This window comes from Streptomyces sp. A0592 (genome assembly GCF_004795115.1).
Classification (GTDB): Bacteria; Actinomycetota; Actinomycetes; order Streptomycetales; family Streptomycetaceae; genus Streptomyces; species Streptomyces erythrochromogenes.
In genome coordinates, this window is sequence record NZ_SSBM01000002.1 from 448,429 (window position 1) to 489,659 (window position 41,231).

The 41,231-nt window shown below is 73.7% G+C and carries 37 protein-coding genes (1 of these 37 running past the window's edge); 20 read left to right on the forward strand and 17 right to left on the reverse strand.

The genetic code is table 11. The features are described 5' to 3' along the window. Positions 1-1,788 carry the 5' portion of a hypothetical protein gene (locus tag E6U81_RS05245; RefSeq protein WP_136228868.1) on the reverse strand. 120 nt of this gene lie to the left of the window's left edge, so 1,788 of the gene's 1,908 nt are visible here — the first part of the coding sequence; the start codon lies at positions 1,786-1,788; its stop codon lies beyond the left edge, outside the window. 338 nt (positions 1,789-2,126) lie between these two features. Here E6U81_RS05245 and E6U81_RS05250 point away from each other — a divergent pair, with 338 nt between their 5' ends. The 4 genes from E6U81_RS05250 (at position 2,127) to E6U81_RS05265 (ending at position 6,176) form a co-directional block, all read left to right on the forward strand. Beyond that, entirely contained in the window at positions 2,127-2,351 is a 225-nt protein-coding gene (locus tag E6U81_RS05250) for a hypothetical protein (protein WP_136228869.1), read from the forward strand. Continuing rightward, positions 2,348-2,926, forward strand: a complete 579-nt coding sequence (locus tag E6U81_RS05255) for a sigma-70 family RNA polymerase sigma factor (protein WP_240803645.1) — start codon at positions 2,348-2,350, stop codon at positions 2,924-2,926. The genes E6U81_RS05250 and E6U81_RS05255 overlap by 4 nt, the downstream gene beginning before the upstream one ends. 923 nt (positions 2,927-3,849) lie before the next feature. Continuing rightward, entirely contained in the window at positions 3,850-4,629 is a 780-nt protein-coding gene (locus tag E6U81_RS40875; RefSeq protein WP_240803663.1) for an IclR family transcriptional regulator C-terminal domain-containing protein, read from the forward strand. Between the two features lie 299 nt (positions 4,630-4,928). Then, entirely contained in the window at positions 4,929-6,176 is a 1,248-nt protein-coding gene (locus E6U81_RS05265; RefSeq protein WP_136228871.1) for a bifunctional adenosylcobinamide kinase/adenosylcobinamide-phosphate guanylyltransferase, read from the forward strand. Positions 6,177-6,642: 466 nt separating this feature from the next. On the opposite strand, the gene nadE is transcribed toward E6U81_RS05265, so the two are convergent. After that, entirely contained in the window at positions 6,643-7,473 is an 831-nt protein-coding gene (gene nadE / locus E6U81_RS05270) for an ammonia-dependent NAD(+) synthetase (protein ID WP_136228872.1), read from the reverse strand. Between the two features lie 166 nt (positions 7,474-7,639). Then, positions 7,640-8,290, reverse strand: a complete 651-nt coding sequence (locus tag E6U81_RS05275; protein WP_136228873.1) for an HAD family hydrolase — start codon at positions 8,288-8,290, stop codon at positions 7,640-7,642. Positions 8,291-8,485: 195 nt separating this feature from the next. On the opposite strand from E6U81_RS05275, the gene E6U81_RS05280 reads away from it, so the two are divergent. Then, positions 8,486-8,851: a PRC-barrel domain-containing protein gene (locus E6U81_RS05280; protein WP_136228874.1), complete on the forward strand. Its 366-nt coding sequence runs from the start codon at positions 8,486-8,488 to the stop codon at positions 8,849-8,851. A gap of 202 nt (positions 8,852-9,053) precedes the next feature. Then, positions 9,054-9,413, forward strand: a complete 360-nt coding sequence (locus tag E6U81_RS05285) for a hypothetical protein (RefSeq protein ID WP_136228875.1) — start codon at positions 9,054-9,056, stop codon at positions 9,411-9,413. Between the two features lie 83 nt (positions 9,414-9,496). Here E6U81_RS05285 and E6U81_RS05290 read toward each other — a convergent pair whose 3' ends face one another. Then, positions 9,497-10,420, reverse strand: coding sequence for a YihY/virulence factor BrkB family protein (locus E6U81_RS05290; protein ID WP_240803646.1), 924 nt, complete (start codon positions 10,418-10,420; stop codon positions 9,497-9,499). Between the two features lie 85 nt (positions 10,421-10,505). On the opposite strand from E6U81_RS05290, the gene E6U81_RS05295 reads away from it, so the two are divergent. The 5 genes from E6U81_RS05295 to E6U81_RS05315 all read left to right on the forward strand — a co-directional run bounded on the left by E6U81_RS05295 (position 10,506) and on the right by E6U81_RS05315 (position 17,707). Next, positions 10,506-11,099: a VanZ family protein gene (locus E6U81_RS05295; protein WP_240803647.1), complete on the forward strand. Its 594-nt coding sequence runs from the start codon at positions 10,506-10,508 to the stop codon at positions 11,097-11,099. Between the two features lie 98 nt (positions 11,100-11,197). After that, a complete protein-coding gene (gene lanKC / locus E6U81_RS05300) occupies positions 11,198-13,834 on the forward strand; it encodes a class III lanthionine synthetase LanKC (RefSeq protein ID WP_136228876.1) in 2,637 nt (878 codons plus the stop codon). After that, positions 13,831-13,965, forward strand: a complete 135-nt coding sequence (locus tag E6U81_RS05305) for a SapB/AmfS family lanthipeptide (RefSeq protein ID WP_030655136.1) — start codon at positions 13,831-13,833, stop codon at positions 13,963-13,965. Before lanKC ends, E6U81_RS05305 begins: the two co-directional genes overlap by 4 nt. 68 nt (positions 13,966-14,033) lie before the next feature. Further along, positions 14,034-15,875, forward strand: coding sequence for an ABC transporter ATP-binding protein (locus E6U81_RS05310; protein ID WP_136228877.1), 1,842 nt, complete (start codon positions 14,034-14,036; stop codon positions 15,873-15,875). Then, positions 15,872-17,707 carry an ABC transporter ATP-binding protein gene (locus E6U81_RS05315; RefSeq protein ID WP_136228878.1) on the forward strand — a complete coding sequence of 612 codons (1,836 nt, stop codon included), beginning with the start codon at positions 15,872-15,874 and terminating at the stop codon, positions 17,705-17,707. The genes E6U81_RS05310 and E6U81_RS05315 overlap by 4 nt, the downstream gene beginning before the upstream one ends. A 36-nt stretch (positions 17,708-17,743) precedes the next feature. Here the strand turns inward: E6U81_RS05315 and E6U81_RS05320 are convergent, their stop codons facing one another. From E6U81_RS05320 to E6U81_RS05330, 3 genes are all read right to left on the reverse strand, one after another. Continuing rightward, the gene (locus tag E6U81_RS05320; protein WP_031148098.1) at positions 17,744-18,355 is read right to left on the reverse strand and encodes a response regulator transcription factor; all 612 of its coding nucleotides are present in this window, start codon (positions 18,353-18,355) and stop codon (positions 17,744-17,746) included. 198 nt (positions 18,356-18,553) lie between these two features. Next, positions 18,554-19,369 carry a DUF1206 domain-containing protein gene (locus E6U81_RS05325; protein ID WP_240803648.1) on the reverse strand — a complete coding sequence of 272 codons (816 nt, stop codon included), beginning with the start codon at positions 19,367-19,369 and terminating at the stop codon, positions 18,554-18,556. A 50-nt stretch (positions 19,370-19,419) separates the two neighbouring features. Beyond that, positions 19,420-19,869 (reverse strand): SRPBCC family protein, encoded by a 450-nt coding sequence (locus E6U81_RS05330; RefSeq protein WP_031148102.1) that lies wholly within the window; start codon positions 19,867-19,869, stop codon positions 19,420-19,422. Positions 19,870-19,993: 124 nt separating this feature from the next. Here E6U81_RS05330 and E6U81_RS05335 point away from each other — a divergent pair, with 124 nt between their 5' ends. Together E6U81_RS05335 and E6U81_RS05340 are read left to right on the forward strand one after the other, a co-directional pair. Beyond that, positions 19,994-20,401 carry a VOC family protein gene (locus E6U81_RS05335; protein ID WP_136228880.1) on the forward strand — a complete coding sequence of 136 codons (408 nt, stop codon included), beginning with the start codon at positions 19,994-19,996 and terminating at the stop codon, positions 20,399-20,401. A 55-nt stretch (positions 20,402-20,456) separates the two neighbouring features. Next, complete coding sequence (locus E6U81_RS05340; protein WP_136228881.1) at positions 20,457-21,596, forward strand: hypothetical protein; 1,140 nt, start codon at positions 20,457-20,459, stop codon at positions 21,594-21,596. Between the two features lie 250 nt (positions 21,597-21,846). Here the strand turns inward: E6U81_RS05340 and E6U81_RS05345 are convergent, their stop codons facing one another. The 5 genes from E6U81_RS05345 to E6U81_RS05365 all read right to left on the reverse strand — a co-directional run bounded on the left by E6U81_RS05345 (position 21,847) and on the right by E6U81_RS05365 (position 25,418). After that, the gene (locus E6U81_RS05345; protein WP_136228882.1) at positions 21,847-22,509 is read right to left on the reverse strand and encodes a DUF4230 domain-containing protein; all 663 of its coding nucleotides are present in this window, start codon (positions 22,507-22,509) and stop codon (positions 21,847-21,849) included. A gap of 51 nt (positions 22,510-22,560) precedes the next feature. After that, a complete protein-coding gene (locus tag E6U81_RS05350) occupies positions 22,561-22,992 on the reverse strand; it encodes an ATP-binding protein (RefSeq protein WP_240803649.1) in 432 nt (143 codons plus the stop codon). Between the two features lie 179 nt (positions 22,993-23,171). Then, the gene (locus E6U81_RS05355; protein WP_136228884.1) at positions 23,172-24,131 is read right to left on the reverse strand and encodes a sensor histidine kinase; all 960 of its coding nucleotides are present in this window, start codon (positions 24,129-24,131) and stop codon (positions 23,172-23,174) included. Beyond that, positions 24,128-24,460: an STAS domain-containing protein gene (locus tag E6U81_RS05360; protein WP_136228885.1), complete on the reverse strand. Its 333-nt coding sequence runs from the start codon at positions 24,458-24,460 to the stop codon at positions 24,128-24,130. The genes E6U81_RS05355 and E6U81_RS05360 overlap by 4 nt, the downstream gene beginning before the upstream one ends. Positions 24,461-24,473: 13 nt before the next feature. Next, entirely contained in the window at positions 24,474-25,418 is a 945-nt protein-coding gene (locus tag E6U81_RS05365; RefSeq protein WP_136228886.1) for a SigB/SigF/SigG family RNA polymerase sigma factor, read from the reverse strand. A 213-nt stretch (positions 25,419-25,631) separates the two neighbouring features. Between E6U81_RS05365 and E6U81_RS05370 the strand changes: the two genes are divergently transcribed. Next, a complete protein-coding gene (locus tag E6U81_RS05370) occupies positions 25,632-25,976 on the forward strand; it encodes an STAS domain-containing protein (protein WP_136228887.1) in 345 nt (114 codons plus the stop codon). Positions 25,977-26,055: 79 nt separating this feature from the next. Here E6U81_RS05370 and E6U81_RS05375 read toward each other — a convergent pair whose 3' ends face one another. After that, the gene (locus tag E6U81_RS05375) at positions 26,056-26,493 is read right to left on the reverse strand and encodes an ATP-binding protein (protein ID WP_240803664.1); all 438 of its coding nucleotides are present in this window, start codon (positions 26,491-26,493) and stop codon (positions 26,056-26,058) included. Between the two features lie 342 nt (positions 26,494-26,835). On the opposite strand from E6U81_RS05375, the gene E6U81_RS05380 reads away from it, so the two are divergent. The 4 genes from E6U81_RS05380 to E6U81_RS05395 all read left to right on the forward strand — a co-directional run bounded on the left by E6U81_RS05380 (position 26,836) and on the right by E6U81_RS05395 (position 35,333). After that, positions 26,836-30,852, forward strand: a complete 4,017-nt coding sequence (locus tag E6U81_RS05380) for a HAMP domain-containing protein (RefSeq protein WP_136228889.1) — start codon at positions 26,836-26,838, stop codon at positions 30,850-30,852. Beyond that, positions 30,849-33,269: a SpoIIE family protein phosphatase gene (locus tag E6U81_RS05385; protein ID WP_136228890.1), complete on the forward strand. Its 2,421-nt coding sequence runs from the start codon at positions 30,849-30,851 to the stop codon at positions 33,267-33,269. Before E6U81_RS05380 ends, E6U81_RS05385 begins: the two co-directional genes overlap by 4 nt. Before the next feature lie 81 nt (positions 33,270-33,350). Next, positions 33,351-34,193 carry a dienelactone hydrolase family protein gene (locus E6U81_RS05390; RefSeq protein ID WP_136228891.1) on the forward strand — a complete coding sequence of 281 codons (843 nt, stop codon included), beginning with the start codon at positions 33,351-33,353 and terminating at the stop codon, positions 34,191-34,193. 336 nt (positions 34,194-34,529) lie between these two features. After that, positions 34,530-35,333 (forward strand): class I SAM-dependent methyltransferase, encoded by an 804-nt coding sequence (locus E6U81_RS05395; RefSeq protein ID WP_136228892.1) that lies wholly within the window; start codon positions 34,530-34,532, stop codon positions 35,331-35,333. 54 nt (positions 35,334-35,387) lie between these two features. Here E6U81_RS05395 and E6U81_RS05400 read toward each other — a convergent pair whose 3' ends face one another. The 4 genes from E6U81_RS05400 to E6U81_RS05415 form a co-directional block, all read right to left on the reverse strand. Then, on the reverse strand, positions 35,388-36,281 hold the full coding sequence (locus E6U81_RS05400; protein WP_136228893.1) for a hypothetical protein: 894 nt from the start codon (positions 36,279-36,281) through the stop codon (positions 35,388-35,390). Beyond that, the gene (locus tag E6U81_RS05405) at positions 36,278-36,616 is read right to left on the reverse strand and encodes a PadR family transcriptional regulator (protein ID WP_136228894.1); all 339 of its coding nucleotides are present in this window, start codon (positions 36,614-36,616) and stop codon (positions 36,278-36,280) included. Before E6U81_RS05405 ends, E6U81_RS05400 begins: the two co-directional genes overlap by 4 nt. Before the next feature lie 64 nt (positions 36,617-36,680). After that, positions 36,681-37,397, reverse strand: a complete 717-nt coding sequence (locus tag E6U81_RS05410) for a hypothetical protein (RefSeq protein ID WP_136228895.1) — start codon at positions 37,395-37,397, stop codon at positions 36,681-36,683. Between the two features lie 39 nt (positions 37,398-37,436). Next, positions 37,437-38,315, reverse strand: coding sequence for a hypothetical protein (locus tag E6U81_RS05415; RefSeq protein ID WP_206309838.1), 879 nt, complete (start codon positions 38,313-38,315; stop codon positions 37,437-37,439). A 129-nt stretch (positions 38,316-38,444) separates the two neighbouring features. Between E6U81_RS05415 and E6U81_RS05420 the strand changes: the two genes are divergently transcribed. Next, positions 38,445-39,707 carry a SpoIIE family protein phosphatase gene (locus tag E6U81_RS05420; protein WP_206309839.1) on the forward strand — a complete coding sequence of 421 codons (1,263 nt, stop codon included), beginning with the start codon at positions 38,445-38,447 and terminating at the stop codon, positions 39,705-39,707. A gap of 17 nt (positions 39,708-39,724) precedes the next feature. Then, complete coding sequence (gene argG, locus E6U81_RS05425) at positions 39,725-41,176, forward strand: argininosuccinate synthase (RefSeq protein ID WP_030655070.1); 1,452 nt, start codon at positions 39,725-39,727, stop codon at positions 41,174-41,176. The last annotated feature ends 55 nt before the right edge of the window (positions 41,177-41,231 follow it).

The following is a 41,231-nucleotide window of genomic DNA, read 5'->3' on the forward strand; positions in this document are numbered from 1 at the left end:
CAGTCCGGCCCCGTTCACCGTTTCGGGGAGCTCGCCGAGCCCGTTGCGCTTCGACAGCACCCAGTCGAGCACCCGGTCCGCCTTCGTCTGCTCGCCCGTGCCGGCCCAGGCCAGGGCGAAGAAGGAGGTGCTGGCCGTCCAGGCGTAGGATCCCCAGCTGAAATCGGGGTCGTTGCCGGGCGAGACGCCGCCGTTGGGCAGCAGCAGCGCCCGGTGGGTGGAGTCCAGCGCCTCCGCGAGCCCGGGCGGGGCGGTGTTGAACGGGGGCGCCATGAACGCCACTGCGCTGTCCCGGCCGTGCTTGCCGTCGACGGTGCGCTGATAGCCCAACGGGGCGAAGGAGGCGGCGATCCCGGCGGACAGCCGCCGGGACGCGGCGGCCCAGCGCTCCGCGTCCCCACTGGCGCCCAGCCGCGCGGCCAGGTCCGCCGAGGCGTTCAGCCCGGCCAGCAGGGGAGCGGCGGTGCCGATGTTCGTGGTCGTCGTGTCCAGCTCCCAGTAGTCCGGGGAAGCCGGAGGCAGCCCGTCCGGGCCGAGTGAGCGCGCCGCGAAGTCGGCCGCCGCCCGGACCATCGGGTAGAGCTCGCGCAGCCGTTCGTCCCGCCCGGCGGCCGGCGCCGCCCGGTACCACTGCCACGTCGCCCACGGCACCCAGCCGTTGCCGTCCAACTGCCACTTCCGCGCGTCCGGCGGTCCACTGCCGTCCAGCGTGGTGCGGGCCTCCCAGGTCCCGTCGGCCCGCTGCGTGCGCGCGTCGTACTGCAGGATCCGGTACGCCTCCTCGGCGTGCCCGGTCACCGCGAAGGCGGCTGCGGCGAACGCGCCGTCCCGGGGCCACGAGTACTCCCAGGGCGGCGACCACCCCGCGGCGAACGCGCCGCTCGGCTTCAGCAGCGCCCGCATCGACAGCAGGGCCCGCTGCACGGCCGCCCGCTGCTCCGCGCCGGCCCGGGGCTCACGGCCCCCGGCCAGCCAGGCGCGGCTCTCCTCGATCTGCGCCAGCGCGCCCGGGTCGTCCGCCTCGACCACGGCCGACTGCGAGGCTCCGTCGGGCAGGTACCGCCAGCGGCCCGAGGGCAGTCTGAGCACGTTGCTCCCGTCCACGTACGAGGCTCCGACGGCGAAGGACGGCAGGACCGCCTCGGTGGCCACCCCGTTGGTCAGCAGGCCCGCGGTACGGGCCGCGAGGGCGGAGGCGGGTACGTAGCACGGCTCGGTCTCCCCGCACCGCTCGCCGCCGGCGGGGTTGACGTGGAAGGCCGGCCGGGCGGTGTCCTCGGCGTGCCAGCCGCCCCAGTGCGCCCGGTCGTAGTTCCGGCTGGTCGACGAGCCGGGCACGGCCTGCCGCGTGCCGTACCAGGCCACCGGCCCGTCCTCGGCGGTCGTGGCCTGGACGAAGAGGTGGTAGGTGCCCGCGGTGACGTCGGCGTCCCCGAACGGGAACTCCACCCAGCCGGCGCCGGCCCCGCCCAGGGCGGCGAGGTCCACGGTGGCCGAGGCGATCGCCGAACCCGCGTCCGAGTGCACCCGGCGGACCTGGGCGGTCACCGTCCCCGTCGCGGCCCCGCTGCCCAGCCAGACGCTCACCCGGGACAGCCGGGTGTCGTCCACCGTGAACTCCTGGGCGGCCGCGTTGCCCGTCGCCTTCACGTTGAAGAGCGCGCTCTCGTGGCGCACCTGCCCGTCGTACGGCACGGCGGCCGCAGCCGGGACACCGGGCAGCGCGCCCGGAACAACGGTCAGGGACAGGGAGAGCAGGGCGGGTAGTACGGTCCTCGCGACAGCCATGCGGGTTCGGCCCTTCCTCCTCGATGGGCGCGCGGGCGGAAGGTGCCCGGCGCTGGATACCGGACCCACCATGAAGGCAACAGGCCCCGGGGCGGGGAGAGTCCGTACATGTCCCACCGGATCGGGTCACCGAGCCATCCGATCGGGGGCGTGCGCGGGGGGCCGGGGGCGTGCGCAGAAGCGAATGCGCTTCGTTTCCGGGATTTCCGGGGACCGGCTTGCACGATCGGGCGCGTTTTCCGATGGGGTGGTGATTGGGAGCGCCCGGCGCTCCACGGCCGCTGGTGCGGGGGCAGGCGGCCGGTTACGCACACTCCACTGGGAAGGTTCGCTCCTACGTGAATGTCGCCGAGACGCTCACCCTCGCGCTGTTGGTCACCACCGTGGTCGGCGTTGTCGTGATCGATGTGTTCCGGGCGCGGATGCGCCTGCCGGGCCCCGGGGCGGAAAGAGGTACCGGCGAGCCATCCGCCGGCTGCCCGCCAACCGCGCCCGCGGCCCGACACCGCCAGGTCCCCGCCACCCCGGCGGGCGGCGATGAGCAGCTGTGGGGGAGCGTATGAACGAAGGAGAATTCGACCCATCGGGAGACCGCGCGGTCTCCAGCGAACTGGCCGGCGTACTGCCGGTGGAGTTCACGGCCTTCCACTCCCAGCAGCACCGCGCCTATCTGCGCTACGCCCACCTGCAGCTGGGCAACCCCAAGGACGCCGAGGAAGTCGTCGACGACGTGTTCACCTTCCTGCTGAAGGTGTGGCGCCAGGCGCTGAAGGAGGCGAGCCTGCACGGTTTCGCCTGGGCCGTGCTGCGCGAGCACGTCGAGCGGCGGCTGTCCGTGCTGGGCCGGCAGGTGGCCATGGTCGAGACGGCCTGGTTCGCCGCACTGCGCCGCTCCTCCCGGGAACGGCTGGAGCTGCTGGAGTCGAAACTCGGACTGTACGCGGCGATCGCGGGCCTGTCCGAGCGGCAGTACGACGTGGTGCTGCTCGCCTTCCTGCTGGGCAACGACTGCGACACGGTCGCCCGGATGATGGGGATCTCCCCCGCCACCGTCCGATCGCACATCCGCGGCGCACGCCGAAGCCTGTCCCGCAAACTCGGGGTGGACTGGATCCCCGGAGAGGAGAAGGACCAGTGAGCGACATGCCACGCCACCGCGACATGCCGCTGTGTGAACTGGACGCGTCCCTGGCGGACGCGACGGTGCTCGCGGAGGAGTACGCCGGATACGACGAGGGCGCGGCCCGGCGCCGCATCGCCCGCCGGATCGCCGCGGACCGCGCCCGCGCGGCGACCGGAACGGCCACGGCGGGCGCGTCCGCGGCCGCGCGCGGACGGGCCGCCCCGGCCGAGACCGACGAACTGGTCCTCGACGCCGCCTGCCACGTACGGGCCGCCCGCGGCCTCGACGACCTCACCTGGTGCCTCGTGGAGAGCCGGGACTTCGCCCAACTCGCCCTGGCCGTCGACTCCTGGCCCCACGGCATGGACTCGGCGCTGCTCTTCGGCTGCCTGCTGCACCTCGCCGACCGGACGGAGGGAGCGCAGTTCTGGTTCCAGTACGCCGCGGGGGCGGGCTCGCAGACCGCGGCCCGCTGCCTCTACCTCCACCACCTGTCGCGCGCCGAGGTCGCGACCGCCCGGTACTGGAAACGCCAGGCCCACCTCCTGCCGCCCGACGAGCACCTGCCGCCCCTGCCACAGATCCCGCACGACCTCGAAGATGCCCTCGGGGCCTCCGTCATCTGGACGTCCCCGCCCATCACCACCCAGGACCTCACCTCACTGACCGGCAGGCCGGGCGGGTCCGCCAGGCCGCCGCTGCGGCTCCCCGCACGACTGCGGCAGGCGCTCACGGCGCGCCCGCGCAGGGAGCACCCCGACCTGGGGGAGATCTTCACGCCCGGGCCGCAGGTCGCCGTGGCCGTCGCGCAGAACGCCCGGCTCAACCCCCTCCACCTCACTCAGCAGGCGAACGGGTGGGCACTCGAAGCGCTGAAGCAGCCGCAGTTGACCCATGCGGCCCGTACGTCCCCCGAGGGACGGACGGCCCCGGCGGCGCTGGAATCCGTCCACCAGGCACTGCGCGTCCTGGAAGTCGTCAACCGCCACTCGGGCGGGGTGAACCTGACACAGATCGCCCGAGAGACGAAACTGCCGCAACTGGTCCTCGCCCGGGCCGTGGAGCAGCTGATCCGCGCCAACCTGGTCACGCCGATCGGGCCGGACGCCTACGTCGCCGGCCATGCCCTCCTGCTGAGCGAGACGGACGGGGCGGAGGGCCGCGGGCACCTGCGCGAGACCCTGGCCTGGGTGCGGGACGCCGTCGGCGCCGCCGTCTACGTCGCCCGGTACACCGACGGCGAGGTCGCCATCACCCAGTACGCGGACGGCCCGGCCGCCCCCGCCGTCGAGGAGTGGGTCGACTTCCGCGCCGCCGCCCACGCCTCCGCCGTGGGCAAGGCGCTGCTGGCCCAACTGGACCATGAGGACCGGCGGGACCACCTGTCCCGCCACCGGCTCACCGCCTTCACGAACCACACCCTCACCACCTGGCAGGTCCTCTTCCGACAACTCGACGACCGCCCGCCCAACACGCCCCTCCTCGACCTCCAGGAGTACGCCCTCGGCACGGTCTGCGCGGCGGTGCCGATCACCGCCGGCCCCAACCCGGAATGCGTGGCCCTGTCCATCCCCGTCCCCGATCCGGGTCGGCTGAAGCAGGCCGCCCGGATCCTGCAGAGCGAGGCGGCCGCGGTCTTACTCGCGCTCATCGTCGCCGGCAGCACCCGCCCCACGGCCCGCCGGCCCGAGGACACGATCCTGTCCACCTCCGCCTAGTGCTGTGACCGGAAAGGTTCACCGTGTCGCGGCGCCCGGAACGGCACCCCCACGCAAGTACGTCCAGTACGGGCCGTGGCCCTCCGCCTTGCGATTCAGCCGCACGCTGCGGAGCGTGATCAGGTCATCGGGGAACCGGGACGGCGGCCGCACATCCCAGGGTTCGTCCCGCCCCGGGACCGTTCGGAGGACGCGGGCAGCAGGGCGGGGCGCTTTCCCTGGAAGGGCCGGCGACGCACCGGCGGGGAATGGGAGTGCCTTCCCGCCTCCCGGCCCGCCCCCCTCCGGAAGGACCACCCGTGGAACTCACCCTGCTCGGCACCGCCGCCCCCGAGGGGCTGCCCCGCCCTGGCTGCCCCTGTGCGGGCTGCGCCGCTTCCGTCGGCCCGCACGCCCGTGCCGCGGCGGCGGTCCTCGTGGACGGGGTCCTGCTCCTCGACGCGACGCCCGGCGCCGGTGCGGGTGCCGCCCGGGCCGGGCACGCACCGTCCGGGATCCGGTACGTGCTGGCGGCCCGCCCCGAGGAGGCCGGCCCGGCCGGAGGGCCACTGCCCGGCCTGCCCCCGGCGGCTCGGCTGCCCGCCGGGCAGCGGCTTGCGACGTCTTCCGGGCACCGGGTGCGGGCGGTCTCCGTCGACGGACCGGGCACCGGTTACGCGGTGACCGGCCCCGACGGCGCCCGCGCCCTGTACCTGCCGCCCGGTGCGGCCCCCGCCGGACCCACCGCGGCGGTCCCGGGCGGAGAGGAGCGCGCGGACCGGGCGGACCGGGGCGCGGAACGCCCGTACGAGGTGGTCCTCGCGGACGTACTGGGCCGCCCGGAGGCGCTGGCCCGGCTGCGGGCCTCCGGCGCGGTCGGCCCCGGCACCGACGTGATCGCGGTGCACCTCGACCACGACGACCCGCTCGGCGCCGAACTGGCCCGCCGCTGCGTGGCGGCCGGCTCCCGGACCGTGCCGGACGGGACCACGGTGCTCGCCGGCAGGCCGGTCCAGGACCCGGCCGTGCCCCGCCGGACCCTGGTGGTGGGCGGTACCCGCTCGGGGAAGTCCCTCCAGGCGGAGCGCTGCCTGGAGGCCCACCCGGACGTGGTGTACGCCGCCACCGGAGGCGGCCGCGACGGGAACCCGGACTGGGTGCACCGCGTGCACCTTCACCGGGAGCGCCGCCCCGCCCACTGGCGGACGGTGGAGACCCGCGACCTGCTCCCGCTGCTCGCCGAGGACGGTCCGCCGCTGCTGATCGACTGCCTGGCGTCGTGGCTGGCCGACTCCATGGAGCAGTTCGACGCCGGGAACGACACGGCCTGGCTGGGGGGCGGCCAGGAAAAACTGCGTGCCCGGTCGGCCGAGCTGGCGGCCGCCGTACGGGCAGCCCGGCGGCGGGTGGTGCTGGTCAGCAGCGAGGTGGGATCCGGGGTCGAACCCGGCACCGCCTGGCAGCGGCGGTACCGCGACGAGCTCGGTTGGCTCAACGCGGCAGTGGGCGGGACCTGCGAGGAGGTGCTCCTGGTGGTCGCCGGGCAGGTGCTGGCCCTGAAGGGGTGACCACCGCGTCCACCTCGCCCTCGCCCTGCCGATCTGGCGCAAGCTGGCCGAATCGGGCGACCGCGAAGTACCGGCCGAGTACCTCACGATGATGGCCCTGGGCGCCGACGCACTGGAGGCGATGTCGGCCGAGGAGCTCCGGCAGGCGATCGGGTTCACCGCCGCCGGTATCGCCGACGGCACCCCCGAACCCGCCGACCTGGCCCCCCGAGCCGATGTCCGCGGCGACCTGCCGCACATCACGGCACCCACCCTGGCCATCTCCACCACCCAGGACCGGTTCACCTCCACCCGACTGCACCACGAGCTCGCCGACACCATCCCCGGCGCCCAGCTCAGGGACCGACGGGAGGAGGGCCGCGGCGGTGACCCGGTTCCTCGACGGCGACGAGGAGTGGTGGGTGCTGCCGCTGACGTGCACCGCCCACCCGACGTCGTGGCCGGGAGTCCGAGGGACCGGGCCGGCTCAGGGGGCGATCGGCAGCTGCCGCTTGTGCTCGGTGGCGCGGTAGCGGTTGACGATGATGTCGAGGGCGGCCGCGTCCACCGGCTTGCCCTCCAGCACGTCGTCGATGTCGTCGTAGGTGACGCCGAGCGCGTCCTCGTCGGCCAGACCCGGCTTCAGCGTCTCCAGGTCCGCGGTCGGGGTCTTCCAGATCAGCGAGGACGGGGCGCCCAGCGCCTCGGCCGTGGCCCGGACCCGCCGCTTGGTCAGGCCCGTGAGCGGAACCACATCGGCCGCGCCGTCGCCGAACTTGGTGAAGAAGCCCGACACCGCCTCGGCGGCGTGGTCCGTGCCCACCACGAGACCCGCGTGCGCGCCCGCGACCGCGTACTGGGCGACCATGCGCTGGCGGGCCTTGATGTTGCCGTGCACGAAGTCCTGCTGGTGCGCGTCACGGAAGACCGTGCCGCCGGCCAGCACCGCCTCCAGCGCGGCATCGCTCGACGCCTTCACGTCCACGGTGAGGACCTGGTCGGGCCGGATGAACTCCAGCGCCAGCTGCGCGTCCGACTCGTCCGCCTGCACGCCGTACGGCAGCCGCATCGCGAAGAACGTCGCCTCCTGACCCGTGGCGCGCACCCGCTCGACCGCGAGCTGGCACAGCCGGCCCGCCGTCGTGGAGTCCACACCGCCGCTGATACCGAGGACCAGCGAGCGCAGGCCCGTGGAGATCAGCCGGTCGGCGAGGAAGGCCACGCGGCGCTCGATCTCCTGCTGGGCGTCGAAGGACGCGCTCACCTGGAGGTCCCGGGCGATCTCCTGCTGCAGCGTTATGGACGCCTGGTCGGTCACGATTGCTCCTCGGTCGGGCCCGCGGACAGGTCGGTTCGTGCCGCGGGGCGGGCCGCGGGCGCGAAGAGGGGGGCCGGAAAGCACTCTAGAGGAAAGGCTGCGCGGCCCTGCTCAAGGGCCGTGCCGGCGGCGCGCAGGGGGGGGGCCGGTGGACGGCGGTCCCGCGTCATCCCGCCGCGATGAGACCGGGCAGGTCCCGCATGTCGTGGAACACGTGCGTCCCCGGGCCTTCGAGCCGGCCGGCCGGTGTCATCCCGCCCGCGTAGCCGAGGGACCGCATCCCGGCGGCGCGGGCCGCCTCGACACCCGGCCGGCTGTCCTCGACCACCACGCAGGCCGCCGGATCGACGCCCATCCGCTGCGCCGCGTACAGGAACAGGTCCGGGGCCGGCTTGCCGCGGGCGACCTCCGTGGCGCTGTGGATGCGGCCCGCGAAACGGTCGTAGAGCCCGGTGCGGCCCAGGGTGTGGCGCATCTTCTCGTGCGAGCCGCTGGAGGCGACGCAGGTCGGCAGGGTGATCGCGTCGAGCGCCTCGGGCAGGCCGTCGACGGGGGTGAGGCCGGCGTCCACCGCCTCGCGGTGCAGCTGCTCGAACCGCTTCGCCCAGACGTCGGCCGTCGCCCCGCCGAGCCGGGCCGCGACCTGCTCGTGCACGGAGGCGTTGGAGCGCCCGATGAAGAGTTCGATCACGTCGCCCTCGGTGAGGGGCCACCCCAGCTCCGCCCCCAGGGCGATCTGGACGCGCGTCGCGATGCGTTCGGTGTCGACGAGCACGCCGTCGCAGTCGAATATGACGAGTTCAATCGGCTTGATCATTCCCGCAGCATAGAGTCCTGCGCGGCCGGGTCGTCCCCCACGCGGACGGAGGGGTTGCGTCCGCATGCATGAGGTGCCGGAGGCGGGGCAGGCGGAGTCCACGGGGAGAACGAACACCCCAGCACGACAGACGAAGAAGGACGGACGGCCGGGGCATCCCCGCCGTCCCCCGTCCATCGGAGGAGTTGTTTCCGCGTGACTGAGCATGTGTGGAGTTACAAGTCGACCTCGGGCCACCTGGCCGGTACCGATCTGACCGGCTACAAGGTCGAGGCGACCGACGGCGGCATCGGCAAGGTGGACAAGCACTCCGACGAGGTCGGTGACGCCTACCTGGTCGTGGACACCGGGGTCTGGATCTTCGGCAAGGAGGTCCTGCTGCCGGCGAGCACCGTCGTCAGCATCGACCCGGAGGCGCGGACGCTCTACGTCGACCGCACCAAGGGCCAGATCAAGGACGCCCCCGAGTTCCACCGGGACCAGCACCTCGGCGACCGGAACTACCACCAGGAACTCGGCGCCTACTACGCCGCCACCCGGTTCGGCCTCCCGCCGCTCTGACCGGCCGAGTCCGACCGCTCCGAGGCCGTGGGCCCGAACTCCCCGAGTTCGGGCCCACGGCCGTGCCGCGTCCCGACGGGGAGCTCCGACTGCCGCCGTACGGCACACCGACTCCCCGGGCCCGCGCGCGTGATCGGGCCGTTGCCGGGTACCCGCGCAGCAGAGACCCGAACGCGGACAACTCCCAGGAGAGGGAAGCCCCATGACGCTGATACCGCACGCGAACGACAAGTCCGTCCCCACCCCGACGGAGCTGCGGCGGCAGGTCGCTCGCGCGACCGGCCGGCTGCGGGACACCGCCGTGCACGTCGGGCGGCTCGTCGAGGACAAGACGCCGGATCCCGTCCTCGCGGGGGCGTTCCGGACGGCGACGCGCGTCCGGGACACGGCCGCCCGCGCCGGGCGGCTCACCGGGCACGGGAACCTCGACTCCGTCCGGGCGAAGGCCGGCCGGGCCACGACCCTGGCGCGCGGCCACCGCACCGCGCTGGCCACGGCCGCCGGCGTACTGACCGCCGCCGTGATCGCGCGGCGCTCCCGACGGGCACGGCGCGCGAAGTGAAGTAGGGCGTCCGAGGCCGGCTCGGCCCGGCACGGCCCGGTCGGGCCGTGCCGGGCGCGGCGGCTCCGCCGGGCCGCCGGCATTCAGCCCTGCGGCCCGGCCGCCGGCTTCCGTGCCCGCTCGGCATTGAACTGCGCGCCCGTGAGCAGGGCCAGGTTGGCGAACCAGAGCCAGATCACGAAGACCACGATCCCGGCCAGCGACCCGTACAGGCGGCCGTACGTGTCCAGTTGCGTGTACAGCGTGAAGAGCCCCGAGGCGGCCAGCCAGAGCAGGGCCGCCAGTACCCCGCCCGGCAGGCCCCGCCGGGTGCCCCGGCTCTGGACCGGGCCGGTCCGGAACAGGACCAGCACCAGGAGCGTCACGACCACCAGGAGCACGGGCCAGCGCAGCAGCGATACGGCCTCCGGGCCGCTCCATCCGACGGCCCGCGCGGTCCAACGCGCCGGAGGCCCGGACACGACCAGCCCCACCGCGCCGACGACGAGCAGCACCAGCAGCAGCCCCGCGTGGACGACCAGTGTGTGCGCGGCACGCAGCGGACGCCGCGTGTCCGGCACCCGGTGCATGGTGTGCAGGGCCCGGCGGAACACCGCCAGGTAGCTGCACGCCGACCACAGCGCGCTCACCACCCCGCCGAGCAGCAGGGCCCACATCGACGACTGCCCCTCCGGAAGGCCGCCCAGCGCCTCGCGGAGCACCTGCGCGGACTGCGGGGGCGCGTACGCGGTCAGGTCGGCGATGAGGCTCTCGCGCCGCGCCCCGCCCAGCAGCCCCACGACGGACACGGCTATGACGAGGGCGGGCAGCAGCGCGAGCAGGGCGTAGTAGGTGAGGGCGGCCGCGTGGTCGGCCAGGTTGTCCGTCCAGACGCGGACGGCCGTACGCCGCAACTCAGCGCGGGTGCGCGCCGCGAGGGCGCTGGCGGTGCCGGCAGCGGCGGGCGCGGGGCCGGCGGTGGCGGGCGGACCGCCTCGGCGTGGGGCGGTGCGGGGGATGTCGGTCACCCCGTGCGCGTGCCCTCCCGGGCCCGCGCCCATGCGCCCGCGGGGCATCTGCGTACCGGCCCGTCCGCCGGGTACACGGCCTGCCATGACATGGAGCCACGCGCGAAGGCGCGACGAAGAGCCGCAGGAAGCGGTGCGGCCGGTCACCTTGCCCGCGACGAAGAACCTCCCGGCCTCCCCGACCTCCCCGGCCCGCCGGGCGGGCCCGACCCACCCGGCCGTGCGGGCGCTGGCCATGCTGGCCGCCTTCGCCGGGACCGTCCTGTTCAGCGTGGTCCTGGCCCGGCTGACGCTGGAGCCGTCCGCCGCCTCGGCGGACCTCGTGCACAGCAACCTCCAGCCCGGCAGCTCGATCGAGGCCTACCTGGAAAACGCGTCGACGCTCGAAGCGGCCCGCCAACTGGGCGGCAACCTGCTGCTCGGCGTCCCGTTCGGCGTGCTCCTGCCCGTCCTGCTGCCGCCCGCCCGCGGACTGCTGCGGGTCGCCGCGGTGACCGTGTGCCTGATGACGCTGGTGGAACTGATCCAGGGCGCCCTCGTCACCGGACGCGTCTTCGACATCGACGACGTCATCCTCAACACGGCCGGAGCGCTCCTCGGTTACCTCTTCATCGGCCTGCGGCTGGGCCGCGCCGTGCACCCGCGCCGCCGGCACTGGTGGCACCGCCGTCCTTCGTGACTCGTGAGTACTGCACACCCCATCGGTGACAGCGGTGACTGTCGGCCCCCGCGCCCGGCGTGACACGGTCGGGTCTGCCACCGACCGAGGGAGCAGGTGTGAACAAGGGGTACGCCGCCTACTGCGACGCCGACCGCTGGTTCTACGACGCGCCGTACCGGCGGGCCGGCGAGAGCTACCCGCCCGCCCTCGCCCCCGTCCCGTCGGGCTGGCGCTCGCACCGCAGCGGCGACTGGCTCGCCCTGCGCCCCGTCGGCGCCGAACTGCCCGCCCAGGGCTGGAAGATACACGTCTCGGCCACGCTCGACAACGCCGAGTCGGTGCTCACCACGGTGTACGCGTACTGCACCGAGCGGGACATCGCCTTCAAGTTCATACCGAGCCGCCACCTGCTCCACCTGCGCAACGCCAAGTACGCCGACCGCGCGGCGAGCGGGAAGTTCATCACCGTCTACCCCGCCGACGAGGAGCAGTGCCGGCGGATCGCGCAGGACCTCGACGCCGCACTCGGCGGCGCGGCCGGCCCGTACATCCTCAGCGATCTGCGCTGGGGCGCGGGACCGGTTCACCTGCGCTACGGGAGTTTCACCCTGCGGCACTGCTACGGCGAACACGGCGAACTGGTCCCGGCCGTCGAGACCCCCGACGGCCGACTCGTACCGGACCGGCGGGGACCCGCGTTCCAGCCGCCCGAGTGGCTCGAACTGCCCGCTTTCCTGGAGCCCCACCTGCGGGCGCGCTCCGCCGTCACCCTGGCCGGCGTCCCCTTCACGGTGGAACGGGCGCTGCACTTCTCCAACGGCGGCGGCGTCTACCTCGGCAAGGACAGCCGCACCGGCGAGAGCGTGGTCCTCAAGGAGGCCCGGCCGCACGCCGGACTCGCCGCCGACGGCGCCGACGCCGTCACCCGGCTGCACCGCGAACGGACCGCGCTGGAACGGCTGGCGGGCCTGGACTGCGTACCGGCCGTCCGGGGCACCTTCACCGTCGGCGACCACCACTTCCTGGTCCTGCAACACCTCGACGGCAAACCGCTCAACACCTACTTCGCCCGCCGCCACCCCCTGATCGAGGCGGACCCCGCCCCGGCGGAGCTGGCCGACTACACCGCATGGGCACTGAAGATCCACCAGCGGGTGACCGAAGCCGTCGACGCCGTCCACGCCCGAGGGGTCGTCTTCAACGACCTCCACCTCTTCAACATCATGGTCGCCGAGGACGACGACACCGGCGAACCCTCCGTCGCCCTGCTGGACTTCGAGGCCGCCGCGCACATCGACGAGGGCCTGCGGCAGACCGTGGCCAACCCGGCCTTCGTCGCCCCGGCCGAGCGGCGCGGATTCGCCGTCGACCGCTACGCCCTCGCCTGCCTGCGGCTCGCCCTGTTCCTCCCGCTGACCAGCCTGTTCGTCCTGGACCGCACCAAGGCCGCACACCTGGCCGCCGTCGCCGCCGAGCAGTTCCCCGTACCGCGCCGGTTCCTCGACGAAGCCGTCGAGGAGATCCTGGCCGGCGTACCGGAGGGCATGCCCGGCGACCGCCTGCCCGCACCGCCCGGACCGTACCTGCCCGTAGAGCCCGGGCAGTGGCCGGCCGCCCGTACCTCGATGACCGCGGCCCTGCGGGCGAGCGCCACCCCGCACCGCGAGGACCGCTTCGTCCCCGGGGACATCGCCCAGTTCGCGACCGCCCACGGAGGCATCGGCTTCGGCCACGGGATCGCCGGGGTCCTCCACGCCCTCGCCGAAACCGGCGCCGAGCCCTGGCCGGAGGCCGAGGCGTGGCTGCTCGACCGCACCGCGCAACCGGCATCCGGCACCCCTCTCGGCTTCTACGACGGCCTCGCCGGCACGGCCTGGACGCTGGACCGGCTCGGACACCGCGAGCGCGCCCTCGCCCTCGCCGACCGCCTGCTGGACCAGCCCTGGCAGAGCGCGGGCCCCGACCTGTACGGCGGCCTCGCCGGCATCGGCCTCGCCCTGGACGCCCTCGGCACGGCGAGCGGCGAGAGCACACTGCATGCCGCGGCCCTGCACTGCGCCGAGCTGGTCGACCACCCGGACCGGCGCCCCGGCCGCGCGGGCCTCCTGTACGGCAACTCCGGCCCCGCCCTGCTGCTCGTACGCCTCTACGAGCGCACCGGCGACAAGGAACTGCTGATCCAGGCCGCCCACGCGCTCCACCGCGACCTCGACCGCTGCGTCACCAGCGCCTACGGCACGCTCCAGGTGAACGAGGGCTGGCGCACCATGCCGTACCTCGGCGAGGGCAGTGTCGGCATCGGCATGGTCCTCGACGACTGGCTGGAGCACGGTCCCGACGAGCGCTTCGAGCAGGCCCGGACCGAGATCGTACGGGCGGCGCAGGCCACCTTCTACGCCCAGCCCGGGCTGATGCGCGGCGCCGCCGGCATGATTCTGCACCTGGCCCGGACCACCACGCCGGGTCCCGGCACCGGACCCGGCGCCATCGCCCGCCAGATCGACGCACTGGCCCGGCACGCCGTGCCGTACCAGGGGCATCTGGCCTTCCCCGGCGAGCAGATGATGCGGCTGTCCATGGACCTCACCACGGGCACGGCCGGCGCCCTCCTCGCCCTCGGCAGCGCCGCGCCCGGCGGGCGCGCGCACCTGCCGTTCCTCCCGCCGCTGCGCCGAGGCGCCGCGGCCCACCAGCCGGCTCCGCCCGGGGCCGTGACCCATCGCACCACCCGAGAGAAGAGGAATCTGACATGACGCTTCTTGACCTGCAGTCGATGGAGACCCCGAAGGAAGAGACCACCGAGGTCGCGATGACCGGCGGCGGCAGCCGCGCCAGCCTGCTCCTCTGCGGCGACAGCAGCCTGAGCATCACGACCTGTAACTGACCCGGGTCACCTCGGGCCCGGGCGGTTCACCGCCCGGGCCCGCACCACATCTCTGGAGGCATCCGCCGATGAGCCCCCCCGACGTGGCCGCCGCCCCGGCTCAGGAGCCGGAGCCAGACCTGGCGCGCGGCGCGGACCGGGCGCTCCTCGCGGCGGCCCGGCACAGCGGCGGGCGCACCGCCGCGGTCCTCGGATGCACCGTGGCGGCCGCCGCGGCGGCCCTCGCCGAACCCGCCGTCCTCGGCCACACCCTGGACCTGCTGCTGCGCCGGGACCCCTCCGCCCCCGCCTGGACCCTGCTGTGCGCCGCCGTCATCGCGGCCGAAGTGGCCCTGGACGCCGCCGCGGCACGACTGACCGGCGAGGTCGACGGCCGGTCCACCGCCCGGCTGCGCAGGCTCGGCCTCGCCGGGCTGCTGGGCACCGCCCCGCACCACGCGGCCCGTCACGCGCCCGGCGAGAGCGCCGCGCGGCTGACCGCACACGCCGCCGAGGCGGGGAAGGTCCCGGCGGCCGTCGCACACGCCCTCGCCGCAGTGCTGCCGCCGCTCGGCGCGGTGGCCGCGCTCTTCCTCATCGACCTGTGGACGGCGCTCGCCTTCCTGCTGGGCCTGCCGCTGCTGGTGCTCCTGCTGCGGGCCTTCACCCGCGACACCCTCACCAGCGTCGCCCGCTACCAGCAGGTGCAGCTCGCCACCGCCGGACGCCTCGTCGAGGCACTGGCCGGGGCCCGCACCATCGCGGCCGCCGGGACCGCCGACCGCGAACGCGTACGGATCCTCGCGCGGTTGCCCGAACTCGGCACCGAGGGCAGGCGCATGTGGCAGGTCTACGGCGGCACGACGGCCCGGTCCACGGCCCTCATGCCGATGCTCCTCTACGCGGTCCTCGCCGTCGGCGGCATCCGCCTGGCGGCCGGGGCCATCGGCGTCGGCGAACTCCTCGCCGCCCTGCGGTACGCGGGCCTCGCGGCCGGCGTCGGCGCGGTGACCGGCGCACTGGCGGCCGTGGCCCGCGGCCGGGCCGCGGCCCGGCGGACCGCGGCCCTCGTGGCCCTGCCCCCGCTCGGCCACGGCCCGGCCGACCTGCCCGAAGGCGGCCCCGGCACGCTGGAGCTGCGCGGCGTGCGGGTCCTGCGCGGCGGATCGGCCGTCCTGCACGACATCAGCCTGGTGATCCCCGGAGGCAGCACCGTGGCGGTGGTGGGCCGGTCCGGCGCCGGCAAGACGCTGTTCGCCGCCGTGGCCGGCCGGCTCGCCGACCCGGACGCCGGCCAGGTGCTGCTGGACGGCGTGCCGCTGCGGGAACTGACCGCCCAAGCCCTGCGCCGCGAGGTCGGCCACGCCTTCGACAGGCCTGTACTGCTCGGCGACACGGTCGGCGACGCGATCGGGTTCGGCGCGGGGCCCGCCCCCGGGCCGCAGGCGCTCCGGGCCGCGGCCCGCGCAGCGGGCGCCGACCCGTTCGTACGGCGCCTGCCCGACGGGTACGCGACGCGCCTCGCCGACGCGCCGCTGTCCGGCGGTGAGGTGCAACGCCTCGGACTGGCCCGGGCGTTCTGCCATGCCGGCCGGCTGCTCGTACTGGACGACGCGACCTCCAGCCTCGACACCGTCACCGCCCGCGAGGTCGAGCGGGCACTGGCCCGCCGGATCCGGCCGGGGACCCGGATCGTGGTCGCCCACCGCCTCTCGTCCGCGGTCCGCGCCGACCTCGTCGTGTGGCTGGAGGAGGGGCGGATGCGGGCCGTCGGCACCCATGCCGATCTGTGGCGACGCGAGCCCGCCTACCGGACGGTCTTCGCCGCCGCCGAAGCGACGGCTGACGCGGAGGCGGATGCGGACGCGGGTTCGGAGGACGGGAAGGACGAGCACCCGGCGCCCCCGCGGAAGCAGGAGGCAGGACGATGACCGGGAAGGGCAGGGGCGGGGGGAGGCGGCCGGGGAGCGGTACGGAGACGGAGACATGGCGCCGGGTGGCCCCCGAGGGCCGGCGGTTCCTGCGGAGCCGCAAGAGCGCCCTGGCACGCCTGGCTGCATGGTCGCTCCTGGAGTCCGTGCACACCTTCCTCGGTGGCTACGGCGTGGCCCGCGCCCTGGACGACGGCTTCCTCGCCGGCCGCACGGGAACCGGCCTGGCCTGGCTCGCCGCGGCCGCGCTGGGGGCCCTCCTCGGCGGATGCGCGCTGCGGGGCGTGTTCGCCGGCCTCGCCGACCTCGTCGAGCCACTGCGGGACGGCCTGGTCCGGCGGGCGGTGCGGCAGGCGCTGGACCGCGCGGTCGCCGACCCGGTACGGGCGCCCGACGCGGGCGCCGTGGCCCGCCTGACCCAGCAGACGGAGATGGCCCGGGACTCCTTCGCCGGGCTGGTCCTGACGGTGCGGTCCCTCGTGTTCACCGCCGTGGGCGCCTTCGCGGGCATGGCGGCCCTGGCCCCGGTCCTGCTGCTGATCGTGCTGCCGCCACTGCTGCTCGGCGTCGCGGCCTTCCTGGCCACGCTGCGCCCCATGGCCGCCGTACAACGCCGGTCCCTGGACACCGACGAGGCCCTCGCGGACCGCCTGGCGGAGCTGGGGGAGGGACTGCGCGACGTCGTCGCATGCGGCGGACAGACGGCGGCGCGGGACCGGGTCGAGCCGCTGATCTCGGCCCAGGAGGAGCTGGCACGCAGGCTCGCGGGCTGGGCGGCCCTGCGGACCCTGGCGCTGGGTACGGCGGGCCGGCTGCCGGTGATCGCCCTGCTCGTCGCGGCGCCCTGGCTGCTCGCGCACGGCATCACCGCCGGAACGCTGGCGGGCGGTCTCACGTATCTGGTGCAGGCTCTGCTGCCGGCCCTCAACTCGGCGATGACGGCCCTCGGTTCGGCCGGTACCCGCCTGCTGGTGGTCCTGGAGCGCTTCTGCGACCCCGCGCCGCAGCAGATCCCGGACGGTGCGGACGCCGCCGCCGGGGAGGCGAAGCCGCAGCCGCCCGGCCACGCCGTCCCACCGGCCGCCGCGGCGGCGGAACTCCGTGGTGCCACCTTCGCCTACGGCCGAGGCGCGGCGCCCGTGCTCGACGGCCTCGACCTGGTCGTGCGGCCGGGGGAACACCTCGCCGTCGTCGGACCGAGCGGCATCGGAAAGTCCACGCTCACCGCCCTGCTCGCCGGCATGCTCGCACCCGACGCCGGCACCGTGCTCGTCGCGGGCTCGGCCGCCCGCCGGACACCGGACGCGAGGGGGCCGGACCCGCGGCGGACCCTCCTGCCGCAGCAGGCCTACGTGTTCACCGGCACCGTGCGGGAGAACCTCACCCACCTGTCCCCCCTCCCCCCGGACCCGGGCGACCCCCGGTCCGGGGACGCCCGGCTCCGGCGCGCCGTCGCCGTCCTCGGGCTGGACGGCATGGTGGAGCGGCTGGGCGGGCTGGACGCCGAGGTGCGGCCCCGGATGCTGTCCCGCGGCGAGAGCCAGCACCTCGCGCTCGCCGCCGCCTACCTCTCGCCGGCGCCGCTCCTGCTCCTCGACGAGGCCACCTGCCACCTGGACCCGCGTACGGAGGAGCGTGCCGAACGGGCCCTCGCGGCGCGGCCCGGCACCCTCGTCGTCGTGGCCCACCGCGTCTCGTCCGCGGCCCGCGCCGACCGGGTCCTCGTCCTGGACGGGACCCGAGCCGTCTGCGGCACCCATGCGGAACTCCCGGCCAGATCACCGCTGTACCGCGATCTGGTGGGGAAGTGGAACGGCGCCGAAGACGGATGACCCGCCGGTCCCGGCCCCGCCCGCGGCGGCCGTGGATCAGACCCAGCCCTCCCGCCGGGAAATCCGGATCGCGTCGATGAGGTTGCGCGCGCCGGTCTTACGGGTCGCCGCGGCCATGTAGTTGCGTACCGTCCCGCTCGCCAGGTGCAGGGTGCGGGCGATCTCGGCGATGGAATCGCCCTCGGCGGCCCGGGCCAGCACGCTGAGCTCGCGCGGGCTCAGCGGTACGGGATCCGCCTCCATGAAGGCGGAGGCCAGGGAGGCGTCTATGAACCGTTCCCCCGCGGCGACCCGTCGTACCGCGCGTACCAGACGCCCCGGCGAGCCGTCCTTGTCGACGTAGCCGCGGGCCTCGGCGCGGAAGGCCCGGTGCAGCGAACCGGGTGCGCCGGTCGACGCGAGCACCAGTACGGGGGAAGGAGACGCGAGGACCTGGCGGTCCGCTCCGCGCCCGTGGTCGGCCAGCACGGCCGTCGTCCCCGGACAGTCGAGATCGACGACCGTCACGTCCGGGCATAAGGACTCCGCGCGGCGTGCCGCGCTCGGCCAGCCCGCGGACGTGACCTCGAAAGGCCCTTCCGATCTCAGCAGGGCGGCCAGTGCCGACCGGACCAGGCTGACGCTGTGCAGGACCAGGACCTTCGTCATCGTGAGCTCTCCTCGGTGAACGAACCGACAGCACCACGCGGCTGCCCCCGGGCAGGGGAGATGGAACGTCACTGCGGGGGGCGTGCAGGGGCGCACGGACAACTTGGCCGAGATGCCCGGGGATCCGGCTCCGCTTAGGCGGGATACCCCCTTGAACTCACACCCCCCGCCCCCACCCCGCGCCCCCACCCGGTGCCCTCACACCTCGCGCCACCGGGCCATCGCCCACGAGAACGCCCCGAAGAGCACCAGCCCGACGGCCACCGCGACCAGCAGCCACGGTCCCGCCGGAGTCCCGGCGAACGACCTCAGGGTGTCGTCGAGCCCCTTCGCCCGACCCGGGTCGTAGCGCAACGCCGCGTACACGATGAAGCCGCCGGCCGCCGCGAACACGGCCCCGCGGGCCAGCCCGCCGGTGACCCCGAGGAAGTCGACCGCCTTGCGCGAGCCCTCCGAGGCCCCGCCCATCGAGAGGTGCTTGCGGAAGCGGCACCGTGCCGCCTGCACCGCCATGACCACACCCGCGATCGCGATGCCGAGCCCGGCGGCACCCACCAGCCACTGCCCGGCCGGCAGGCCGAGCGCCTTGGCGGTCATGTCACGCGACTGTTCGTCCCCGGAGCGCCCGCCGCCGCCCGAGGCGAACGCGAGGACGGAGAAGGCCGCCACCGCGTAGAACACGCACCGGCCCGCCGAAGCCAGCCGTTTGGCGGCCTTGTCGCCGTCCGGCCCGGCCGCGCCGAACACCGCCTCCGACAGCCGCCACAGCCCCATGCACACGAGACCGATGCCGACAGCCCAGATGAGGACGGAGCCGAAGGGCTTGTCCGCGAGCTCGTGGAGGGCACCCTGCCGGTCGGCCTCCCGGCCGCCGCCACCGCCGAAGGCGACGCGGACGGCCAGAATCCCGATCAGCACATACAGCACCCCGCGTGCCACCAGCCCGCTGCGCGCCGTGACCTCCCGGAGCGTGCCGCCGCGCGACGCGCTCCGGGCGCCCTTTCTCGCCGTCATCCCACTCATCCCACTCACCCCGCTCGCCCTGCTCACCCCACCCATCACGATCAGACCTCGCCGCGCCAGGCGCCCGTCTCGACCCCGCGGGACTCGATGAACAGCTTGAACCGCTTCAGATCGCCGTTGACCTGGCGCTTGACGAAGCCGAGCTTGTCGGCCGCGGCTTCGGCGATGCCGTCGGGCACCCAGTTCATGTGCAGGACGACCTTGGTGGTGGTCGCGTCGATCGGCTGGAAGGTGACGAGCCCGGCCTGGCGGGCCTCACCGTCGACCGTCATCCACGCGACGCGCCGGTCCGGGAGCTGCTCGGTGATCTGCGCGTCGAACTCGCGCCGGACCCCGTTCACGTTCGTCACCCAGTGGGTGAGCGTGTCACTGCGCTGGTCGATGCGCTCGACCCCCTCCATGAAGGCGGGGAAGTCCTCGAACTGCGTCCACTGGTTGTAGGCCGTGCGTACCGGAACATTGACCTCGACATACTCCTCGACGTGCGACATGCGCACCCCTTTCGCGTCGTCGGGCGTCCGTCTGGACGTCTCGTGGCGCGGCTACCCGGCCCCCCGGGCACCATGCGCCCGCACGGCGCGTGTACCGCTGATGACGCAGGGCACACGCGGGTGCATGACCGTACTCAAGACAAGCGTCATCGTCCTGGACTGCGCCGAACCCGAGTCCCTGGCCCGCTTCTACGCGGAACTGCTCGGCGCGACGGCGGGCCCGGCCCCCGACGACGGCGAGCTGTACCTCGTCACCGGCGGCACCGGCGTGCTGCTCGGCATCCGCCGCGATCCGCAGCACACACCGCCGAGCTGGCCGCTGCCGGAGGGCTCCCAGCCGGTCCACCTGCGGATCCTGGTCGCGGAGGAATCCCTCGACGAGGCCGAGCGCGAGGCCGTCGCCCTCGGCGCGCGCCCGGTGTCGGCCGAGGAGGACGGCACCCGCCCGGACAACCGCACGACCCTGCGTCGCTACGCGGACCCGGCGGGCCACGCATTCGTCCTCGCGACCGTCAGGTCAGCGGGCGGCTGACCCTTCCGCAGGGGAGCGAAGCCGCAGGTGGCAGACGGTCCGCTAGCATCCGGGCATGGGACGAGACCATCCACCGAGGCCGTTCGCCGTCGGCGACGTCGTGGCGGTGTACTCCGAGGCGCTCGACGCCTGGACCGCCTCGCAGATCACCGGCATCGACGCCGCGGCGAAGTACGCCGCGGTCCTCGAACTGGACTGGTCCGGACCCGAGCCCGAGGCCGTGGCCGACCTGGGCGAGGTACAGCCGCTGCGCCTCACCCACCACAACTGGGGCGGCACGCTCTCGTACTGCAACCACAGCTGGGTCCTTCCGAGGAGCTTCAAGGTGATCGGCTCCTTGCCCCCACTGGTCAGCGATCCTTCGAACGCCTACGGCTCGGCATGGGGGCGGGGCGGGCAGCTGGCCCTGCAACGGCACTGGGACAGCGGAGACCGCACGGACTGGAACGCGCCGTACGCGCTGACGTGCACCGCCGATGAACTCATCGGGGACACCCCGCGGGCGGGCGTCACGGACCTGACCGTTCGCGGGATCACCCGGCTCGACTGCGCTCACCTCGTCGCCGCCTTCCCGGATCTGACCCGCCTGTCGCTGTGGGGGAACCTCGGCACGCTCACGTCGGCGGCAGCCCTGAACCGGTTGCCGCGGCTGCAAGGGCTCACGATCACCGAGCTGTTCGGGATGGAGGCCTCGGACTGCCTGCTGCCGCAGGATGTACCGGAGGTGGAGGACGTGGTGCTGTACGGCATTCCGGCGGACTACGCGAACGCGATGCGCAAGGCCTGGCGTCCGCACGTGCGGCACGGGGTGCAGCTCGACATCGGCGGTGCCCGCACGCCGGACTGGGTCGCCGCCAACGCCACCAACCCCCTCCGCGACTGGGACGGCCGCAGGCACATACCCCGCACCGCGTACCGCAAGGCCGTTGCCCAGTACAAGGACACCCGCGCCGCCTTCCTCGCCGAGGTCACCGCCGGCGGGCACTCCGGCAACATCACGGAGATCGGACGCTCCTTCGGAGCCGCCCTCAACGCCCTGGACAGCCGCTCGTGCTTCGTCGAGACCGTGGAACGCGAGGAGTTGTTCGACGCCCTGGACTTCTTGGTGGACGAGGCGCAGACGGCTGTCGGACGCGACCTGTCCACCGCTCGCGCCGCGCTGATCGAGGCGGTGGACTCCGTCCGCGACTGGTGACCGGAACGTGCCGAGGGGCAACGGCACGGCGGGCCGGTGCCGGCGGCGCCCACGGCGAGCCGGCACCGGCCATGCGCGCCTACCTCCTGACGTTCGGCTGGGGCAGCCGGCTGTGACCAAGCCGCATGGGCGGGCGTGCGGACAACGGCGTGGGTGTGTGCATGGTGAGCGTCGGCGACGTGGTGCAGGCACCGAGCGGGGCAACCGGCCGCGGCGCGAGCCGGACAGCGGAGCGCCGGTGGGATGCCGGTCAGCCGTAGGTGATCGTCACCTCGCGGAAGCCCAGCGAGCGCAGCAGGCCCTCCAGCATCGACGTCGTGTTCTTCTCGGCGCGCTCGGCCAGGCCGCCGGTGCGGGCCGCCTCGTCGATGTGCTGCGCGGCGAGCTTCTGTACGGCCTGTTCGCCGGCCGGGTTGTCGGAGAACAGGTCGCCGATCCGGTCCAGCAGGCCGCGCTGCTTGGACACCGCGTACGAGCGGTTCGGGTCGAGGGCCGCCGTGCCGAGTTCCGCGTGCGGCAGCCGGATCGAGGCCGCGGTGCGGTCCTCGTTCACCGTGACGCTGCGCTCGTCCAGCCCGCCCATGTCGACGTAGCCGCTGACCGTGCCCGCGCCCACGTACAGCGTGCGCGTGCCGCGGATGGCGTCCGGGAGGAAGGCCGCGTCCTTCTCCAGGTCCACGACCACCTGGAAGTTGCCGACGGCCGCTTCGTAACGGTCCATGTCCTGGACCGACTTGAGCAGTGCCGGACCCGAGCGGTCCCGGGTGTCCTCGCCGAAGAGGTCGCCGAACCCCGGAACCAGGCTGAAGCGCTCCACGAGCACGATCAGCAACACGACCACTGCCACGCCGGCGGCGATCCGCCCCCACATCGGGCGCCGCGTGCCGCCCGGCCGATCCGAAGAGGTTTCCATGTCCCGCGGATACCCCGTGGGGGCGGCTCCACTACGTCGCGGCGGCGCCGGCTACTGCTCGGTGGGCCGGCCGGACACCAGCCGGGCGGCCTCGATCTCGGCCCAGACGGCCTTCCCGTCCGCGTGCGGGTCCGCGCCCCAGCGGTCGGACAGCCGCTCCACTATGTGGAGGCCGTGCCCGCCCGGGACGCCGCGCCGCGGTGCCGGATCGCGGCGGGGGAGCGTCGTCGTGCCGTCGCACACCTCGATGCGCAGCACCTTCCCGGCCGTGAGCACGAGCTCGCGACAGCCGCCCGCGTGCAGCGACGCGTTCGTCAGCAGCTCGGACACGAGGAGCAGGGTGTCCTCGGAGGTCTCGGTCCCGTCCCAGCCCCAGTCCCGCAGGGCCTGGCGCGTGAAATCGCGCCCCTTGGCGACCGAGCCGCGGACGCCCGCCAGGGCGAGCCGGCGGCGCTGCCCCGCGGCGGGTAGGCCGACACTCACAGGATCACCCGTTTCCGGTCCGACGGTCTCCACTGAGCTCTCTCACCCCCGCGTTGACACTGGTCTCTGTCACAGGCGTATGCCCGGCGCGGCACGATCGATGTACGGGACCGTCCACGCACCGCCGACGACTCGTGGCCGTCCTGGCAAGCGCAGGACATTGTAGGCGACGACCGGTCTCAGGGCGTGTCCGCGTGCAGCCGCAGCGTGAAGCCGCTCTCCGTGGCCCGGACCTCCACCAGGTCGCAGAGCTGGTGGATCATCCACAGACCGCGGCCGCCGTGGGCCGAGGCCAGGGAGGGGCGCCGCCGCCCCGCCAGCGGGTCCGCCGGCCGGCCGCCGTCGTGGATCTCGGCGACGACACCCGCCGCGGGCCCCGCGGCGGTCCATAGGCGCAGCGTGCCCTTCCCGCCACCGTGGGCGAGGGAGTTCGCCGCGGCCTCGCTGATCGCCATGATCAGGTCGCTGCGCCGGGCCGGGGTCAGTGCGGTGCCGCGCGCCCAGCCCTCGGCGTACTCGCGTACCTCGGCCAGCCCTCCGTGGGTGTACGCGAGCCGGGCCACCGGGCCGTCGGGCTCGGGCAGCGGGCCGTCCAGGTCCGCCGTGACCTGCGCGGCGTCGGTGTAGGCGGGGCTCGGCAGGTCCCGGCCGTGCTCGATGAGCACGGGGTGGGTGCGCCGGGCGTCGCTCACCACGGCGGGCGCCAGCCCGGCCACGTCGTACGGGCACAGGACGGTGGCGGCCCGGCCGGCGAAGGCCGTGTTGATGAGGGCCTCGTGGCGGGTGGCCTCCCGCACTTCGGCGGGGGAGCGGCCGGGCCAGATCGGTTCGCCGACGATCCGCGCCGCCCGGTCCGCGTGGCGGTCGGCGAACTCCTGGAGGGCGGCCAGGATCCGTCCGGGGTTGCGGCCCAGCTCCGTCATGTCCGTCCAGGTGATCCCGGCGCCGCGGCCCGCGCCGAGGCTGTCGCGCAGGGCGTCCAGGTGCTGCCCGGGCACGGCGACGAGCACCGGCTCGTCGGCGGCGAGGGCGTCCCGTACGAAGCCGCCCACCCCGGCCACGTACTCGCTGAGGCCGCGGTAGAAGAGGGCGGGATGGACGAAGGCCCCCGGCCCGGCGGGCGCAGGAACAGTGTTCATGCTGCGACCTCCAGCGCGGCGCACTCGTCCGGGAACATCTCCACTACCTTGCGGAGCGAGTATGGCGGGTCGTGGAGCAGCAGGCGCCGCCCCTGCCCGCTGAAGTCCACGGACGCCCGTACGAGTGCTGCGACCGCGGCCGGGTCGAGGAAGGCCACGGCGGAGAGGTCGAGGTGCACGACGGGCCCGGGTATACCGGCCACCACGCCGAGCGCGCCGGCCAGCGCCTGGCGGGTGTCGAGGTCGCAGCTGCCAATCAGGCGCGCGCCGGAGCGGTCCTGCAGCGGCAGGGCGGTCAGCGGCGCCGTCGCGCCCGTACTCGGTGTCATCGGTGCCGGGGGCCTACGCCGTGAGCATGCCGGCACGCAGCCGTGCCAGGGTCCGGGAGAGCAGGCGGGAGACCTGCATCTGCGAGATGCCCAGTTCGGCGCCGATCGCGGCCTGGGTTTTGTCCTGGCCGAAGCGCATCTGCAGGATGCGCCGGTCGCGTTCGTCGAGCTCCTCCAGCAGGGGCGCGAGGGTGTGGAACTCCTCGAAGAGCTCCATGGCGGGGTCGACGTCGCCGAGGCGCTCCGCCAGCGGCCGGGCCGCCCGGTTCGCGGTGGAGGGCGCGTCGTCGTCGCCGCCGGCGGCGTCGAGGGAGCCGCTCGTGTAGCCGTTCGCGGCCACCAGCCCGTCGATGATCTCGTCCTCGGAGAGCTCCAGGTGCTGGGCGACCTCCTTGACCGTCGGCGCCCGGCCCAGGACGTCGGTCAGGGCCTCCTGTGCCTTCGCGAGTTCCGTACGGAGCTCCTGCAGCCGGCGGGGCACGTGCACGGCCCAGGTGGTGTCGCGGAAGTACCGCTTGATCTCGCCGGTGATGTACGGCAGGGCGAGTGTGGAGAACTCGACCTCGCGGTCGAGGTCGTAGCGGTCGATGGCCTTGATCAGGCCGATGGTCCCCACCTGGATGATGTCGTCCATGTCGAGGCCGCCGCCGAGCACACGGGCCCGGAAGCGCCGCGCGGCGAACTGGACGAGCGAGAGGTTCATCTCGATCAGGGTGTTGCGGGTGTACTGGTACTCGCGCGTGCCCTCTTCCAGCGACTGCAGCCGCCGGAAGAAGTGCCGCGACAGCTCACGCGCGTCGCCCGGGGCCATCTCGCGGGCGTTCTCCACCCGCGTCGCGGCCTCGTCCCGCGTCAGGTCTTCGTCCCGCGCCGGTGCTCCCGGGTCCTCCCGGTCCCGTACGGGGACGTGCACGTCGGTTGCGCGAATGGGGCCTACAACGGTGGCCGAGCGAGACATGGTGGGCCGCTCCCTCCCGATTGACTGCGGCTGCCGTCGCGCTTCTGCCCAGCGATTGCGTTTCCACACACCTCGATTGCAGCGAGTTCTTTCCCGCGTCCGCCCCGGGCGGTCCCGGGGGGCGTCCGGCCGACCCGGGGGAGCGCTACCGCCGCGGTGAGCAGGCATACTCCCTTGACGACGACGTACAGACGGCGATCCGTGGAGGCGGAGATGAGCGGATTCGGGGACGCGTACCAGCCAGGTGTGGTGGGGGAGGGCTACCCGGCGGGTGGGGGCTGGGTGGTGTCGGCCCACGGGGAGCTGGACCAGGACACGCTGAACCCGCTGGAAGAGGCCCTCACCGCAGCCGCCGGCCGGCACGCACTGGTGGTTCTGGACGCCGGCTCCATCACCTTCGGGGACTCCTCCTTCCTGAACCTGCTCCTGCGGCTGCACCACCTCACCGGGCTGCGCATCGCGGCCCCGGGCGAGCAGCTGCGCCGGCTTTTCGCCGTGACCGGCGCGGACACCGTCCTGTCGCTGCACACGAGTGTCGAGGACGCCCTCGCGGCGTGAACCGGCGTGCCCGCAGAGCAGCCTGCGTACAGGTCAGCCGGCGCACGGTCAGCCCCCCTACGGTCAGCCTGTGCACGGGTCAGCCGGTGCGCAGGTCGGCCCCGTGCGGGTCCGGGCCGCCGGCGGGCCGGAAACAGGCGGTGATCGCCTTGCCGCCGTGGCACGCGTGGACGTCCAGGGAGTCGGCCAGCGCGGTGACGATGCCCAGCCCGCGGCCGGAGGTGGCATGCGCGTCGGCACCGGTGTTCCGGGAGCGGGGCAGCCGCGGATCGCCGTCGGCGACGCTGACGTGGAGACAGCGGCCGTCCCAGGTCAGCACCAGGTGCGCGGTGCCGACGGCGTGCAGGTGGGCGTTGGTGACCAGTTCGGAGACGCAGAGCAGCACGGAGTGCACGGTGTCGGCCGCCGTGGCGTTCCACGGCAGGGACGCCAGGTGCGCCGCGGTCCACTGCCGCGCCGCCCGGACCCCTTCCGAGATCGGGAACGAACGTGCCCAGCCGACCGCCTTGACTGCCAATGTCCTCACCCCTTTTCCATCTTTGTGCCGTCCGATACCGGTTCGTCTACCCGGAGCCGGCGGCGGCATCCGGGGATTCTCGAAGGGCCCTGGGGAAACGTGAGTTCGGGCCGGGCCCGCCCTGGATCCCGGGCAACCCCCCTTCCGCGGATTCCGGATGCGCCGCTCCCGGAGTGATCGAGCGTGCTCCACCGCACCTCCGGCGGCGTTAGCCTTCACCGGACCGGTGCTGGGGTGAGGACGGGTCCCCGCCGGAGCCGGGCGCTCCGGCATGCCCTGGCGCCAGGGTGCCTGTCCTGTCCGCGTGTCGGCGCGGTTGGTATCGAGAAGTGAGGGTGACGGATGGCCGAGCGGGTGGGCGCGGATCCACGGGGCGGCGTACCGGCGTTGCCGGGCGACGGCGGCATCGGCGAGTCGGAGCTGCGCCAGTTGCTGGCCGGGCTGACCGCCGTACGGGACGGGGACTTCCGTACCCGGCTGCCCGACGGCGCGGACGGGCTGCTCGGGGAGATCGCGACCGTTTTCAACGGGATGGTCAACCAGCTGTCGCTGTTCACCTCCGAGGTGACACGAGTCGCCCGAGAGGTGGGTACCGAGGGCACTCTGGGTGGTCAGGCCGACGTACCCGGGGTCGGCGGCGCCTGGTTGGACCTCACGGATTCGGTCAACTTCATGGCCGGAAACCTCACCGCCCAGGTGCGCTCCATCGCCCAGGTCGCGACGGCCGTGGCCAAGGGCGACCTCTCCCAGAAGATCACCGTCACCGCGCGCGGGGAGATCCTGGAGCTGAAGGAGACCATCAACACGATGGTCGACCAGCTCTCCGGATTCGCCGGGGAGGTCACGCGCGTGGCCCGCGAGGTCGGCACCGAGGGCCGGCTCGGCGGCCAGGCGGACGTCAAGGGCGTCTCCGGCACGTGGAAGGACCTGACGGAATCGGTCAACGTCATGGCCGACAACCTGACCGCCCAGGTCCGTTCGATCGCCGAGGTCACCACCGCCGTCGCCCAGGGCGACTTGACGCAGAAGATCCGGGTGGACGCCCGCGGGGAGATCCTGGAGCTGAAGGAGACCATCAACACGATGGTCGACCAGCTCTCCGCGTTCGCCGACGAGGTGACGCGCGTGGCCCGTGAGGTCGGCACCGAGGGCAACCTGGGCGGCCAGGCCACCGTCCGGGGGGTCTCGGGCACCTGGAAGGACCTCACCGACAACGTCAACGTCATGGCGTCCAACCTCACCGGACAGGTCAGATCGATCGCCCAGGTCGCCACGGCCGTCGCGCGCGGCGACCTGTCGCAGAAGATCACCGTGGAGGCGAAGGGCGAGGTCGCCGCGCTCGCCGGCGTCATCAACACGATGGTCGACACGCTGTCCGCGTTCGCCGACGAGGTGACCCGGGTGGCCCGCGAGGTCGGCACCGAGGGCCGGCTCGGCGGCCAGGCCCGGGTCCCCAACGTGGCGGGCACCTGGAAGGACCTCACGGACAACGTCAACTCCATGGCGAACAACCTCACCGGCCAGGTCCGCAACATCGCCCTCGTCACGACCGCCGTCGCCAACGGCGACCTGTCCAAGAAGATCGACGTGGACGCCCGCGGCGAGATCCTGGAGCTGAAGACCACCATCAACACCATGGTCGACCAGCTCTCCTCCTTCGCCGCCGAGGTCACCCGCGTCGCCCGCGAGGTCGGCAGCGAGGGCCGGCTCGGCGGCCAGGCCGAGGTCGAAGGCGTCTCCGGCACCTGGAAGCGGCTGACCGAGAACGTCAACGAGCTCGCCGGGAACCTCACCCGCCAGGTCCGGGCCATCGCGGAGGTCGCCAGCGCGGTCGCCGAGGGCGACCTGACCCGCTCCATCACGGTCGACGCCTCCGGCGAGGTCGCCGAACTCAAGGACAACATCAACTCCATGGTCGGCTCGCTGCGCGAGAGCACCCGGGCCAACCAGGAGCAGGACTGGCTCAAGTCCAACCTGGCCCGCATCTCCGGCCTGATGCAGGGCCACCGCGATCTCGCCGCCGTCGCCGAACTCGTCATGGACGAACTGACACCGCTCGTCGCCGCCCAGTACGGCGCCTTCTACCTCGCCGAGGACGGCCCCCGCGGAACCGCCGTCACCCTCGTCGGCTCCTACGGCCGCCCCGCGGACGCCGTGGAGGGCACGAGGTTCGCCCTCGGGGAGTCCCTCGTCGGCCAGGCGGCCCGCAGCCACCGGATCATCGCCACCGACCGGGTCCCCGGCGACTACATCATCTCCTCCGGGCTCGGCCACACCACTCCGGGCAGCCTGATCATCCTGCCGATCGTCGTGGACGACCAGGTCCTCGGCGTGATCGAACTCGCCTCCTTCAGTGCCTTCACCCCCGTGCACCGGGACTTCCTCGCCCAGCTGATGGAGACCATCGGCACCAACGTCAACACGATCGTCGCCAACGCCCGCACGGACGAGCTCCTCGACGAGTCCCAGCGGCTCACCGGCGAACTCCAGGCCCGCTCGGAGGAACTCCAGGTCCAGCAGGAGGAACTCCAGCGCTCCAACGCCGAACTGGAGGAGAAGGCCGCGCTCCTCGCCAGCCAGAACAGCGACATCGAGGCCAAGAACCTGGAGATCGAACAGGCCCGGCAGGAACTGGAGGCCCGCGCCCAGCAGCTGTCCTTGGCCTCCACCTACAAGTCGGAGTTCCTGGCCAACATGAGCCACGAACTGCGCACCCCGCTCAACAGCCTGCTCATCCTGGCCCAGCTGCTCGCGCAGAACCCCACCCGCAACCTCACCCCCAAGCAGGTCGAGTACGCGGGCATCATCCACTCGGCCGGCTCCGACCTGCTCCAGCTGATCAACGACATCCTCGACCTGTCCAAGGTCGAGGCGGGCAAGATGGACATCAACCCCGAGCGGGTGGATCTGCCCCAGCTGCTCGAGTACGTCGACGCCACCTTCCGGCCGATGACCACGCAGAAGAGCCTCGACTTCACCGTCACCACCGCCCCCGACGCGCCCAACGACCTCCTCACCGACGACTCGCGGCTGCGCCAGATCCTGCGCAACCTCCTGTCCAACGCCGTCAAGTTCACCGAGCGCGGCGGCGTCGAGCTGCGCATCGAACCGGCGGCCGCGCCCGAGATCCCCGCCGGGGTCTCCCGCCGCGGCCCCATGCTCGCCTTCCGGGTGCGCGACACCGGCATCGGCATCCCCGAGCAGCAGCTGGAGTCCGTCTTCGGAGCCTTCCAGCAGGCCGACGGCACCACCAGCCGCAAGTACGGCGGCACCGGCCTCGGCCTCTCCATCAGCCGCGAGATCGCCCAGCTCCTCGGCGGGGCCGTCACCGCGGAGAGCACGCCCGGCCAGGGCAGCACGTTCACCCTGTACCTCCCCGTCAGCCGCGCGGACTACGAGGACGCCCCGTACGGCGACACGGCCGTCGCGCCCTCGCCCGCGGGCACGAACGGGGCGGGCGAATCGGGCCGACATGACACCCCGGCACTCCCGGCACAGCGGCGCACCCGCCGCCTGCTGGTCATCGAGGAGCGGCCGAACGGCCTGCTCTCCCTCGTCGCCGAGAGCGCCGACCGCGACTTCGCCCCCCACCCCCACGCGGCCGGGGAGCGCGGCGGCATCCAGGTCGTGGGCGCCACCAGCTCACGGGAGGCGGCCGCGGCCCTGGCGTCCGACGCCTTCCACTGCGTCGTCCTCGAACTCGACATGCCGGACGGCGAAGCGCTGCGCTTCCTCGACGCCCTCGACGGCGACCCCGCTCTCTCCTCGCTCCCCGTCCTCGCCCACAACAACCCCCGGGTCCGGACCGGACGGGAGGAGGCCCTGCGGGAGCGGGCCGCCTCACGCCGGGTGGAGCTGCTGTCCAGCCTGGACGAACTGCGCGAACGCATCGCCCTGCACCTGTCCGCCGAGCAGCCCGGGGACGTACTGCCCCTCGTGCACGCGGACACCCGGCAGCAGGACACCCACGTGCCCGACGGCGACCTGGCCGGGCGCACCGTCCTCGTCGTCGACGACGACGCCCGCAACCTCTTCGCCCTCAGCGGGGTCCTGGAGCTGCACGGCATGCGTGTGCTCCACGCGGAGGACGGACGCAAGGGCATCGACGCCCTCACCGGCAACGCCGACGTCGACCTGATCCTGATGGACGTGATGATGCCGGAACTGGACGGCTACGCGGCCACCGCCGAGATCCGGCGGATGCCGGCGTACGAGGCCCTGCCCATCATCGCGGTCACCGCCAAGGCGATGCCCGGGGACCGGGAGAAGAGCCTGGCCGCCGGCGCCAGCGACTACGTCACCAAGCCCGTCGACGCCGACGACCTCATCGCCCGCGTCCGGCACTGGCTCACGCGATGACCGGGGACACGCCACGGGGCGGGGCCGTCCACCCGCCGTCGGCACCAGTCGCGGGGCAGACCGGCCGCACCATCCCGCAGCAGTCCCCGACCCCTCTGGGGCGGCTCGTCGCCACCGTCGAAAGGCTGCGCCGGGAGGTGCTGGAGGCACAGGCCGCCGCCGACGGCCGGGCGCTCGTCGAGCTGGCCAAGGGCATCCTCATCGGCCAGCTGAACTGCACCCCCGCCGCGGCGGCACGGCAGCTCGACCTGCTGTGCCGGGAGAGCGGCACGTCCCGCCTCGAACTCGCCGCCGACATCGTCAACCAGGCGTCCCGCGACCACGTCAGCGAGATCGCCGCCGCGTTCGTCGAGCGCGCCGGCACCGACGACGACCCCGCAGAGCACTCCACGGTCTCGGTCCGGCTGCGCACCGCCGAGAGCGGCATGCTGGCCGCGGCCTCCGACACCCAGGCCGTCGCCGAGTCCCTCCTGACCAACGCCCTGGGGCCGCTGGGGGCCGTCGCCGTCGCCGTCTGGACCGCCGTGCCCGACGGCTCGCTGGCCCTCGCCGGCCACGCCGGCTTCCCGCCCCGGGAGGCCGTCCGCTGGCGCCACGTGCCCCCGGGCGTCTCCACCGTCGCCGGCCTCGCACTGCGGGAGCGCCGCCTGGTGACCCTGTCCCGCACCCAACGCACGGGGCTGCCCTCGATCGGCCACCTCCAATGGCCCGACGGCGGACGGATGGCCGTTCCCACCGGGACGGGCGGACGGATCCACGGCGTCCTCGAAATCTGCTGGCCGCAACCCCTGGCCCCGCAGCCGCCGCAGATCGAGCGCCAGGTCGAGGCCCTCGCCGAGCTGTGCGCCCGCACCATGGACGCCTCGGCGCCGGGCGACCCGACGGCCGGGGACGCGCTGCTCCCGGACGTCGCGGAGCTCATCGACCTCGCCGAGGGACTGCAGGACCCCGCGGTGGTGCTCACCCCGGTCCTCGACCCCGAGGGCCGCCTCACCGACTTCCGGATCCGGCACGCCGGCAGCCGGTTCGTCGACCCCGTGGGACGGCCGCGCGGCGACGTCAACGGCGCACTGCTGCTGGAGGCCTACCCGATGGCCGCCGCCGAGAACGGCCTGTTCGACATCATCGAGCGCGTCCACGCGACGGGCGAGCCGTTCCGCGCCGAACGCATGAGCCTGACCGCGCTGGTCGACCAGATCCCGCTCACCTCGGTCGCGGACATCAGCGTCAGCCGCCACGGCGCCGCCGTCCTGCTGATCTGGCGGATCGAGGACGAGACGGCCCGGCTGGCCAACCTCCTCCAGCACGCCCAGCGCCTGGGCCGCATCGGCGGGTTCGAGGAGAACCTCGCCACCGGGGAGACCACCTGGAACGCACAGCTCTACGCGCTCCACGGACTCCCGGCCACCGCGCCCCCCGTACGGCTGCGGGAACTGCCCGGCCACGCCCATCCGGACGACTCCGCCGCACTCGGCCGCTTCCTGCGGGCCCTGCTGCGCCACCGCCGCCCGTCCTCCGTCAATTTCCGCCTGCAGCGGCCCGACGGAATCACCCGCCACATCCGGGTGGTCGCCGAGCCGGTCCTCGACGCCGACCAGCGGCTGCACGCCGTACGGGGCGCCTACCAGGACATCTCTGCCCAGCACTGGACCGAGGTGGCACTGGCCGCGACCAGGGACCAGCTCGCCCACACCGAGGCCGAGTCCGCCGAACGCAACCGGCTGGCGCTCCAGCTCCAGCACGCCATCATGCCGCCCACGCCAACGGCCATCGAGGCTCCCGGGATGCGGGTCGCCGTCCGCTACCGGCCGGCCGAGACCGAGTCGCTCGTCGGCGGCGACTGGTACGACACGGTGCTCCTGCCCTCCGGTCTGATCATGCTGTCCGTGGGCGACGTCGCCGGCCACGGCATCGAGGCCGCCACCGGCATGGTCGTGCTGCGCAACGCCCTGCGGGGCCTGGCCGTCACCGGCGCGGGCCCGGGCCAGCTGCTGTCCTGGCTCAACACGGTCACCCACCACCTGGCCAAGCACGTGACCGCCACCGCCGTCTGCGGCCTCTTCGACCCGGGCACGCGGGTTCTGCGCTGGGCGCGCGCGGGCCACCTGCCGCCCGTACTCGTCCGCGGCGGCCGGGCCGAGGCCTTCCCCCTCATCGAGGGCCTGCTGCTCGGGGCCCTGCCCGATGTCACGTACGGCGAGCGGGAGGTCCAGCTGGAGGCGGACGACACGCTGCTGATGTTCACGGACGGGCTGGTGGAACGGCGGGACTCCTCGGTCCAGGACTCGCTCGGCCACCTCGTGAACGCGGCCGCCGCCGGGTCCGGGGATCTGGACGCCCGGCTGGACCGGCTCCTCGCCGGGAGCAGGTCGGACACGGACGACGACACGTGCGTGATCGGCATCCAGGTCGGCTGAGGCCGTGAGGGGTTGACCACGATGCTCTACCTGCCGGTAACTTGAGCGCGGTCCAGAAGCGCCGACGGAAGGAACGGGCACGTGCCGCACCACGACCTGACCGGCTTCACCGAAGGTTCGTTCACCCACGACGGCGCGACCCGCCGCGTCCTGCGCGCGGGCACCGGCCCCGCCGTCATCGTCATGGCGGAGATCCCGGGCATCACCCCGAAAGTCCTGGAGTTCGCCGCGCGGGTGGCCGCGTCGGGCTGCACCGCCGTGCTCCCGGTGCTCTTCGGCGAGCCCGGACGCGACCCGGACCCGCGCGCCGTCGGCTGGGTGAACAGCGGCCGCTACATGGCGTCGACCATGTGGCGAGTGTGCGTCAGCCGGGAGTTCACCCTGCTGGCCACGGGCCGCAGCTCCCGGGTCGTAGGGTGGCTGCGCGCCCTGGCCGCCGCCGAGCACGAGCGGTGCGGAGGTCCCGGCGTGGGCGCCGTCGGCATGTGCCTGACCGGAGGGTTCGCCCTGGCGATGGCCACGGACGAACGCCTGATCGCCCCGGTCCTCTCCCAGCCGTCGCTGCCGCTGGCCTGCACCTCCGGCCGCGCCGCCGCCATCGACGTCAGCCCGGAAGACCTCGCCGTGGTCCGCGGACGCTGCGAGCGCGAAGGGCTGCAGGTCCTCGGCCTGCGCTTCCGGGGCGACCGGCTGGTCCCGGCCGACCGGTTCGCGTACCTGCGGCGCGAACTCGGCGACGCCTTCGTCGCCGTCGAACTGGACGACGGCGACGCGAACCCCGAGAGCGCCCTGCCGCCGCACTCCGTCCTGACGGAGCACCTCGTCGACGAACCGGGCCGGCCCACCCGCGCGGCCCTCGACACGGTCCTCGACCTCTTCCGCACCCGCCTCCTGCTCGAGGACCGTCCCGCCATCGCCGACTGACCCCGCGGGCCCGCCGCCCACGAGGCCGCGCCCGGGAGCTCCGCCAGGGCCTCACCGGTTCTTGGGGCGCGTTGCGCGGGCCGGGGGGCGGTCGAGTGGCAATCTGGGGCATAACACCATAAACCCGCGACCCAGTGCGTCGTTCGTCCCGTCCTCGGCAACGGCTCGCCGCCCGCGAGCCGTTGTGTGCCCGGAGCGGCTTCGTCCGCTCATCAGACTCAAGTAGTTTGTATATGTCGGTGACCGACGTATGGTGGGTCCTGAAGATCCTTCCGGGGCGCAGCGGATTCCGCCTGCCGCACCGGGATTTCGCCTTGCGACGGAGACGGAGTGCTCATGGCCACCAGGAAGAACCTCACCGCCAACCGGGAATCCCTCGTCCACAAGGTCCGCTACGCGGCGAGCCGCCCGAACCGCATCGCTCCATACCTCAAGCGCGCCGCGCGCGACCGGTGGCTGGCCTTCAAGCACCCCGACCACGTGAGCTACTACCGGGCGGTCATGGCCTCGGACACGCGCCGCAACCCCGAGGCCGCCGTCGGCAGCCAGACCCACGAACGCTGGCTCGCCCTCGGGAAGATGCAGTTCGACTACCTGCTCGGCCACGGACTGAAGCCCGAGGCCCGCATGCTGGACATCGGCTGCGGCAACCTGCGCGCCGGCTGGCGCTTCATCGACTACCTCGACGCGGGCCACTACTACGGCATCGACATCTCGCCCGACATCCTCATCGCCGCCAAGCGGACCCTGACCGACCGCGGCCTGCAAGCCAAGGTCCCGCACCTGACGATCACCAGGAACCTGACGCTGGACTTCCTGCCCGACGGCTACTTCGACGTTGTCCACGCCCACAGCGTGTTCTCGCACTCGCCGATCGAGGTGATCGACGAATGCCTCGCCCACGTGGGCCGCGTCCTGGCGCCCGGGGGCCACTTCGACTTCACCTTCGACCGCACCACCGGCGCCGAACACCAGGTCCTGCGCGAGGACTTCTACTACCGGACGCAGACCCTCGTCGACCTCGCCGCCCGGCACGGACTGGCGGCCCGCTTCATGGAGGACTGGGAGGAACTCGGCCACGGCCAGTCCAAGATCCGCGTGAGCGCCCTCGGGGCCGACGCACTGCTGCCCGACGCCTGACACCTGATGCCTGACGCCTGACGCCTGACGTTTGAGGCCGTGCCCGGCGGCGGATCAGGCGTGGCCGGCCGTACCGGAATTCCTGCGGCGCCACAGGCGCACGGCCAGGCCCGTGGCCGCGAGCAGCACCAGGCACGGTACGGCGTTCGCCTCGCCCACCACCCCGGAGAAGTGGCCGAGGACGAGGAACGGCGCCGCGGCCAGGGCGAACCCGCCGGCCGTGCGGACGCCGGACAGGGCCGGCAGGCCCGCCAGGACCAGCACGGCGAGGACGGGCACGGCGAACCGCCAGAGCGGGACCATGCCGATCCCGTCGGCGTCCAGCAGGGCGAGGACCGCCACGGACAGCGGCGCCCAGATCAGCAGCGCCACGAGCCCCGCGGCGCTGCCGATCCGGCGCGGCGGCCGAAGGTCCGCGGGACACAGCAGCGGCAGCGCCGCGATCAGCAGGGGCGGCAGCAGGTACGCCGCGTGCTCCAGCGGCATGTCCAGGGCGCCCGGCAGCGAGACGGCGAGCAGGCAGGCCGAGGTCCCCGCCACGCCGGCGAACGCGGAGCGCGCGCCGAGGGCGTAGCGGCCGCCGAGCGCGAGGACGGCGCCGAGGAGGGTCAGCAGGTCGCAGGCGACGAGGGTGTGGCCGATCGGACCCTCGAAGTCGGGCCGGCCGGTGACGTACGCGCGGTTGAGCGTCGAGGCGAGCAGGAACGCTGCGCGTGCGCCCATCGCGGCCAGCGCGAACGGCGCCGCGGCCGCGAGCAGCCGCCCGCCGCGGTGTGCGGAGCCGACGCGCAGACGCAGGCGCAGCGCGTGCGCCGCGATGTCGCAGCCCTCCCGCAGGCGGGCGAGCGGCCCGGCGTCCTCGGTCGCCTCGCGGTAGGCCTCGGCGATCTCGTCACCGAAGTCCCGGCGGAACTGTGCCGGGTACAGGCGCAGCAGACGGAGGCTCACGCCGTGGCCGTCTCGCCGGAGACGCCCAGTCGGCGGGAGGCCTCGCGGGCGGTCGCGGCTATCCGCGCGGCCTCGGCGGCCAGGCTCTCCCGGCCCGCGGCGGTGAGGCTGTAGGTGCGCCGCAGCCGGCTGTCGACGATCTGCTCCTCGTGGACCTCGATCAGCCCCTGCCCCAGCAGTCGCTCCAGCGCCCCGTACAGGGTGCCCGTGCGCATCTTGACGCGCCCGTCCGAGATCAGCTCCACCTCGCGGGCGATCGCGTACCCGTGGCGGGGCTCGTCCGCGAGCGCGGTCAGGAGGAGGAGGGTCGGTTCCTGCATCGCGCGATCACTCATACCCGCATGGTAAGTCACCCACCGGCATATGTCGCCCGAATGATGCCCTCCGGGGCCGCACGGCTCAGGAGACGGCGTACCACTGGCTGGCCCAGCCGGTGTTGATGGTGGCCGTCGACTGCTCGCCGAGGTTCACGGTGGCGGGCAGCGAAGTCTGGCCGGTCAGGATGCTGCTGTACCGCAGGTTCGGCGGCGTCAGCCCGGCATTGACGGAGATGCCGGCGCCCGTGGACTTCAGGGTGAGGGCGTTGGTGGCCCAGTTGCCGTTGAGCAGCAGGGCGATGAAGTACGTGCCGGGGGCGGCCGTGAAGGGCTTGGCGAGGGGCAGCGGCTTGGCGATGGCGTCGGTCATCAGCTGGGGTGAGATGTCCGCGGTGGACCCGACCAGCGCGCCCTTGGCGTCGTACACGCCCAGGTAGCAGTTGGCCAGCTGGGCGTTCGTGTCCAGCCCGGCCAGTCCCAGCCAGATGTTCGACCAGGTGATCTGCTCGCGCAGGACGATCCGCACCAGCGTGATCCGGCCGCCGACCCCCGCCGACGACTGGGCGGTGACGTGGCCCGCGTCATTGGGGTCGCCGGTCCAGGCCAGCAGGTTCTGGTCCTGCGGCCGCGGCCCTTCGAATCCGGAGCCGGCGCCCGGCGCGGCCGGGGCGGACGCCGTGGGGCCCGCCGTCGCGGTCCGGCCCTTGTCCGGGGCGGTGCTGCAGCCCGCGAGGGCGAACACCAGCGCGAGCGCGGTGACGAGGCCGGTCGCGGCGGTGGTGGTGGTACGGGTGCGCATGGTCCCCCCATGAGGTGCTGGTTGTGCCGACGGACATGATCACACGACCGTCGGCCCGGGCCGGAGGGCGAGGGTCCAGGTGTGCACGACCTGCTGGCCCGGCCGGTCCTCGGGCTCCTCCACCACGGTCACGGTGAGCTGGTCACCGGTACGGCGCAACCTGCCGCGGTAGCGCCAGGTCCGGTCCGGGGGCACGGGAAGCAGCTCGGCGAGGACGGCGCTCCCCAGCCGCCGGTCGACGGCGCGCAGCACGCCGGCGTCGAGGACCAGGACGGTGCCGTCCGCGAGCACCAGGGGCTCGGGGCACAGCGGGTCGGTGAGCGACGGCCCGATTTCGACGGTGCCCCCGGGCAGCAGCCGCACCACCCTGCTGCGGGTCGGCAGGTTGCGGTCCGTCTCGACGACGCGGATGCCCGTACCGGCGACGTAGTGGCCGTAGCTGCGCCACGAGTCCACCAGGGCGCCGTCCCGGTCGTGCTCCCAGGTGTCGAAGACGTCGTAGCCCTCCAGGCCGAGGAAGAACCGGCCGCCGCGCAGCACCGTGCCGCTCGCGCCGCGCAGCTCGGCGACGAGCGTGCCGTCCGCCAGGTCCAGCAGCAGGGCCGGGCCGAGGTGTCCCCAGGGGGTGTACTCGAAGGAGTCCGTGGTGACCAGGACCCTGCCGCCGGAGATGTGGGCCGCGTTCGGGATGCCGGCACAGGGGGCGGTCCACACCGCACGGCCGGAGGCGTCGACGCAGCGGACCTCCCCGGCCCGGCCCAGCACGCGCAGCCCGTCCCGCCGTGCCAGGGGCTGCTCCGCGGTGCACGCGTCATCGTGCGCCGGCTGCCCGGCCTTGCGCCGGTACTTCACCACACGGACGCGCCACCCGCCGCCGCCCCCCGTCCCCGCCCGGCCGCTCTCCCCGCTTCTCGCCATGGCCCCAGATGCTAGGGGCAGTGACCGAACGGCCCAAGGCGGGCCCTCGTCCCGGGGCCGCCCCGCGCGACCGCGCCTATCGTGGGAGGAACCTCACGACCGGGACGGAAGCACACGGACAGGTGGATCGTGAACGGATCCGGGATCAATTACCGGGCGGTGTTCCACGCGCTCCCGGGCGCGGTCGCCCTGCTGACCCCGGACCTCGTCTACCTGGACGTCAACGCGGCCTACCTGTCCGTGTCCGGCCGCACCCGCGAGGAGCTCGTCGGCCGCCGTCTGTTCGACGTCTTCCCCGACAACCCCAACGATCCGGAGGCGACGGGCGCGCACAACCTGCGCGCCTCGCTCGAGCGGGTCGTGGCCACCGGGGAGCGCGACACCATGGCCCTGCAGCGCTACGACGTGGAGGACCCCGAACGCCCCGGGGCCTGGCAGGAGCGGTACTGGAGCCCCGTCAACGTCCCCGTCCTCGCCTCCGACGGCAGCGTGGCGCTGCTGGTGCACCGGGTGGAGGAGGTCACCGAGCTGATCCGGGCCCGGGGGGCGCGCAGCGGTCCGGGCTCCACCCACGTCCTGGAGTCCGAGCTCTACACCCGCGCCCGGGAACTCCAGGAACTCAACGAGCGGCTGCGGCAGGCCCACGCCCGCGAGCGCGAGGTGGCCCTCCACCTGCAGGAGGCGATGCTCCCGGAGCCGAGCCCGCACCATCGGGCGGCCGTGCGCTACCTGCCCGCCGCCGCGGCCCTGAACGTGTGCGGGGACTGGTACGACCTGGTCGACACCCCCGGCTGCACCGTCGTAGCCGTCGGGGACGTCGTCGGCCACGGACTGGCCGCGGCCGGGGTCATGGGCCAGCTGCGCAGTGCCCTGTCCGCCGCCTCGCTCGTCGCGGAGGGACCCGCGCAGGCCCTGGAGGCCCTCGGCCTCTACGCCCGCTCCGTCGCGGGCGCCGAGTCCACCACCGCCGTCTCGGTCTTCATCGACTGGCACGGGCGCACCCTCACGTACAGCAGCGCCGGCCACCTCCCGCCCGCCCTCTGCGACCCCGACGGCACCGTCGTCTTCCTCGACCGGGCCACCGACCCCCCGCTCGGGGCCCGCCCCGAACACGCGCCGCGGCCCCAGGCCCGTACGGACTTCACCGAGGGCTCGCTCCTGGTCCTCTACACCGACGGACTCGTCGAGCGCCGGCGCGAGGACATCGACACGGGCCTGGACCGGCTCGCCGACGCCCTCGCCCGGCACCGGGCCGCCGATCCCGCCGCGATCGCGGACGCCCTCCTGGCCGAGCTCGTACCGCCCGTAGGCGTCACCGACGACACCGTCCTGGTCGTCCTCCGCCTGGAAGGGCAGGCCGACACGCCCACCGGATTGCATGAACATGCGTGAGCCTGCATACTCTTCCTATGTCTAAGGTCCTCACCTCCCTTCCCACCGGCGAGCGCGTCGGCATCGCCTTCTCCGGCGGACTCGACACCTCCGTCGCGGTCGCGTGGATGCGCGACAAGGGTGCCGTCCCGTGCACCTACACCGCCGACATCGGCCAGTACGACGAGCCCGACATCGCATCGGTGCCGGCCCGCGCCTCGGCGTACGGCGCCGAGATCGCCCGTCTGGTCGACTGCCGCGCCGCGCTGGTCGAGGAGGGGCTGGCCGCGCTCACCTGCGGTGCCTTCCACATCCGCTCCGGCGGCCGGGCGTACTTCAACACGACGCCGCTCGGTCGCGCCGTCACCGGCACCCTGCTGGTCCGCGCGATGCTCGAGGACGACGTCCAGATCTGGGGCGACGGCTCGACCTTCAAGGGCAACGACATCGAGCGGTTCTACCGCTACGGCCTGCTGGCCAACCCGCACCTGCGCATCTACAAGCCCTGGCTCGACGCGGACTTCGTCACCGAGCTCGGCGGCCGCAAGGAGATGTCGGAGTGGCTGCTCGCCCACGGCCTCCCCTACCGCGACAGCACCGAGAAGGCCTACTCCACCGACGCCAACATCTGGGGCGCCACCCACGAGGCCAAGACCCTGGAGCACCTCGACACGGGCGTCGAGACCGTCGAGCCGATCATGGGCGTGCGGTTCTGGGACCCCTCGGTGGAGATCGCCGCCGAGGACGTCACCATCGGCTTCGACCAGGGCCGCCCGGTGACGATCAACGGCAAGGAGTTCGCCTCCGCCGTCGACCTGGTGATGGAGGCCAACGCCATCGGTGGCCGGCACGGCCTGGGCATGTCCGACCAGATCGAGAACCGCATCATCGAGGCCAAGAGCCGCGGGATCTACGAGGCCCCCGGCATGGCGCTGCTGCACGCGGCGTACGAGCGCCTCGTGAACGCGATCCACAACGAGGACACCCTCGCGCAGTACCACAACGAGGGCCGGCGTCTCGGCCGCCTCATGTACGAGGGCCGCTGGCTGGACCCGCAGGCGCTGATGATCCGCGAGTCCCTCCAGCGCTGGGTCGGCGCGGCCGTCACCGGCGAGGTGACGCTGCGGCTGCGGCGCGGCGAGGACTACTCGGTCATGGACACCACGGGACCGGCGTTCAGCTACCACCCGGACAAGCTGTCCATGGAGCGCACCGAGGACTCGGCCTTCGGCCCGGTGGACCGGATCGGCCAGCTCACCATGCGCAACCTCGACATCGCCGACTCGCGCGCCAAGCTGGAGCAGTACGCCGCGCTCGGCATCGTCGGCAACACGCACGAGACGCTCATCGGGGCCGCCCAGGCCGCCTCGACGGGCCTGATCGGCGCGATGCCGGAGGGTGGCGCCGAGGTCATCGCCTCCCGCGGCCGTGCCGAGGGCGACGACGAGCAGATGCTCGACCGCGCCGCGATGGAGTTCGGCACCGACTGACCCGCGGCGGGCCGCGGCCCGCCGCCGCGTCGGTGCCCCGCGCCGCACCGGCCGC

What these genes read in the sequence shown, in the direction of transcription:
- E6U81_RS05255 (WP_240803645.1), top strand. Translation starts at nt 2,348, where the DNA reads ATGAACGAAGGAGAATTCGACCCATCGGGAGACCGCGCGGTCTCCAGC.
- E6U81_RS05275 (WP_136228873.1), bottom strand. Translation starts at nt 8,290, where the DNA reads ATGATCAAGCCGATTGAACTCGTCATATTCGACTGCGACGGCGTGCTC.
- E6U81_RS05285 (WP_136228875.1), top strand. Translation starts at nt 9,054, where the DNA reads ATGACGCTGATACCGCACGCGAACGACAAGTCCGTCCCCACCCCGACG.
- E6U81_RS05295 (WP_240803647.1), top strand. Translation starts at nt 10,506, where the DNA reads ATGACATGGAGCCACGCGCGAAGGCGCGACGAAGAGCCGCAGGAAGCG.
- E6U81_RS05305 (WP_030655136.1), top strand. Translation starts at nt 13,831, where the DNA reads ATGACGCTTCTTGACCTGCAGTCGATGGAGACCCCGAAGGAAGAGACC.
- E6U81_RS05310 (WP_136228877.1), top strand. Translation starts at nt 14,034, where the DNA reads ATGAGCCCCCCCGACGTGGCCGCCGCCCCGGCTCAGGAGCCGGAGCCA.
- E6U81_RS05315 (WP_136228878.1), top strand. Translation starts at nt 15,872, where the DNA reads ATGACCGGGAAGGGCAGGGGCGGGGGGAGGCGGCCGGGGAGCGGTACG.
- E6U81_RS05320 (WP_031148098.1), bottom strand. Translation starts at nt 18,355, where the DNA reads ATGACGAAGGTCCTGGTCCTGCACAGCGTCAGCCTGGTCCGGTCGGCA.
- E6U81_RS05325 (WP_240803648.1), bottom strand. Translation starts at nt 19,369, where the DNA reads ATGACGGCGAGAAAGGGCGCCCGGAGCGCGTCGCGCGGCGGCACGCTC.
- E6U81_RS05330 (WP_031148102.1), bottom strand. Translation starts at nt 19,869, where the DNA reads ATGTCGCACGTCGAGGAGTATGTCGAGGTCAATGTTCCGGTACGCACG.
- E6U81_RS05335 (WP_136228880.1), top strand. Translation starts at nt 19,994, where the DNA reads ATGACCGTACTCAAGACAAGCGTCATCGTCCTGGACTGCGCCGAACCC.
- E6U81_RS05340 (WP_136228881.1), top strand. Translation starts at nt 20,457, where the DNA reads ATGGGACGAGACCATCCACCGAGGCCGTTCGCCGTCGGCGACGTCGTG.
- E6U81_RS05345 (WP_136228882.1), bottom strand. Translation starts at nt 22,509, where the DNA reads ATGGAAACCTCTTCGGATCGGCCGGGCGGCACGCGGCGCCCGATGTGG.
- E6U81_RS05355 (WP_136228884.1), bottom strand. Translation starts at nt 24,131, where the DNA reads ATGAACACTGTTCCTGCGCCCGCCGGGCCGGGGGCCTTCGTCCATCCC.
- E6U81_RS05360 (WP_136228885.1), bottom strand. Translation starts at nt 24,460, where the DNA reads ATGACACCGAGTACGGGCGCGACGGCGCCGCTGACCGCCCTGCCGCTG.
- E6U81_RS05365 (WP_136228886.1), bottom strand. Translation starts at nt 25,418, where the DNA reads ATGTCTCGCTCGGCCACCGTTGTAGGCCCCATTCGCGCAACCGACGTG.
- E6U81_RS05370 (WP_136228887.1), top strand. Translation starts at nt 25,632, where the DNA reads ATGAGCGGATTCGGGGACGCGTACCAGCCAGGTGTGGTGGGGGAGGGC.
- E6U81_RS05380 (WP_136228889.1), top strand. Translation starts at nt 26,836, where the DNA reads ATGGCCGAGCGGGTGGGCGCGGATCCACGGGGCGGCGTACCGGCGTTG.
- E6U81_RS05385 (WP_136228890.1), top strand. Translation starts at nt 30,849, where the DNA reads ATGACCGGGGACACGCCACGGGGCGGGGCCGTCCACCCGCCGTCGGCA.
- E6U81_RS05395 (WP_136228892.1), top strand. Translation starts at nt 34,530, where the DNA reads ATGGCCACCAGGAAGAACCTCACCGCCAACCGGGAATCCCTCGTCCAC.
- E6U81_RS05405 (WP_136228894.1), bottom strand. Translation starts at nt 36,616, where the DNA reads ATGAGTGATCGCGCGATGCAGGAACCGACCCTCCTCCTCCTGACCGCG.
- E6U81_RS05410 (WP_136228895.1), bottom strand. Translation starts at nt 37,397, where the DNA reads ATGCGCACCCGTACCACCACCACCGCCGCGACCGGCCTCGTCACCGCG.
- E6U81_RS05415 (WP_206309838.1), bottom strand. Translation starts at nt 38,315, where the DNA reads ATGGCGAGAAGCGGGGAGAGCGGCCGGGCGGGGACGGGGGGCGGCGGC.
- argG (WP_030655070.1), top strand. Translation starts at nt 39,725, where the DNA reads ATGTCTAAGGTCCTCACCTCCCTTCCCACCGGCGAGCGCGTCGGCATC.